The sequence below is a fragment of the Psychrobacter halodurans genome (assembly GCF_017498075.1).
Classification (GTDB): Bacteria; Pseudomonadota; Gammaproteobacteria; order Pseudomonadales; family Moraxellaceae; genus Psychrobacter; species Psychrobacter celer.
The window spans coordinates 56,320-113,990 of the sequence record NZ_JAGBKN010000006.1 but is presented as its reverse complement, the minus strand read 5'-3'; the positions used below and the strand labels follow the sequence as shown (position 1 = coordinate 113,990).

Below are 57,671 nucleotides of genomic sequence, written 5' to 3'. Positions count from 1 at the left end.
CCGAAGTCACGCGTGCGCACTTCCAAGCTGAGGCCGATGGTCTGGTCGAGAAGTTCAACGCCATGGGCAGCATGAGTAAAGAGGCTCGTGAGCACGAGGAGTTCCGTATGGGGCTTGAGACTGCCTTGCAAGAAGCCATGGCGTCTATCGATGCTGGTAAAGAGATTGCCAAAGAAAATGCTGACGTATTGGCTGTGGCGCTACAAAAAGCCAAAATCGATATCGTCGGCGGCGAAGCTCACTTCTTTGACAACTTTGCCAAATCACTCTCTATCGGCAAAGCCATCGATGGCCTTGCTGGTAAGTCAGATACCCTAAGCGGTATCCTCAATGGTGTGCTGGCCAATCAGGCAATGAATAAAGCCAATAAGTCAGATAACGCGCCGACTCAATATAATGATTAGTATGTTTGATAGTCAAAAATCTGCTGCTGTGGCGGCAGGTTTTTTGGTCAGCTCATGACAGTACTGAGCTGGCTGGTCTAAAAAAGCTTATCCACGCCTTTGTCGCTTAACGTTACTTTTCGTTTTTTTAGACCAGTCAAGATTTTCTTAAGTTTATCTCATCTTTTCTTATTGCCCAAAATTCTTTTATTATATAAAAACAGAAGTGGACGACTCACGATGGCGGATACGCAAAACTCAACCAATCTAGATAGCACCGACAACGATAGCCAAGCCAATCAAGCCCAGCCCAGCAGTCAAGCCGATCAGGCCGTCGCTTCAGGTAACGCCTATGAGCTTATAAAAAAACGCCTTACCGAGCAAGGTAGCCGCTTAGAGCAGCAAACCGCGACCTTGAATAATGCACGCCTACAGGAGTTTGGCAGCACGCAGATGCAAGTGATTGCCCGCACGCGTATTCGTACCGAATATAACTGCGTGGCGCAAGATATGGTACAGGTCGGTGATTATTTGCTGTTTGGTTACAACGTCTTTATGGGGCTTAAGCGCGCTAGTAGTATCAAGGATGTGCTATCGCTATATCGTCTGAGCAAGGCAACTGATGGTGGCGATACGGCTGAGGAGGGCGCGCAGAAAAGCCAAGCCAATCAAGAAGAGGCGTATCAGTTAGAAGAAGTCGAGTTGGCAGGGACTTTTTTAGATCAGCAAGCTTTTGTGCAAGACTTCAACGAGCTATACCGCTATTACAAGCAAACGCGCCTTATGCAGCTGACGGTCAAAGACAGCAAGCTTTTGCTGGCGTTTCAGATCGGTGAGCGTATCAGCGATATTCGGGTGTTTCGCTTTGCGCTTGATTTTAGCGAAGGCACACCAGAGGCTGCGCAAGTGGCTTATGTCGACAATCGCGGTGAGCGCGATATTGAGCTACCACCTGCTTATGATTTTGAGTGGATAGAGACCACGCGTGAGCAGATGATCAATGGCAAATATCCGCACATGAATATCCTAGACACCATATTTGTGGAAACGGTCGGCGGTGACTTGACCATCAAAATCGAAAACAATACCGAGTCAGGGCAGGGCATCTATAGCGAGCCGGTCGATGACCGTACCCAGTCGCTTACCGATGCTCAGATCGATTATGCCAAGGTGGGCAGCTTGATTTTGCTCAAGATATTACCGTATCGCGAGGACAGCTATCGCTACTTTGTTTATAACACCTTGACCGAGGCTGTGCTGCGGCTGGATGCCATCGGGCAGTCGTGTGTGCAGCTGCCTGAGGATCACGGCATCATCTTCCCTGGAGGCTACTATCTGCAGACAGGCGAGTATAAACTGTTTGATGCTCATAATGGCGATGCCAACACCAGTACGGGTAGCGGCACGGGAAAAAACCTAAAGTTTAAACGTAAGATCATCTCGCCCAATGGCGAAGATGTATTGTTTTTGTTTTATGACCGAGCACTTGGCGTCACGGGGCTATTTCCTTACAACCTTATCAAAAAACAGCTGGCAAACCCCATTTATTGTAACGGCATGGCGCTGGCTGAAAACGGCCGTTTGGTGCTGTTTAGTGCGCAAAATGAGCCGTCACGCATTCATCCAATGCAGATATGGCATACGCCGTATGCGTCGCATGAGTATGTCAGCGAGTTGCCTGAAAGCACGAGCTTTTATGGCAAAATCGGGAACAAAGAGCTGGTACGCGGTATCTCAGATCTTTATAGCATCACTCGCCTCATTGACAATCAAAGCGTCTCGCAAAAGCTTTATGAAGAGCTCGCCGACAATACCAGCCGTCTCTTTGATAGCTATTATTGGTTGTCCGAGCCAGAGCTGGACGATATTGCAGGCAGTATCAAAGACGTCACCGCCACCGCTGAGCTGGTCATTGATGAGTTTGCCAAAGTCCAAAGCATCCAAAAACAAACCCAAGCAGCACTAGCGGATGCCGACGCTCAGCAAAATGATATCCTGCGGCAAATAAAAATCACAAACTTTGAGTCAGCCAGTGACTATGTGGCGCAGTTATCGGCGCTCAGGCGGCAAAAAGGTCGGCTGGTCGGCTTAGAGGACTTGCGTTATTTAGATAGTGATAAGTTACAAGCATTGCAAAAGCAATTGGAGGAAGCAGAGAGCGAGCTGGCCGAAAAAACCGTGACGTTTTTAAGCGGTGAGGAGGCATTATCCAGTTATGAGGATATCTTAGCAGATGTCAGCGAACGTCTAGACACCGCCGAAACCAATAGCGAGCTCAAACCGGTGCTTGAGCAAATCGACGATACCGCTGCAGGGCTGGACTTGTTGACCGAGCTGCTGGGCACCCTCGATGTCGCTGATGCCACCGTCCGTACGCAAATCATCGATGACATATCGTCCATTTACTCGCGCCTCAATCAAAACAAAGCCAAGCTCAATCATAAACGTAAAAGCTTAGGTTCTGCCGAAGTGATTGCGCAATTTGGGGCGCAGTTTAAGCTGTTTGGTCAGTCGATTGCCAATGCCTTGTCGATTGCCAATACGCCGGAGAAATCAGACGAGCAAATGGCCAAGCTACTGGTGCAGCTAGAGGAGCTTGAGAGTCAGTTTGCTGATCCTGAGACGGGGGGCGGCGATCAGTTTTTGGCAGATATCATCACCAAGCGCGAAGAGATTTTTGATACTTTTGAAAATCATAAACAGCAGCTGCTCGATGCCCGTAATCGCCGGGCGCAAAACCTAGGCGATGGCGCACTGCGGATGCTTGAGAGTATCAAAAAACGCACCCAAAGCACTGGTGTCACTGGGTTTGCCGAGGAAGAAGCGCTCAATACTTACTTTGCCTCTGATGGTCTGGTACAAAAAGTACGGAGCATCGCCAAAGACTTACAACAGATGGGGTTTAGCGTCAAAGCAGACGATATCGACGCACGCCTCAAAGCCATTCAGGTTGAAAGCTATAAGAGCCTCAAAGACAAGTCGGATCTGTTTGAAGACGGTGGGCAGATCATCAAGCTTGGCCGTCATCGCTTTTCGGTCAACACTCAGCCGCTGGACTTAACGCTGCTCAGTCGTCAGCAGTCCGATGGTACGCGCGTGCTCAATTTGCATCTGACGGGTACCGACTATTATGAAGTGCTCGATAATGTAGAATTAAATGCGCTGCGCCCGTATTGGGACATGAGTATCGCCTCTGAGTCTGATACGGTGTACCGCGCTGAATACTTGGCCTATCGCATCATCGAGAGCGCGAAAAACAATCAAGACGGCCTGACTCAGGCGCGTCTGTATCAGGCTTATGACGACACGGTCAGTATGGCCAATACGGCTCATACGATAGATAGCAGCGGCGAGATTACTACCAGCAGTCCACTGGCCACATTGGTCAAAGCGTATGCCACGCCGCGTTATCAGCTTGGGTTTGACAAAGGCATTCATGATCATGACGCCACATTGCTATTGCTCCAAATCCTGCCCACGCTACGCGATGCCGGTTTACTTATTTATACACCGCAAGTGCGCGCGCTGGCGCAGCTGTTTTATTGGCAACTGTCCCTGGTACAAGCGCTTGGCCTAGAGGCTTTGCGCCCCTTTGGCTATGACACTTGGCTAAATGAAAACGTGCTGATACAAGTCGGCAGCTGGCTCGATAGAGCAGTAACTGCCGAGCAGCTGCGGCGTAGCCTTGGCAGCGATCGGGCGCAGGCGCTATTAATTGCTGATATGACCATGCTCATGCGCGAGTTTGTTACGGCTTATGATGGCAGCCATACAGGCAGTAATAGTCATCATACTAGCAATAGCAATGATGCCACTATCTTTCAACACCAGTACATACAGCAAGCCTGCGAATACTTGGTCAGTGTCATGGGGCAGGCTGGCACTGATGCAAGTGGGATGCTCGCCAGTGGTCTAGATAGTGATACTGTCGATCACAAGCTATCATTATCATGGCAAACCAGCCAGCAAGCGCAAGCGCTGTGTGATCAGCTGCGCCAAGCATTGGATGCTAACCCAAGCGGTGGGCAAGCTACTCAAAGCATGACGCAGCTGCAGGCCTCTATTGGCAAGCTGACCTTGCAGCCCAAATCTGCCTATGAGCTACTAGCCACTTGGTTTTATGCTTTGCTAGATAGCATAGCTACAGATCAGACTACAGATAGTAGCAGTGCTGATGATGGTGATGCGCCTAGCGAAGATGTGCGCACTAAGCGAGCAGAAGAGGAAGCGCGGCGTCAGCAGCAGGTGGAGATCGGTCGCCATTATGTACCTGAAGCGATTGCTATTATGCTCACCCAGTTAGATGACCCCATGCGCGCATCTTTATTGCAGCGCTTGAGTACGTCGGGCGTCAGCGTTGATGCAAGGGCGTCGGAGCACGCCTCGGCATCGACCTTGTCCTTTATAGCATCATCCTCGTCTTTATCCAATGGCAAACACCCGCTAAATCAAGTACAAAGCTTTGCACGTAGTACAAGTAAGGTGGCGCTTGAGATACAGGTGGGCAGCTTATTGGGCGAGCATCAGCGTATTCATCAGCAGACCCTCACCTTTGCGGTCGATGATTTTTTAAGCCGTTTGCATCATCACGACAGCCAAGTCATTCCGGCTTATAGGCGCTATCTGGCGATGCGTACTGAGATATTGCATGAGGCAAAAGACGAGCTGCGGCTAAATGAGTTTATGCCGCGTCCGCTATCATCCTTTGTGCGTAACCGCCTGATTAATGAGAGCTATCTGCCATTGATTGGTGACAATCTTGCCAAGCAAATGGGTACCGTCGGTGAGGACAAGCGTACCGATCTGATGGGTATCCTTATGATGATATCACCGCCAGGGTACGGCAAAACCACCTTGATGGAATATGTGGCGAGCCGCTTAGGGCTTATTTTTATGAAGATAAACTGTCCCTCGCTCGGTCATGATGTCACCTCCCTCGACCCCGAAAAAGCGCCTAACGCCACCGCACGCGAGGAGCTAAACAAGATCAACCTTGCCTTTGAAATGGGTAGCAACGTCATGCTCTATCTGGATGACATCCAGCATACGCACGCCGAGTTTTTACAAAAATTCATCTCACTGGGCGATGGCACGCGGCGCATCGATGGCGTTTGGCAAGGCAAGACCAAAACCTATGACATGCGCGGCAAAAAGTTCTGTGTGGTCATGGCGGGTAACCCCTATACCGAAAGCGGCGAAGCCTTTAAAGTCCCTGATATGCTCGCCAACCGTGCCGATATCTATAATCTTGGCGATATCATGAGCGGTATGGAGGAGGTGTTTGCGCTCAGTTATATCGAAAACGCCTTGACCTCAAACAAGGTACTCGCGCCCCTTGCCAATCGTGATTTAAGCGATGTGCATCGACTCATAAAAATAGCAAAGGCTGACAATGCAAACCTCGCGCAAGCCCAAGCTAGCGAGCTGAGCTATCCGTATAGCACCTCAGAAGTTAATGAAATTGTTGCTGTCTTGCGTCATATGTTTGCCGTACAAGCAGTCATTCTTGATGTCAATCAGGCCTACATCGCCTCTGCCTCGCAAGATGATAAATACCGCACCGAGCCGATATTTAAGCTGCAAGGCAGTTACCGCAATATGAATAAAATGACCGAAAAGCTGTCAGCGGTCATGAATGAGAATGAGCTAAACCAGCTGATAGACGATCACTATCTGGGCGAGTCGCAGCTACTCACCCAAGGCGCGGAGAGTAACTTGCTCAAGCTTGGCGAGATGCGCGGCACATTAACCGACGCAGAAAAAGAGCGCTGGGCGCAAATCAAAGCCGACTTTTTGCGCAACAAAGCCATGGGCGGCGAGGATGGCGATATCGGCGCACGTATCGTCGCGCAGTTGGTCGACTTGGCGAGCGGCTTTCATGCCATTAGCAGTCAGCTTGAGAGCTATGTAACAAAAAATGATCCTGAGCAGCTGGCGCGTTTAAACGAGTCAGTTGAGCAAATAAAACGAGAGGCTCAGCTTGAGTCACAAAAAATCCTTGCCGATAGCTTTATTAACAATGCTAAAGTCGTCAGCGATAGTATCGATAATGGCTTTGAGAAAAGCATGAACCAGCTAACACAGCTCTACAAGCACGACCATAAAGCCGAAGGCGAGTACCTCAAACAAAACCAAGAGATGCAAAAACAGCTTATGGTACAACTGGTGGGCGCGGTCGAGCAACTGGCACAGCAGATGGCTCACAGTCTATCGAGCCGTGCTGACGATCAAGCATCGACCACCGATGTCACAGAGCAGGCCGCGCTGATAGCACACGCTCTAAAAGATGCGCTTGCACCGCTAACGATGCGTATGGATGAGAAGCTGGCGATTGACAGCAGCACCGATCAATCAGGCAAGCTGATCGTCAATAGCCTAAATAGGCTGAACAAAATATTTGATGATTATGAGTAATCGGTAAGGCTCATCATGGCACATAAAAAGGTAAATCTACCTGAGAAAATATGCCCCGTCTGCCAGCGTCTTTTTACATGGCGCAAGAAAAGGGAGAAGGATTGGGACAATGTGGTGTATTGTTCGGAGCGCTGTCGGCGGAGTAAGACAAAAAGCGAGTAGTCCAAATAAAAACTCAGCCTATGAATCGATAAGCTGAGTTTGATTCTGATAAGTTCATTTTTTATTATTAATTATTGACGATCAAAATCTAATGATTCATTGCTGTCTATCACCCCGTTTCTATTATCATCGAACTCAAGGGTAAGTACATCTCCAGATACCCGTGCGTATCGAGTCAGAGGGTCTGAGAGTCCAGTACTACCATTATTATCGAACATTTGACTGACAGTTAATGCCTTAGTCGTACTATTTAAGGTGTAATTACCCCATTCCATACCAGAGGGTTCATTTACGGTATTGTCAAAAGGTGCCTCTTCATCGACTTCTAAATGAACATAGGTACCATCGTCAAAGAAGGCAAGCGCTAAGAGCTCATTGCCAGTGGTGTCGTTCCTCCAAAGACCTAAGAGGTTTTCAGACTTAGCTTTTGTAAAGGTAAAAGACTCATCACTGTCTATAACGCCATTATTATTCTCATCCACTTGCAGCGTGAGGGTATTACCAGAGACACTAACATAACGATCAAGAGGGTCTGAGAGTCCAGTGTCATCATTATTGTCAAACCTCTGACTAACGGTTAACTCTCCAGTCCTATTATTTAAAGTGTAATTACCCCATTCCATACCTGATATCTCATTGTTTGGAGTATCAAACGGTATATTTTCATCGACTTCTAGATGAATATAGCTACCATCTTCTAAAAACGCCAAAGTTAATAGCTCATTATCAGTACTTTTGTTTTCCCAAAGTCCTACTAGGTCTTTTGGAGCTATTTTGTCTAAGATGTTGTTGTCTGCGGTACGTTTTGAAAACCCAAACTGCTCATTATTATCAATAACACCATTTTTGTTATTATCAACTTCAATGATTAGGTTACCGTCAACGAGTCGAGCATATCGATCGAGCGGATCCGATAATCCTGAGCTATCATTATTATCAAATCGTTGAGTGGTAGTAAGAGATCCTGTTGCCTCATCAATAGTATAAGTGCCCCATTCCATACCGTTCTCAGGATTGGTCGTAGACCCTGTTCCATCGACTTGGACGTGAACGTAAGTACCGTCTTCAAAAAAAGCCAACCCTAACAAGCCTTCGTCGATATCATCACTACCCCAAGCGCCTAAGAGACCTTCAGATTCGGTTTCTGAGAAACTGAAGGTTTCATCGCTAGTTATGATGCCGTCATTGTTTTCATCCACTTCAATTGTGAGATTACCCTCTGACACGCGAGCATAGCGGATGACAGAATCTGAGAGTCCAGCGCTACCATTATTATCGAAAATAGGCGTCGTGGTTAGCTCTCCAGTCGCCGCATCGATAGTGTATTCACCCCATTCCATACCACCCTCAGGATTAGATATAGCCTGCCTTAAAGATTGCATTCTAGCAAGTTGCGGTCTATCGTTTACTTCTAAATGAATGTATGTACCGTCGTCTAAGAAGACTAATGTCAAAAGCTCATCGTCGCTATCACTACCCGTCCAAATGCCAAGAATTTCAGCGTTGACATCTGGCTCTACTGGTGGCTCATAAAAGTTTGAATCATTATCATCCCCACATCCTTGTAAAAACAGCGCGGTGGTAATGGCCAGTAGTGTCAATTTAAATGTTTTCATTTTCTTTCTCTCCTTGAATAAAAAATGTAAAATCGAGCTAGGCTTACACGAACGTCCTTGTTCCTCCTTTTATTAAAAAACGTCTTGAAGATGGCAGAATGGTATATAGTTTAAACATGCTATTTATATATAATTATAAATATATCAAAAAAATTCGGATATACGAATAAAAATATAAACAATTTTACATATTAAGAAGATGGTTTAAGTAACTGAAGAGCAGAAAATACAAACGTTGTCGTATACCAAAAGAGAGCCTTTTGGATGATGCCTAGAAAACAAAAAGTGATAGCGCCATTGTTAGACGGTGTTAGATGAGATGCGGCGAAAGTTACGACAATAACAATAATAAAAAAACGGCGTACTAATTCTTAGTTAGTACGCCGCGGGCTAAAAATATTTCGCCAAACCATTAATAATTTACAAATTCGGATTCAACCACTTCTCAGCCGTCTTGATATCCCAATCCTTCCGCGCCGCATAATCCTCTAACTGGTCACGGCCGATTTTACCGACATTAAAGTATTCACTGTTTGGATGCGAGTAATAAAAACCGCTGACCGAAGACGCCGGCCACATTGCATAGCTCTCAGTTAGCGTTGTACCGATAGCGCTGGTCGTACCAAGCCAATCAAACAATTTGCCTTTTTCCGTATGCTCAGGACAGGCAGGGTAGCCCGGCGCAGGGCGGATACCGACGTATTTTTCTTTGATCAGCTCATCGTTGGTGAGTTCCTCACTAGCCTGATAGCCCCAGTAGTCTTTACGAATGCGCTCATGCAAATGCTCGGCAAAGGCTTCGGCCAGGCGGTCGGATAATGCTTGTACCATGATGGCATTATAATCATCGCCAGTGGCTTTGTACTTTTCAGCGAGATCTTCTGTGCCGACGATGGAGACGGTAAAGCCGCCTAGATAATCAGTATGCGTGTCCGATGGCGAGATAAAGTCGGCCAAGCTAAAGTTTGGCTTACCGCTGGCTTTGTCGCTTTGTTGACGCAGATGCTCAAAGGTATGCGTTGGCTGCCCGCCATTGGTAGGCGCTTTATCATAAACGGTGAGGGTATCGCTACCTGTGCGCCGCGCGGGCATGATTTTAAATACCCCTTTAGCGACAACCAACTTTTCATCGATCATTTTTTGTAGCAGATTTTGCGCATTATTAAACAAATCACGCGCCGCTTCTCCAACGACCTCATCTTGTAAGATTTTAGGATATTTGCCCGCCAGCCCCCACGAGATAAAGAACGGCGTCCAGTCGATATAAGGCAGCAGGGTTGCGATCGGATAGTCGTCAAGTATCACTTGGCCGAGTGTATTTGGCATAGGTGGCACATAGTTATCCCAGTCATAGTCAAAGCCACGCATGATGGCGTCAGCGTACGATATCTTGGCCGCTTTAGGCTGGCGCTTGGCCAGACGCTCGCGTACCTTGACATACTCTTCGCGGGTCTCATCGATGAGGCCTTGACGGTGCTCTTTCGACAGCAGCTTGGTCACCACGCCGACTGAGCGTGAGGCATCCGAGACGTAGATGACCGCATCGTTTTGATACTGCGGTTCGACTTTTACCGCGGTATGCGCTTTAGAGGTGGTGGCACCGCCGATCATCAGTGGCAGGGTCATACCGCGTTCTTGCATTTGCTTGGCGACGTAGACCATTTCATCAAGACTTGGGGTAATCAATCCTGATAGACCGATGATATCGACTTTCTCGCTAATCGCGGTATCGAGGATTTTTTCGCATGGCACCATCACGCCCAGATCGACGATATCATAGCCGTTACAGCCGAGTACCACGCCGACGATGTTTTTGCCGATATCATGGACGTCGCCCTTGACCGTTGCCATCAAGATCTTACCTTTGACTTCGCCCTCGACTTTTTCTGCTTCGATATAAGGGTTGAGCCAAGCGACCGATTGTTTCATAACGCGCGCCGACTTGACTACTTGCGGCAAAAACATTTTACCCGAGCCAAATAAGTCACCGACGATGTTCATGCCATCCATCAAAGGCCCTTCGATGACGTCGAGTGGTTTGGGGTATTTCTCCCATGCTTCTTTGGTATCGGCTTCGATAAAGGTGGTGATGCCTTTGACCAGTGCATGGGCAATGCGCTCTTCTACCGTACCTTCACGCCAGCTCATATCGACGGTACTGTCCTTTTTCTTACCGCCATCTTGATAGCTCTCAGCGATGGTCATCAGACGTTCGGTGGCATCTTGTCCACTCTCGCCTTGATTGCGATTGAGCATGACATCCTCAATAGCCTCGCGCGCCTCGACAGGGATGTCGTCATAGACCTCAAGCATTGATGGGTTGACGATACCCATGGTCAGACCGTTTTTGATCGCATGATAGAGAAATACCGAGTTAATCGCTTCACGAATCGGGTTACCACGGAAGCTAAACGAGACGTTGGACACGCCGCCTGAAACCATGGCATTAGGCAGATTTTCGGTGATCCATTTAGTGGCGTTAATAAAGTCAGCGCCGTAATTGTTGTGCTCGGTGATACCAGTTGCGACCGCAAAGATATTGGGGTCAAAGATGATGTCTTCAGATGGGAAGCCAACTTCATTGACCAACACGTCATAGCTGCGCTGGCAGATCTCGATTTTGCGCTCATAGGTGTCCGCTTGCCCGTCTTCATCAAAGGCCATAACGATGACCGCAGCCCCGTAGCGCATACAGAGCTTGGCATGCTTGACAAACTCATCATAGCCTTCTTTTAAGGAGATGGAATTGACGACCGATTTGCCTTGAATACGTTTAAGCCCTTCTTCGATGATGTCCCACTTAGAGGAGTCCATCATCAGCGGTACACGGCTGATATCTGGCTCACCTGAGACCAAATTGACAAAATGAATCATCGCTTGTTTGGAGTCAAGCATGCCCTCGTCCATGTTGATATCGACGATTTGCGCGCCGCCTTCGACTTGATCGCGTGCCACATCGAGGGCTTCGGTATAGGCTTCGGTTTTGATTAGTCGCAAAAACTTCTTCGAGCCTGTGACGTTGGTACGCTCACCAACGTTGACAAACAGACTGTCGGCGGTGATGTTAAATGGCTCAAGCCCAGACAGACGACAAGCAGGGGCAATCTCTGGTATCACGCGCGGCGGATAGTTCGCCACCATATCCGCAATGTGGCGGATATGCTCAGGAGTAGTACCACAGCAGCCGCCCACGATATTTAGGATGCCTGCTTTGGCAAAGCCTTCAAGTAGGGCAGCGGTTTGCTCGGCGGTCTCATCGTACTCCCCAAACTCGTTTGGCAAGCCGGCATTAGGATGCGCGGAGACATAAGTGTCAGCGATGTTTGAGAGTGTCTGAATATGCGGACGCAGCGCATCGGCACCGAGCGCGCAGTTAAAGCCAACTGATAAAGGCTTGGCGTGACGGATAGAGTTATAAAACGCTTCCGCCGTCTGACCCGATAGCGTCCGTCCTGAGGCATCGGTGATGGTACCTGATATCATAATCGGCAGTTCAAAGCCGATATCATCAAATACGCCGGTGATGGCAAATATTGCCGCTTTAGCGTTTAGGGTGTCGAAGATGGTCTCAATCAACAGGATATCGACGCCGCCTTCGATCAGTGCCAGCGTTGCCTCGCGGTAGTTGAGCACCAGCTCATCAAAGGTGATATTGCGAAAGGCAGGGTCGTTGACATCGGGAGAGATCGAACAGGTGCGTGAGGTGGGGCCAATGACCCCAGCGACAAAGCGCGGCTTCTCAGGGGTTTTTGCGGTAAACTCGTCAGCTGCCTTACGGGCTATCTGCGCTGCGGTAAGGTTTAGTTCTGGCACCAGATATTCCATATCGTAGTCAGACATCGATAGCCGCGTACCGTTAAAACTATTGGTCTCGATGATATCAGCGCCTGCTGCGAGATGATCGTGATGAATGTCGCGTATCATCTGCGGTTGTGTGAGCACCAGCAGATCATTATTGCCGCGCACGTCTTGCTCGATATCAGCGAAGCGCTCACCGCGATAGTCGGCTTCCTCGAGCTTATATGTCTGAATCTGTGTTCCCATCGCCCCATCAAGCACTAAGATACGTGACTTCATTTGCTCAGTGATACGCACGCGAGCGCTGAGCTGCTGCTTTTTATAAGGAAAGACGGCAGGTGGCGTTAGTACAAAGCCGTCCGCTGACGGTGCTGAGTTATCGGTTTGCGAAGAAGCCTGAGAAGTTGGCTGTTGAGTCGTCGGCTGTTGAGTCATAGGAGCGCTGCTTATTTCGTCAATATTTAAAAAAGGAGAGGGCAAAAAGGTGTCAGTACATAACGCGTATATAACTACCGGTTATTACCACAAAATAGAATGGGCAAATTCGCATTATTTTAGCATGAAAAATCTATCGCACACGGGCAGGCCGATATTCCTTTGTGTCATATGATAATAAAGCGTTTAAGCATGAGTGATCAAACACTGCACAAAAATCACGCCCTCATAACACTTATCAGCTGAGCGGTAATGTTTGAGCTGATAGCAGTTTAGGCCATTTAGTAAACAGGCACAAATGAATATCATTTCGCTTAAAGATTACATAAAGCTTTGATTTTGACCATGGAAACTTAAAAACCTGCCCAAAAAACTGACAAAACTTACATCCATCGCACAAAAAATAGCGTAAATATGGATAGATGAATGATTGCCATATGTTAATTTGTATACATAAGGATTTGCATTTTATAAGTAATACTAACAAGTATTTTGATAATGTGGTTTATCGAAATGCGGCTTGTCAATCAGTTGTCATATCAGCAGATATCCAGTTGTCATATCAGTAGATATCGTAAAGAGTGGATAAACAAAGTAGCGTGTTGTGTTATCCAATAGGGATTGTGCAGCACACTGTCATTTTTATTCATTGCTATATGAATATCTGAATTTGGTAATATAAATAAAGGGTAGTGGCTTATAGATTAGCAGGCCTTATGAGTAAATCACCAATCTGACAAAATTCATAATCAAGGATGTTTATATGAAATTCTCTAAAATCGCTACGATAGGTACATTGGCCGTTTCAATCGCTGGTCTTAGTGCCTGTAATAACATGATGCCGACCAAAAGCGCGCAAATGAAAGCGCCGATGCACAGCCAATCTATGACAAAGATGAACGTCGTGCAAATCGCACAAAGCAATTCTGATTTTTCGTTATTGGTAGAAGCGGTCGTAGCAGCAGATTTGGCCGGTGCTTTATCTAATCCCAATGCTCACTATACGGTATTTGCGCCAACCAACGCCGCCTTTATGCAAGCATTAAAAGAAACTGGCATGACAAAAGAGCAGCTATTTGCCAACAAGCCATTATTGACCAAAATCTTAGGCTATCACGTAATCAATGGCAATATGGCCATGTACGCCAAAGATGTCAAACCAGGCAATGTCACGACCGTGAGTAAAGATACGCTGATGGTGACGCCAAAAGGGCAGCTGATGGATGAAATGGGTCGTACCACCAATATCATCAAAACCGATATTGCGGCGAGCAATGGGGTGATACATGTGGTGGATCGTGTGTTGATGCCCAAATAACCATAAACATTGATAGCCGTCACGACCATGTGCGCTGTGCTTATACGCGACAAACGCTATCAGCGCAGTGATGGTCTGGACTCTCGCGTCCCGCTCAATCCTATTATTCAGCTTATATTTATCCAGCTTTTATTGAGACTGCTTTTAATAAAACTGCTATTTATAAAGCTGCTATTAATCAAACAACCAAAATTCTATCCGTTAAATAAAGGAAGCATCATGTTAAAAAGGAATCTATTATCTATCGCTGTCGTTACCGCCGCAGTATCACTGGCTGCTTGTAATGATACTGAAACTGTGACCGAGCCGGTGGTCGAGCCTGACACCACCACAGAAACAACAGAAACCATGAGTGAGCCTGTAGAGATGACAGAGCCAATGGCTGATACTGAGCCGATGGCCGAGACGGACACTATGGGTGAGACTGCCGCGACGCAAACCATCGGAGAAATGGCTGCCAGCAATGAAAACTTAACAGTCTTGACCGCAGCGCTGCAAGCGGCTGGGCTCGACTCCATGCTAATGGCTGAGGATAAGTACACCGTATTTGCACCGACAGATGAGGCGTTTGGAGCGTTGCTGACCAAGCTAGGCATCACAAAAGAAGAGCTACTGGCGGATCAAGAAACACTCAAAAGTGTACTGCCATACCATGTGGTTCCAACGGTCGTAAAAGCCGCTGATATCCCGTATGGTACAGACATTGAAACCGCCAATGGTGCGACGATTTCTATCAGTGATGCCAATGTTATCACTGATGAAAATGGCAATACGGCCAATATCGTCGGCACGGATATGATGGCGACTAATGGGGTCGTACATGTGATTGATACCGTTTTATTGCCCAAATAATCACAGCGTTATGTCATTTTTAAGTGTATTAACGGCGGCTTTTTAAGTAGCTGTCAGCTCTTTTAGCCTAGAGCGTTTTTATGGGTAAGTATTAAAGATAATGCAGCCAAATAACATCTAAAAAAACCCGAGACACTGGTCTCGGGTTTTTTTATTGTTAAGACTCAATACAATCGAACGATTATTTAGGCTCTTTATGTAATGGGTCTGCATTAACTCTTTGTTGCTCTTTTAGATGACGCTCCTCCCAATAGGTGGCGTTTTTGATACCAAATTTCTTAGGATCAAAGGTAAACCTATTAGAAGTAGTACCGCCGCCTGCTTTGAGCTGGGCTTCATAGTCTCGCAAAATATCGATAGCAGGACGTGCCACAAAGAAGATAACGATGATACCAACGATGTTGAGCCATGCCATAAGACCAACGCCAACATCGCCGAGACCCCAGATGTAGCCTGAGCTGTTGAGCGCGCCGTAAGCTACCATAAACATGATAACGAGCTTCACGATAAACTGACCTGTCTTACTCGCGCCTTTACCCATTGAGCGGGTCAGGTATGAGATATTGACTTCCGCGATATAGTAGTACGCCAAGATAGTGGTGAAGGCAAAAAAGAATACCGCGACAGCAATAAAGGTGTCACCAAAGTTGCCGTAGACAGACTCCATCGCCATTTGGGTGAATGATGGAGAGTTGATCTCAACATCAGCGGCGACGTTTTGGACGATAAACTGCCCTTCAGCCAGCTCGCCTTGGATGTTGTACATGCCAGTTGATAAGATCATAAAAGCAGTGGCAGAACAAACAAGCAAGGTATCTACATAGACTGAAAATGCTTGTACCAAACCTTGCTGAGCTGGGTGATCGACCGCAGCGGCAGAGGCGGCGTGAGGACCTGTACCTTGACCTGCTTCGTTTGAGTAAATACCACGTTTTACGCCCCAACCAATGGCAGCACCAAAGCCTGCTTGAGCAGTAAAGGCATCCCCAATGATTGCGCCAAATACTTGCGGGATCATGCTGAAATTGGTAAACATGATAAGTAGAGCTAGGATAATGTAGCCTAGCGCCATAAATGGTACCGCATACTCAGTAAAGGTTGCGATACGCTTGATACCACCAAAGATGATAAAGCCTAAAACCACCAAAATGATAGCAAGAGCGATCAGACGTGTGGTACCCGTCTCTATGCCAGCTAGGGTCATCGCCGAGCCTTCACCTGCGACCTGCGCGACAGCGTTGATGACGCCGTTTGCCTGTACGCCAGGTAAGAACACACCACAAGCGACGATAGAGGCTATGGCGAATAAGATACCATACCATTTTTGGCCAAGGGCACGCTCGAAGTAATATGCAGGGCCACCGCGATATTCGCCAGTAACGACGTCGCGCTCTTTATAGATTTGACCCAAAGTCGATTCGACATACGCGGTAGATGCGCCCAAGAACGCCACGATCCACATCCAAAATACTGCACCTGGGCCACCAAAGCCGATCGCGGCTGCAACCCCAGCGATGTTACCCATACCGACGCGGCCTGCGAGCGAGACGGCAAGCGCCTGAAATGATGAGATACCATCATTGTCTGGCTTGCCTTTAAACAACAGTCGGAGCATCTCCCCAAATAGACGAACTTGCACAAAGCGCGTCATAATGGAATAAAATAGACCTGCGCCCAAGCATAAATAGACCAGCGCTGGGCTCCAAATAATTCCATTTGCTAAACTGACTAAACCTTCCATATTATGTATTCCTAGTACTGTCTCAAAGTGGCGCTGTATGCTAGGCGTAAACTAACTGGTTAACTTACTTATTCAAGTTAAGCAGTTAAATTATCAGCATCGACTTACCTGTGCTAGCGCAGTCTCATACGTTGTGTCACCACTAAGAATGGACTGTAGTTGTCTGTATTTGTCCGTAGGGCTGATCAGCAAAGCATTCTACTGCTCGCCGCTATCTGTATCATATCAGTCACGGCTACGATTTATTGCTGTCTGAGCATGAGGCACGGCATAAATGGCCAAGGGCTCAGATACGTTATAAGTAGACCCACAAACAAAACAGGCGGTTATATAATTAAATAGCCATCAAACTGATAGCAGGGCTTGCTATGAGCAGCACGGTGCGATGACAGGGTATTGGATCAATAACAAACAAATCTGTTTAGTAAGTATTACGCAGTTTGTCAACGTTTTCATCAAGCTATCGATGGGCTGCTAATACTAATCAAACCATATGTCCACTACCAAATGTATTCAAACCGTACGGCTACGTAACTGCAATTTGCCATATTTTTCTATTAATTACTAGAATTTTCTTTATATATAAGCGTATATATTCATATTTAAGAAAGCTACTTTTTCTAGGGTGGCAAGGGAATAGACCTATGTTTGTGTTTATCCTAGCAGAAGCTTTTTGTTAAAAAACGATACAGGCGTCTGCTTACCGGCGGCATCGCGGTTGTGTTTTGGTAACGATGAATTGTAAAAGCAGTACGATAGCGCCATTATTACTACCATATCTTATAGGCTATAATGATAAAAATCGACGCGGAATAGACGTAAACAGCTAGCGCAAAAAATGAAATTAGGAGAGAAATGATGACACGTAAATCTATGGTAAAACCCATGCTGATAGCAGCGGTACTTGCGACGTCTAGTGCCGGACTCAGCGGCTGCGGCTATAATAATTTGCAAGCGCAAGATGAGCAGGTGACCGCATCGTGGTCAGAGGTGGTCAACCAGTATCAGCGCCGCGCAGATTTGGTGCCAAACTTGGTCAAGGTAGTACAGCAGTATGCTGAGCAAGAGCAAGAGGTGTTTACTCAAGTGGCCGAAGCGCGTGCGCGTGCTGGCAGCATTACCGTCACGCCAGAGGTGCTAAACGACCCAGAAGCGATGGAGCGTTACGCCGCCGCTCAAGAGCAGATGACAGGGGCGCTGTCGCGTTTGATGGCAGTGTCTGAGCGCTATCCTGAGCTCAAGTCAGATGCGTTGTTTCAAGATTTACAAGCGCAGCTAGAAGGCACAGAAAACCGTATCGCCGTCGCGCGCAACCGTTATATCCAAGAAGTGCAGGGCTATAACACCACCGTGCGTCAGTTCCCGACCAATATCACTGCCAAAGTATTTGGAATGGATACTAAGCCAAACTTTAGCGTGACCGACGAAGAGGCAATTTCGACTGCGCCAAGCGTCGATTTTGGTGACTCGGCGAACACGAGCGCTGAGTAGCTTCTAAGTCGCCATAAAATAAAGCGGTGTTGGCCGCTTTATTTGTTTTAGGGGTTGTGGCACTGATGTTTATGATCCAGGCTTTTATGAGCCTAAATTTTAGTGTTTTATAATTTTATAATAAGTACAGCGGTCACTTAAGGTGGTATAGATTAGATGAATCATTCAAAAGCAATCTTATCAGTATTACTATTTACACTGAGTCTGGGTGGTGCACCGATGCTGCACGCCGCGCCCAACGACGCTGCTGATAATGCGGTCGCTGTAGATAATGGCTCAAACGTGCAGAGCCGCAGTGTCGAAGAATTGGTGGCAATTGCCAAAGCAGGCGAATCCAATGAAGCCATTAATGAGGCAGTATTGGGGAGTGAGGCGATCAACGAAACCATTCTTAGCAATGACAATCAAGATAGCAATGACGCCATCAATTCTAATGTAGCGCAAACGACTGCTGCGCCGATACAATCAAGCGCCAAAAGCGTCGATGCTGACAAACTGATCCTAAATTCGCCTGTGGTGGATCAAGCCAATATCTTAAATCCGCAAGAAAAACAGCGCTTAGAGGCGCAGCTTAAGAGCATCTATCAGCAAGGTCTAGCGCAGGCGGCGGTTGTGATTGTACCGACGACCAACGGGCTGCCGATATTTGACTATGCGTTACAAGTGGCAGAAAAATGGCAGCTGGGTGACCAAGATATCGATGATGGTCTGCTGATGGTTGTCGCGGTCAATGACCGTAATATGTATGTTTTGACCGGTTATGGGCTTGAGGGCGTGTTGCCTGATGCTGCGGTCAATCGCATCATTCGAGAAGACATCACCCCTTTGTTTAAACAAAACAATTATGGCGCTGGTATATTGGCAGGGGTAGACGCGCTAAAGACACGCCTGAGCGCTGATCCTGAGGTGCTGGCGCGTGCCGATGCCCAAGCGGCAGAGCGTAGTGCGCAGCAGGGAGGTGACGAGGTACCATCGCCGATCTTTTTGTTTATCATGGCGATGATTTTCGGTGGTTTTATCACCAACATATTTGGCCGTGTGTTTGGCTCTATCCTGACAGCTGGCGGCTTTTTTGCAGGCTCACTGGCGCTGGGTGGCGGATTTTTTATGACCGTCATTATGGCGATATTTTTGTGGATGTTCCTTATCTCACGTGGCTCAGGCGGCGGTGGTGGCCGCGGCGGCGGCGGTGGCATGGTTTTCTTACCGGGCATGGGCGGCGGTAGTGGCGGCAGCTTCGGTGGTGGTGGTTTTGGTGGCGGCGGCTTCGGCGGCGGCGGTGGTGGCTTTGGCGGCGGTGGTGCCGGTGGCTCTTGGTAGCCTTATACAATGAAAAAACAATCGTGAGCAACGACGTATTTGAGGAAGTAATATAATGGCAGAAAACAATACTGCACATCCCAGCTTTGCCCGCTGGTGGCGCCAAGTCTTGTTTGTGCCTTTGATGCACAGCAAATGGCTGACAGTGGCTGCCAAAGCGCGCTTGACAGCAAAAGTAACCAGCGCGGAGCGTGGTCATCGCGGCGAGGTGTTTTTGATTATCGAAAACCACCTTCCTATTCAGCAGGCTTATCATATGGGCTGCCGTGAGCGCGCCATTGATTTGTTTAGTGAGTACCGTGTTTGGGATACTGAAGAAAACACAGGCGTGCTGGTCTATGTCAATATCTGTGAGCACAGTTTAGAGATTGTGGCAGATCGCGGCATCAGCGCCCATGTCAGCCCGACAGTGTGGCGCGCCATGTGTGACAAAGCTGTCGCTGGTATTGCTAACCAAAAAACAGAAGAAAGCTTGCTTGAGCTATTAGATGAAGTGGGGCAAGTGCTGCGGCAGTATTATCATCTTGAGCATGACCCTGCAGGCAACGAGCTGTCTGATACAGTGGTGTATTTGAAGTAAGCTTGCTAGTTTTTACTTGCTGGTGTTTAAAGAAAGCCTGCTCAATGCTTTTACTAAGCATTTTTACTAAATGTTTTCACTTAGGAGCTTTCACTTAGCAGGCTTTTGTTAAATTCTTAAAGCGCTGTGCTGCTCACTTATTCACCTGTAGGGTTTTGTCTATAGGGTTTTTGAGTCAATTCAAATATAATATCGTCTGTCCTAAGACAAACCGCCCTTACTGAGATATTATGATTGAATTAATAAAAAAACTGCCAAAAGCTGAGCTACATTTGCACATCGAAGGCTCGCTCGAGCCTGAGCTGATGTTTCGATTGGCGCAAAAAAACGACATCCAAATACCTTATAAAGACATAGACGACGTCCGCCGCGCCTATAACTTTACCAACCTACAAACCTTTTTAGATATCTATTATGCTGGTGCCAACGTCCTTATCACCCAGCAGGATTTTTATGATTTGACGTGGGCCTATATCCTAAAGTGCGTCGAAGACAACGTCATTCATACCGAGATATTTTTTGACCCGCAGACCCATACCGAAAGAGGTGTTGAGTTTGCAACCGTTATTAATGGTATCAAATCAGCGCTGGCAGATGCCAAGGCTGAGTACGGTATCAGCTCTTGTATCATCATGTGTTTTTTACGGCATTTGTCGCAAGATGCAGCATTTGAAACTTTAGAGGCTGCCATGGCATTCAAAGATGATATCGTCGGAGTGGGCCTTGACTCATCCGAGCTGGGCAACCCGCCGTCTAAGTTTACAGAAGTATTTAGACAGGCCAAAGATGCTGGCTTCAAAGTGGTCGCCCATGCTGGCGAAGAGGCAGATTTTTCTTATATTTATGAGGCGTTAGACGTTTTACGCAGTGACAGGATCGATCACGGCGTGCAGGCGATACATAGCGAGGCACTGATGCAGCGCCTAAAAGAGGAGCAAATGCCGCTGACCGTTTGCCCGAATTCCAATATCGAGCTTAAGGTGTTTGAGAGCTATCAAAATCATAATATAAAAACGCTATTAGACTATGGGCTAAATGTCAGCGTTAACTCTGACGACCCTGCGTATTTTAAAGGTTATATCAATCAAAACTTTATCAATCTGGTAGAAAACTTGCCGCTGACAGAAGACGATATCGTCACTTTGGTAAAAAACTCTTTTAGAGCGTCATTCATAGACGATGATCTAAAACAAGCGTATTTGGCACGAGTGGATCTTGCGCTGCAATAAGCACGGCTCACGATGTCAAAAAAGGGGGAACGCTTTATATAACGCGCTCCCCCTTTTTATTGCGCGACTTGATAGCGACGTATCCGATTTATTTGGACTCGACCATATCATTGGCCGCACTTATAAATCAGTAATCGCTTCTATCAGCGGCGGCAGTATCACGCCTGCTTTTTCTGCAAATGTGATATCGACGATGGTGTTTGGCGTGGGATTGGGGTTTATCTCCATAACTTGCGCGCCGTTTTGTTTGGCTAACTGCGCCAATCCCGCAGCAGGATAGACGAGGCTTGAGGTACCGATACTGATAAACACCTCGCAATTAGCCGCGGCTTCCTCTGCAGTCTGCCACGCCTGCACAGGTAGCGCTTCGCCAAACCAAACAATATCTGGTCTGATATAACCACCGCAATGCGAACAGGTGAGCAAGGTGTTGTCAAAGCTCATATCGAGATGCGTATTAACGCTCATAGTGTTTTGCATAATGTCTTGATGGTCGGATGGGGCGCTTGATTGCTCCTGATAAGGCGCATTACACTGACCACAGCGGTTGCGCCACAGATGTCCATGTAGGTGAGTCACCGAGCTACCCGCTTGTTCATGCAAGTCATCGACATTTTGGGTGATGAGTGTCACTGTTTGATCGGAGGTTTGCGTATGATACTGCCACTGAGCCAATGCATGATGCGCTGGGTTTGGTGCTTTATCAGCCACCAACTGCCTGCGCCACTGATACCACGACCATACAAGCTTTGGATCACGAGTAAAGGCCTCAGGGGTTGCCAAATCCTCGACGCCGTAGTTTTCCCATAACCCTGTTTGCTTATCTCGAAATGTTGGGATGCCGCTTTCTGCAGAAATACCAGCCCCAGTCAAAATGCAAATACGTGATTTCGATTTCAACAGTTGTGCTGCACGCTCTACTTCTGCTATGAGTGCGGGTGTTAATTCTGCTAACATGAGCCAACCCTTATTAATGATGGATATGTTTTCTTATGATAGACGGAATGTGGTGGCTTGTCATACTCTTCACTGTGATTGCCGCCTTGTGGCTATTGGCAAAATCACGTGGTGCAAAGACGGACGCAGGGCGCAGTGGTAAGCAATCAAACCAGCTGCCCTCCAATGACGCGCTACAAAAAACCTCAGTGCTGTTTAAGCAGTTTTTTCCTGATTATCAAGTCACGCGTAAAGCCAAGCATTTGCTCATCCGTAAACACAATAAAAAAGTGGCAATGATTACCATTGATAAAACACTGGCAGCCGGCCAGCGCCGTTTGGGCGATATTTCTGTGATCAATTATCACCGCGTGCCCAGCCGCGCCCAGCTCGCTACTCATTTGCAAGAGGCAGAGTAGGCGGCGCTTGTATCAGTGGATAAAGAGCAAGTGGGTATTCTAAAAGAGAGTTTTTTAGAGCTGGTCATTTAACAAGTTGACCGTTTAACAGAGGCGGCTTAAATAGTCACGTGACGAATAACAAGCCAGAAGCTGCGAGTACATTTAACAACACTTGATAAAAGCTACTAGGTCATGATAAATAATATCAAAAGATTTGAAGTGTTGAGATTAAAGGACTTTAGAAGTATGAGGTAATGCTAAGGAAGGATGAAACATAGTGATTGGTGCGCTCGGCGGGAATCGAACCCACGACCCTCGGCTTCGGAAACCGATACTCTATCCAACTGAGCTACGAGCGCATAAAACAGACTTAAAAATCAAGACCGCTTAGTCTAACAAATAAAAGTCAGAAAGCCAATAAACGAAGGCAGAGATTGAGGTTTTTTAAGAAAAAACAGGATAGTCATTAAACAAGCATGGCAATCTACCCGCCTTTTCCCTTATAATGTCAGGGAGAATTCATATTTATAATCACCGATTGCAAGTGTGCTGGCACGCGGGATGGCTATTTGCTATTGATGACGAGAGGTCGTCAAAGGAGGACAGACAGAATGTCCGAGCCGTGCCAGCCTTTGTATACGTAATAAGAGAACGTGACGAATGAGAAAAGTAGTTATGTTATCGGCAGCTGCCATTCTAGGAATCGCTAGTATCGCGGTGAGCCAAGCTGAAAGTGTTGTAGACACGCCTGTGACTGTCTCTGATGTAGCAGAAGCGCAGGAAGTGGTGGAAAACGCACCTGAGCAGTTGGGCGATGACCCACAAGCTGCTGCAGATACCACTGATGGCGACGCTGCGACTGACGCTGCGGCCTCAGAAGATGGTCAAGCAGATGACGCAGTAGAAACTGCCGCTGCCGCACCTGCCGCCGAAGAAGAGATTCCACAAGATACGCCGCAAGTGCAAAAGCTGATCGCGCTATATCCAAACTTGATTGCTCGTATTCAGCCAGTTGCCAAAGTCTGCTTCGAAGACGACGAAGTGTGTGACGTGACCGCGCGCGCTGCTGGCCCAGCCGCTGGCGATGGCCCTCGCGACGGCAAAGCTGTGTATAATGCGGTATGTCAGACATGTCACGGTGCAGGCCTACTTGGCTCACCTGTGTTAGGCGATGCTGGCGCATGGGGTCCACGTATCTCAAAAGGTAAAGACACCCTATATACCCATGCCATCAATGGCTTTAACGCTATGCCTGCCAAAGGCGGTGCGGATATCCCTGATGAAGAAGTCCAAAACGCTGTCGATTATATGGTTGAGCAAGCAAGCTAAACAGTTGCTTTTATCGGCTTGGGGTGCCTGATGTAGATTAAATAGGCATCCGTAACCTGTCACGGTCTATTGACTTGTCGTGAGCGACTTGCCGCAAATTATATGTATCTGTAAGCTATATGTATAAAGCCTATAACTCGCCTATTTCATTTTATGAGGTAGGCGTTTTTTTATGATGAGTATTATCAAACGGATGGTTCTGGTATAGCACCGTTGAAATCCGACCTTAGTAGCCTCATTTTATGAGATTACATCGTCTCATTTAGCTGTTTTTCTCTTCTCAAACGCTTTTACATCGATAATCAATAAAGAGGTATTCATGTCTGAGGTACCAGCACTTGCTATCCAGAATTTATCCAAAACCTATGGTAATGGGTTTTCGGCACTCAAAGATGTCAGTTTAACCGTCCCGCAGGGTGGTTTTTTTGCGCTGCTGGGGCCAAACGGTGCTGGTAAGTCAACGATGATTGGCATTATTAGCTCACTTTTTAAACCCACCACTGGTAGTGTCAAAATCTTTGGCACCGATTTGCTCGAAAACCCAGCGTTGGCCAAGCAGTATCTTGGCGTGGTGCCGCAAGAGTTTAACTTTAATCAATTTGAAAAAGTCCAAGACATCTTGATTACCCAAGCAGGGTATTTTGGTATCCCGGCCAAAGAAGCCCGTCCAAGAGCCAAGCGCTTGTTGACCGCGCTTGGGCTGTGGGATAAGCGCAACAGTAAATCACGCGAGCTATCTGGCGGGATGAAACGTCGTCTGATGATTGCTCGTGCTTTGATTCACAAACCAAAATTATTGATTTTGGATGAGCCGACGGCTGGGGTCGATATCGAGCTGCGCCGCTCTATGTGGGAGTTTATGCAGCAGATCAATATCGAAGAAAAAACCACCATTATCTTGACCACTCACTATCTTGAAGAAGCAGAGCAGCTGTGTAAACGCATTGCGATTTTGGACCATGGTGAGATACGCATCAATACCGAAATGAAAGATTTGCTCGCTCAATTGTCGGTGGAGACATTTGTGTTTGATCTTGAAGCCCCGTTGACCCAGCCGCTAGAGCTGGATGGGGTGACAGGGTTGTCGCAGCCTGATGAGCAGACCCTAGAGGTAACCTTGACAGAAGGCGAGTCGCTAAACGGTGTGTTTAACCAATTATCTGCTCAGGGCATTACGGTGGCCAGTATGCGCAACAAAGCCAACCGCTTAGAAGAGCTATTTATGCGCTTGGTAGAAAAAAACATTCAAAGTGCAGACAGTATGAAGGAGGCGGGATTATGAGTCAAAAGGCCGTGGATCAAGATCAGACCATCGACTATCACAAAACCATGTCGTGGAATAAAAGATGGATCTCTTTTCGTACCATCTGGCTAAAAGAGGTGCGCCGAATCCTGCGTATCTGGCCGCAGACCCTACTGCCACCTGTCATTACCATGAGCCTGTATTTTGTCATCTTTGGTAAGATGATCGGCTCACGTGTCGGTGAGATGGGCGGGGTGCCGTATATGCAATTTATCGTGCCTGGTCTAATCATGATGGCGATTATCACCAACAGTTACTCCAACGTTGTCTCAAGCTTTTTTAGCGCCAAGTTTACCGCCAGTATTGAGGAGCTTTTGGTTTCACCGGTCTCCAAGCATGCGATTTTGATGGGGTATATCAGCGGTGGTATTTTCCGCGGGCTGGCGATCGGTTTGATTGTCTCGATTGTGGCGTTGTTTTTTACCGATTTGGGTATCGAGCACTTGTTTGTTACGGTGTTTACCGTCCTTGGCACCTCGATTTTGTTTTCATTGGGCGGCTTTATCAACGCGGTATTCGCTCGCTCGTTCGATGACATCTCTATCATTCCAAGCTTTGTATTGACGCCGCTTACTTATCTTGGCGGGGTGTTTTATTCGATGGAAAACCTCTCACCGTTTTGGCAAAACGTCTCGTTATTGAACCCGATTGTCTATATGGTCAACTCCTTCCGCTACGGTATTTTGGGGTATTCTGACGTCAACGTTTGGTACTCGATGGCGGCGATTTTTGTATTCTGTGCGATATTTTATACAATCGCTTATCGTTTGTTGAGTAATGGCTCACGCGTGCGCTTGTAGTGGTCAGCGTGTGAAGCGATAGCGATGCCCAAAGCGCTGTCGGTTGAGCAGCTAGGGTTTAACGACTAAATAGTAGGAAAGTAAATGAGCATACACGGCATTTTAGGTGAGCAAACCACCGATTATCCGACGCAGTATAGTCCAGAGACGCTATATCCGATTGCGCGCAGTCTGGGTCGTGACGCGATTGATTGGCAAGACGATAAATTAGCGGTGGGGGTGGACTGGTGGCAAGCCTTTGAGATGTCTTGGTTAAATAAGCAAGGCGTCTCGCAAGTTGCCATTGCGCGCTTTGCTATTCCTGCCAGCTCGCCATTTATTGTCGAGTCAAAATCGTTGAAGCTTTACTTAAACAGCCTAAATTTTACCGAGTTTGCCAGCTGGGACGACGTGCAAGCGCTGATAGCCAAAGACTTATCAGCCTGCGTGCAAGCTCAGGTAACCGTTGAGTTGTTTCGCTTAGACGGCGCGACATCAGGGCTGCACATTGCTCAGCCTGATGGCGTCTGTATTGATGATGCCTTGGCAAATAGTAGCGAAAAGGTAACACTGTGTGCGCATCCCGATGCGTCATTGCTGCGTGATGAAGCAGAGGCGCGTGGTGAGAGTGTGATAAGTGATGGCACTCAGCCTTATCGTTTTTATTCTAATTTGCTACGTAGTAACTGTCCGGTGACCAATCAGCCGGATTGGGGTACATTAGCTGTGTCAATCACAACGGAGCAGCCCATTCATACGGCCAATATGCTGCGCTACATATTAAGCTTTCGTCAGCACAATGGTTTTCATGAGCAGTGCGTCGAGCAGATATTTGCTGACTTGAGCCAACACTATCAGCCAAGTGAACTGATGGTTCGTGCGTGGTACACCCGCCGCGGCGGTATCGATATCAATCCTTGCCGCGTCAGTGATATGAGTTTGTTGCCGACGCCGAGTCGTTTGCTGCGCCAGTAGAGCCATCGTTTAAAATAACTTGGCTGATACAAAAAAGCGCCTGTCTTATTGAATAAGATAGGCGCTTTTTATCGCATAGGTTTTACTCATAAAACTATTTACGGCATACTTTTGCTATGACTTCTTCGCGGCTGAGCATTTGTTTTTCTGATTCACGGCGATTGACGTACTCAAACTTGCCTTCGGCCAAGTTGCGGTCAGAGACCACGATGCGATGCGGGATACCAATCAGCTCAAGATCGGCAAACTTGACCCCTGGTCGCTCGTTACGGTCGTCTAGCAATACGTTGACGCCCTGCGCTTTTAGCTCTTCGTATAACGCGGTGGCCGTTTGCATGACGGTTTCTTCTTTAGATTTCATCGGAATGATAGCGACTTCAAAAGGCGCAATCGAGTCCTCAACGGTCGGCGTTTGTGGCCACATGATGCCGTTTTCGTCGTTATTTTGCTCGATGGCTGCTGCGATGATACGGCTGACGCCGATACCATAACAGCCCATCATCATAGTCACAGGCTTGCCATCCTCACCAGAGACGGTTGCGTTCATCGCTTGCGAGTATTTATCGCCCAACTGGAAGATATGACCGACTTCGATGCCGCGTTTGATTTTGAGCGTACCTTTACCATCAGGAGAAGGGTCGCCTTCTTGCACATTACGCACATCAACGATACGCGTAATGCTGGCGTCACGTGCCCAGTTCATGCCGATGGTATGTTTATTCACTTTATTCGCGCCTGTCACAAAGTCTGACAAGGTCGCCGCTGAGCGATCGACAAATACCGGCATATCCAAATCCACACCGATATAGCCTTTATGCAGGCCAGCGGCTTTTAGCTCTTCATCAGAGGCCAAGGTCAATGGCACGTTGGCTTCTTCGATTTTCTCAGCTTTGATGGTATTAAGCTGATGGTCACCGCGTAGTACCACCGCAATCAGCTGCGGCGTGCCATCTTCTTTATGACCATGGACGATCAAGGTTTTGACGGTATTGGCAAGCGGGATATCTAAGTGTTCCGCCACCATCTTACAAGTGGTCATGCCTTCGGTAAGCACGTCTTCGCGCTCTTGCTTTGGCGGTTGGCGTTCAGCCATATTAAATGAGATAGATTCGGCAAGCTCGACGTTGGCCGCATAGTCTGAGGAGTCAGAAAAAGCGATATCATCTTCACCGCTGTCAGCCAACACATGAAACTCATGCGAGGCAAAGCCGCCGATAGAGCCGGTATCCGCTTGTACTGCACGGAAATCTAAGCCTAAACGGGTGAAGATACGCGTATAAGCCTCATACATATCATGATAAGTCTTTGCGAGCGAAACTTGATCGACATGGAACGAGTAGGCGTCTTTCATGGTGAACTCACGCGCGCGCATCACGCCGAAGCGGGGACGAATCTCGTCGCGGAATTTACCTTGGATTTGAAAGAAGGTAATCGGTAGCTGCTTATAGCTGCGTAGCTCGCCTTGGGCCAGATTGGTGATGACCTCTTCGTGCGTTGGGCCTAGCACAAAATCCCGATCGTGACGGTCTTTAAAGCGCAATAGCTCAGGACCATAGTCATCAAAACGTCCGGTGGTCTGCCACAGCTCAGCGGGCTGCGTCATCGGCATCAGGACCTCTTGAGCGCCTACGTTTTGCATCTCTTCACGAACAATACGTTCGACCTTTTGCAAGACGCGTAGCCCCATGGGCAACCAGATATAAAGCCCCGAGGCGATTTTGCGAATAAGACCGGCGCGCACCATCAACTGGCTTGAGACGATGTCGGCGTCGCTTGGGGTTTCTTTTAGAGTGGCAAATAAAAATTGACTGGCTTTCATAAATAAAGCGTAACCTTATCAACGATAAAAAAATAAGAAATAGTGGGGTGTTGAGCATAGGGCTATCGTTTCATGGACGCCGTAAGCTTACCTTTATCACTTAGCAATGAACTAGGGGCTTCCTAGTAGATAATGTGTCGCAACTGGTCTCCAACCACTAATCGCGGGCAACTACGCTTTTGCGGCCAAGACACTGGTAAAGCAGTATCGTCTCAAAACTGCTCTCACAATAAAAGGGCAGATTTTGATTGACGTATCGATAGAGTAGGCGGCGACATATCGGAATTGAAAAAGTCATCAAGCGTGTGATGAAAACCTATCTTGCAAAAAACCTGACCAATAAATCTGTGCCGACATTTTATCAATACAATCTGTCTATGTTAGGTAAAGTTCGCCTAAGACGCAATGACTTTTTGTGTTTTCAGCCGCAACTTTGGTCAAAGAATGGCAGATGATTATTGAGACTCGATTATTTACCAGTGTTAAGCTGATTTATGGCAAATGGCGTGCGTATTTTTACTCATAATCTAGTCGCAGGTTATGTTGCGTCTTGGTAGCTATTACTTGAAGTAATAGGTGATTAGTAGCATTTACAGATTTATAGTTAATAGCATTTATATATAGTTAGTAGCATTTATAGACAGACAGGCGGATGAGATAGGCAGGTGGTAGCACGCAGCGAGATAAAAGTACGATTTGATAATAGCGAGGCAATAAAAAGCGCTGTTAAGTCGCTGTCGCCAAGCGACTCATCTGATCTATATAACTGATAATACTGAAGGTGGTGTCAATGAATCGTCCCGATAATAAAGCGCCTGCGGATAACGCGCGCGACCACAAATATCCAGCGCCAAATCCACCAACAAAAAAGCCCATTGCCTTTATGTCGTGGCTGATATTGTTGATTGGCTTGGCAGCGCTGGCGTTTGCTATCTATAGTATGCCGCCGGTAAGTGAAGAAGCGCCTATCGAAACCATCACTCGTGAGGGCGTGGTGACGCAGATTCAGCAGTTGAACCGCCTACAAACGGTGGCTTTTAGCGTGGATACAGTGATTACCAGCGAGCGGCAAGGCAGCTGGATGAAGCTGTGGCAAGATGAACAAAAGGGGCTGTTTATCGCGCGCGGGCGCGTCGATGCAGGGATCGATCTGAGTGCGCTGACGCCTGAGATGGTACAAGTCATCCAGCCCGATTCAGCGACTGACAGTGAAGCGCTGCGCAAAGCTGCCCAAAATGACACGCAGGCCACAACTGTCAATACCGCTGCCACGATGCCGCAAATCAATATCACTTTACCGCCGTCAGAGATATTTTCAGTATATCTGGATGATATTGAGATTTATGACTGGCAGACGGGCGCGTTTGGGCTGATGCAGGTCGATCCAAAGATACTTGCGCAAGCACAGACCATGGCAAAAAAAGAAGTGCTCGAGCGTGCCTGCCGCGGTGATGTGATGAATATTGCCTTGCAAAACGCTCAGACGCAGCTGCAGCAGTTATTTGCCATGACGGGCGCGGTGGTGACGGTGACCACCCAAGGTGCGGGCGCGTGTCAGTTGCCCTCGTAGCACGTCAGTCGACTGTATTACGATTTTTTAAACTCAGCAATGGCCAACTGACGAGCCGCTTTATGCTCAACCATCGGCACAGGGTAGTCGATATCAGCAAACGTGCCGCCCTTTGCCAGCTCTTTACGCATCTTGTCTTCACTATGCAAGATGCTGATAGGAATATCTTTTAATTCAGGTAGCCAAGTTTTGATAAACACGCCATCTTTGTCATGTGTTTTGCCTTGGCTAAAGGGATTCATGATCCGAAAGTAAGGCGCAGAGTCCGTACCGGTTGAGGCGCTCCACTGCCAGCCGCCATTATTGGAGGCAAAGTCGCCATCGATCAGCTGCTGCATAAAGTAGCGCTCGCCTAAGCGCCAATCAATCAGTAAATCCTTGGTCAAAAACATCGCGGTGACCATACGCAGGCGATTGTGCATAAATCCAGTCGCATTTAGGCCGCGCATCGCCGCATCAACGAGTGGCACGCCTGTCTTGCCAGTACACCATGCCTCAAGGTCATCCTTGTCATACGACCAATCAATCTTCTTATCTGTCTCTTCTTTATAGGCCTTGTGGCGGATAAGGGCCGGCTTGTCCACTAGCACATGACGATAAAAGTCGCGCCATGCCAGCTCACTTATCCAGCGATTGATGTCTTCATTGTCGCCATCATTGCCGTGTAGTTTTTCTTGCGCTAGGCTTGCCTGTAGATAGCATAATCTAGGACTGATGACGCCAATGGTCAGGTAGGCGGATAGCTGACTGGTGGCCTCGAGGCTAGGCGTATCACGGCTGATATCATAGTCGTCGAGGTCATCGGCAATAAAGTCGTTTAGACGCTGACAGGCGGCTGTTTCGCCTGCAGGGTAGGCGGCGCGGGCTTTTGTTAATTGAGCATCCATATCGAGATGCTGTGATAAATCAGCCTTTTGTCGTGATTTTTGATAAGCGCTGACCACCTTGTTACTCAATGCTTCGATGTCTTTGATAGTAGTCGCGCTGTCTTTTGATAATTTTAGCTCGATTTTATTATTATTTATGGCGGTGGCTTCATGCATTTGTATGCTGCTGATATCCAAAGTATGCCGCCATTTTTTATAAAACGGGGTAAACACTTGATACATGCTATCGCCATCATTGGTGGTGATGCTCTGTGGTGGCAAAATACATTGGTCATGCCAGCGTACAAACTCGATATTGTCCTTTGCTAGCTGCTTTGCTAATTTTTCATCACGGTCGATCTCATTGCCTTCGTACTCATGATTGGCCATGATACAGCGGATATTATTGTCCTGACATAGTATGCTGAGCGCGTCGATACAGTCGGCAAAGCTGGGGCAACGTTGTACAGTCAATGTGATGTTTAGCTGCGCTTGTAGCGATTTGGCAAGTATGGGCAAGGTGCGGGCGATATGATCCACCTGTACTAAGGAAGTATCGTGCGCATGCCATTGCTCTGGCGTCAAAAAAAACACCGCACTGATGCGCGCATGATCTGCCTGCGCGCGCTCGCAAAGTGCCGTCAGCGCTGTATTGTCATGCAGTCGTAAATCTCGGCGAAACCACATTAGATAATGCGGCATATTCATATCCGTATTATCATCGTTGTCGTCATTAGCAGACGCAGTCTTAGACATGCAATTATCCTTATACCAATCAATCGTAATCATAAACAAAACTATGAATAAAAGTATGCTAGGATAAGTTTTTTGATGCAATGGGTTTGGCAGATGAGTAACAAATCAGCATCATAGCGTCAGGTCAATATAAAAGGGATACAACGAGATTGGGATCACCAGACTCTCAGTGCAATATACGCTCAGTACAAGGGTAAATATTGAACCTATTAAATCTTTTAAGCCTTTCAAATTAAGGTCAAACAATGCAGGTGAAGTTTTGCGGGTTTACCCAGCTCAGTGATGTTCAGACCGCTGTGCAGTTGGGTGTGGATGCGGTTGGTTTGGTGTTTTACCCACCAAGCCCGCGTGCTGTCACGCCCAAACAGGCGCAGGCATTGAGTGCCGCTGTACCGGCGTTTGTCAGTGTCGTGGCACTGGTGGTCAATATGACTCACGATGAGCTGCTGGCGCTGGCAAACCATGTACCTTTTGATGTCATTCAATTCCACGGCGACGAAACGCCTGAGCAGTGCCAGCAGCTGGCAAGTGCGGTCAATAAACGCTGGATCAAGGCGCTACGTATCGATGCCGAGCAAGACACGGCAGCTAGCGTGCGCGCGCGTATCGATAGCTTTGCCGCGATGGGTGCCAGTAGTATCTTGCTCGATGCCTATCATCCGCAAAAATACGGCGGTACGGGCGCGCGCTTTGATTGGCGTTTGATACCACAGGACAGTGCGCTACCGATTGTCTTAGCCGGCGGCCTCGCTGCTGATAATGTCGCAGGCACACTTGATTTACCTATCTATGGCGTCGATGTCAGCGGCGGTATCGAATCTGCTAAAGGCAAAAAAGACGCTGCCAAAATGCGCGCCTTTATGAAGGCAGTCAAACGTGACCGATGGCAAAACGAGACGGTCACTGACGGGCTCTAAGATAATTGCTATATTGGTGTCTATGTGATGTCTATATCTTGTTATTTGCTCGTTATTCCGAATTTTTGCTTGTCGCCTAGTTATATGACGATATGGCGGCAAGCCTAGACGCTTTATCTCCTTCATCTTTATATTAAAAGCCCCACTTATCGTAGGAATTATCATGAGTCATGCCTCAAACAAAGCGCTATCTGATGCTGCAAAATCTATCAATACCTTTACCAATCCAGCAGATGTGCAAGACTTTAATCAATACCCTGATGCACGCGGACACTTTGGCGTCCATGGCGGTCGTTTTGTTTCCGAAACGCTGATGGCGGCATTAGAAGAGCTTGAAACCTTATATACCAAAGTCAAAGCTGATCCGGCGTTTTGGGAAGAGTATCACAATGATTTGGTCAATTATGTCGGTCGCCCAACCCCGCTTTATCATGCCAAACGCCTGAGTGATGAGATCGGCGGCGCGCAGATTTATTTTAAACGCGAAGACCTCAATCACACAGGCGCACACAAGGTCAATAACACCATCGGGCAGGCTTTACTCGCCAAGATGTGCGGCAAAAAACGCATCATCGCCGAAACGGGCGCAGGACAGCATGGCGTGGCGACAGCGACAATTGCCGCGCGCCTAGGCTTAGAGTGTATCGTCTATATGGGCGCTGATGATGTCGAGCGCCAAAAGATGAACGTCTATCGTATGCGCCTGCTTGGTGCGACAGTGGTGCCAGTGACGTCTGGATCGCGCACTCTCAAGGACGCCATGAACGAAGCCATGCGCGACTGGGTGACCAACGTTGACACTACTTATTACATCATCGGCACCGTTGCAGGGCCGCACCCTTATCCGCTACTGGTTCGCGATTTCCAAGCAATCATCGGTAAAGAAGCGCGCATTCAGCATTTAGAAAAAACGGGTAAACTGCCTGATGCACTGGTCGCTTGTGTCGGTGGAGGCTCCAACGCGATTGGTCTATTCTTTGACTTCTTAAACGATACAGAGGTGAAAATGTATGGCGTCGAGGCCACAGGCGATGGCATAGAGACTGGCCGCCATTCAGCGCCATTGGCCGCTGGTCGTATCGGCGTGCTGCATGGCAACCGCACTTACCTGATGGCAGACGATGAAGGTCAAATCCAAGAGACGCACTCTATCTCAGCGGGTCTTGATTACCCTGGCGTCGGTCCTGAGCATAGCTTCTTAAAAGACATGAAACGCGTTGAATATGTCGGCTGCACTGACAAAGAGTCGTTGCACGCCTTTCATGAAGTCACACGAAAAGAAGGCATCATACCTGCATTAGAGTCTGCGCATGCTGTCGCCTATGCGCTTAAACTGGCGAAAACCATGGCCCCTGATCAGAGCATTGTCGTCAATATGTCGGGTCGCGGTGACAAGGATCTGCATTCAGTGATGAAGGCAGAAGGGATTGCGTTGTAGTGGTGAGCATTGTTTTTGCGACAAACCCACGTTGATGACATACATTGAGTGGCTCTTTGATTGAATGGTAAAGCGCCACTATAGCCAGTTTTTATTAATTTTAGAGACGATTATGAGCCGAGTTAAAAGTATGACCAGAATTGAAAGCACCTTTGAAACCCTAAAAGCGCAAAATAAAAAAGCCCTGATTCCTTATGTCATGGCAGGTGATCCAACGCCTGATAACTTTGTCGGCCTCTTGCATGACTTAGTCAAGCATGGCGCAGATATGATCGAAGTGGGTTTGCCGTTTTCTGACCCCATGGCCGATGGGCCAACTGTTGCCTTGGCAGGCGAGCGCGCCTTAGCAGCTGGTACCAGCACCCGCGATGCCCTAAATATGGTGGCAGAGTTTCGCAAGCAAGACACGCAAACGCCAATTATTCTGATGGGTTATCTAAACCCTGTCGAGATCATCGGTTATGATAATTTTGTCACCTTATGCGAGCAGGCAGGCGTCGATGGTATTTTGATGGTGGATTTGCCGCCAGCGGAGGCGGGGAGCTTTACTCAGCACTTGACTGAGCACGCGATGAATGAGATTTTCTTATTATCGCCCACCACTTTGCCTGAGCGCCGTGAGCAAGTGCTGACCCACTGCGGCGGCTATATTTATTATGTGTCGCTCAAAGGCGTGACCGGCTCAGCGACGCTCGATACCGATGATGTCGCCATTCAAGTACAAGCCATCAAAGCAGAGACCGATCTGCCGGTCTGCGTGGGTTTTGGTATCCGTGATGCGGCCTCTGCCAAAGCGATCGGTCAGCATGCTGACGGGATTGTCGTTGGAAGTGCGCTGGTGCAAAACTTCGCTGATATCGATGCTAGCGATGCGGCGGCAGTGGCCAATGCTCAACAAAAAATCATGGCAAAAATGGACGAGCTGCGCGGTGCTTTAGACAGTTTGACAGTTTAACGAACGGTATCATAGGTAAGCGGTGAGTTGTCCAAGGTGTCCCTAGATAGGTGATAAGCTGAGGCGACGGCGCGCTGGACGAATGACAAGGTTTATCATAACAGGGTTTATAATAACAATGTCTATAAAGACAGCGCGAAATGGCTTTGCTAAAGTTAGTTTACGTGTGTAAACTAACCTCACATATAAATTGTGACCGTCTCGCATGAGCGTATCTGCTGATGGCTTATATCATCGAGCGCTGTGACGGTTACATTGATTTTATAAATGGACTCTTAGGGACAAGTAAACGAGCCAACTTGCCTGTAAGCCTTTGATAATGGCGAATACTATGACTGATACAATAACCAAAGCTGATATGACAACTCCAAACAATATCGAAAAAACCGCAACTGACAAACCCAGCGCCGAAAAAAACGGCAATGCTGCTGGCCAATCGTGGTTTAATCGCCCAATACCTGGTATTAAGCAGCAACTGACCGCTCCATTGACTGCGGTTGAGACTGAACCATCGACCAAGTGTAGCAACTGCCACTCGATGATTACCAATACCGCGCTGATTTTTAACTGTTATGTATGCCCGCATTGTGACCATCATTTACCGATGAGCGCTCGTGAGCGTCTAAACTGGCTGCTGGATCAAGTAGATGGCGAGCTGGGGCAAGAGTTCAATGCAAAAGATCCATTGAGCTTCGTCGATAGTAAGCCGTATCCTCAGCGCATGAGCGAAGCACAAGACAAGACAGGCGAGTCTGAAGCGCTGATCGTGATGTATGGCAAGCTGCGCAATCTAGACATTGTCACTTGTGCCTTTGATTTTCGCTTTATGGGCGGCTCGATGGGTTCGGTGGTCGGTGATCGGTTTGTCCAAGCCGCTGAAAAAGCCCTTGAGGAAAAAATACCACTGGTCTGCTTTGCAGCTTCAGGCGGCGCGCGTATGCAAGAAGGCTTGCTGTCGTTGATGCAAATGGCGCGCACCGCCGCTGCGATTGAGCGCTTGCGATTGGCGGGTGTACCGTATATCGTAGTGTTGACCAATCCTGTCTATGGCGGTGTGACAGCCTCGCTGGCGATGCTAGGAGACATTCATTTGGCAGAGCCAAAAGCGATGATTGGTTTTGCTGGCAAGCGCGTGATCGAGCAGACGGTACGCGAAACCTTAGAAGAGCCGTTTCAGCGCGCTGAGTTTTTGTTAGAGCATGGGGTGGTGGATGAAGTGGTGCATCGTCATCAGCTGATCGATACCATTTATCGTCTGCTGGCAAAACTGTGTCACGTCACCAATGTGGATGCGTAACGCCGCACCGGTTATGGCATTCATCGCATAGCCACAGCTAGAGAACTTCTCTTAAAAAATAGCATTTATCGTCAATCACGGTAAATGCTATTTTTGCTTTTTGGCTAGGTAGTTATATACTGTCTTCAGTTTTTATTTGATTCTTTTTTGATAGGTTTTCTTCATGTCTGACTCCTTAGTTGCTACCTCAAGTACGCCCGATAACCAGTCTAGTTTGACCGAATGGCTCAATTATATGCAGCAAATCCATGTGTCGGCGATTGACATGGGGCTGTCGCGCGTGTTGCCAGTGGCTGAGGCGTTAGGCTTGGTACAATCCGCCAAAAACGATGCTTATGTATTTACTGTAGCGGGCACCAATGGTAAAGGCTCAACGACCGCAGTGATTGCACAAATGTGTCAAGCGGCAGGGTATAAAACGGCGCTGTATCAATCACCGCATTTAAGCGTTTTTAATGAGCGGGTGCGTATCGATGGCGAGATGGTCAGCGATGAGACATTAATCAATGCCTTTAGTAAGGTGGAGGCAGCGCGGCTGCAGTGCGATTTGACATTGTCGTTCTTTGAGATGACGACACTTGCTGCATTATTGATATTTGCCGAAGCAAACTGCGAGGTATGGGTATTAGAAGTGGGACTGGGCGGTCGCTTGGATGTGGTTAATATCATCGATCCTGACATGGCGGTGATTACCAATATCGGTATCGATCATATCGATTGGTTGGGCGACAATGTCGAGGATATCGGACGCGAAAAGGCAGGTATCTTGCGTGACGATATCACGCTGATTTATGGGGCGACTACGATGCCAGATAGCGTGCAGCAGGCGATTGATCAGCATCAAGCGCGCTGCTATCAGGTCGGGCAGGACTTTGCTTACCAAAGCCTCGACTCAGCCACATGGCAGTATAGCAATGCCGCTGTCACGATGCAGCTACCGCGCCCAGCATTGTCGCTTATAAACACTGCCAATGCCTTATCAGCTGTGCTGGCCAGTCCATTAGATATCGATATCAGTGCCATCGAGCAGGCGCTGCAGACAGTCAAGCTGGCAGGACGGTTTGATTACCGCCATACCCAGCAGCGTCATTGGCTATTTGATGTGGCGCACAATGAGCAGGGTGTCGAGTTTTTATTGGCGCAGCTTGTACCGCTTTGGCAGCAGCACCTCGCTGAGCAGCACGAGTCTATAGACAGTCATAGCGGCAGCCAACCTGCCAGCATCAAAATGCTGTTTTCTATGTTAGGTGATAAAGATATCGACCATGTCGTCCAGCGCTTAAGCCAAGCTGGCTTGCCGATCAGCGAGTGGTTTATCGCGGAGATTGACTATCCACGTGCCGCGAGTACCGAGCATTTATACAGCGTCCTGTCTCGCCATGTCGAGCAGGCGCAGATACATCAGTTTGACAGATTAAAAGAAGCCACGCAGGCGGTGATGCAAGCGAGCGATGCGCAGGATCTCATCGTGGTGTGTGGCTCGTTTCATACTATCGGTGAGGCATTAGCAGCACTGACTGCCGATCAGTGATGGTCGATGATGTGACGACCCGTGAGTGATGAAAAGGGCTTTGCTTTCATGTTACGCTTAGCACAAGTGTGATAGCAGACAGCGCGAAAAATATGCTTTATAATCAAAGTGATTGAAATATAGCGTATAACGCCAAAAAACTGACGGATGGGTAAGCTTGTAGAGCCTTGCCCGCCAAGGTTTTAAAGCGATAGCTGCGCCGCTCAATCAACCTTATTACCAACTAAGAGACGTAAACGGATGAACTTTTCGAGACAAGCCTTATTGGGCATTGGGATGATTATCGGCGGTAGCGTGATGCTATACGCTATGGTGCAACAAATCGGCGATAACAGTCAGCCTGCGCCGACCTCAGCGATGGTCGAAAGCTCAAGTACTGAGCAAACCACGCAGCCGCCATTGACAACAGACATCGAAACAGAAAAACGCATCTTGGCACAAAAACAAAAAGAGCGCGCCGCTCGCGTCGCAGAGCAAGAAAGACGTGCTCAGCAGTTTTTGATTGAGCAAGAAGCTGCTGAAGCTGAAGCACTAGCCAAAGCGCGCGCAGAAAGCCAACAATATATAACAAACACTACCGCTGCTGACGATAGCGACAGCACCGCAGCTGAGAAAAAAGACGATACCGCTTCGGCAACAGCAAGCCTTGAAGGTACGGAAAGTTCTGAAAGCACTGATAGCAATACGGCGCAAGCCGCCGCCGAAAAATTAAAAACTGCCCAGCAGCAAGAAGCCAAACGTCAAGCCGCTCTCAAAGAGCAACAAGCCGCCAAAGAGTTGGCACAGCGGCAACAGCAAGCGGAACAAGCCAAACAAGCCAAGCAACAAGCAGAGGCCAAGCGTCAAGCAGAAGCTGAGCGTCAAGCAGAAGCTGAGCGTCAGGCTGCCGAGCAGGCCGCCGCAAAAAAGCAAGCGGCTGAAAAAGCTGCCGAAGCCGCCAAAAAAGAGCCGCCCAAATCCCCCACTGACTATGAAGTCAAACGAGGCGACGGCCTGATTAAACTTGCCAGACAGTATAACGTACCGGTGGAAGCGCTGGCTCAGGCAAACAATATGTCACCCTCGACCTCACTGCAGCTGGGTCAGACACTGACTATTCCTTCACGCAAACAAGTACAGCGTCTAGAGCGAGAAGCAGCGGCAGCCGAAAAAGCGCGTGAAGCGCAGCGCAAAAAAGAAGAAGCATTGGCAAAAAAATCAGCAGAGGCCAAACGTGATGCGCAGCAAAAACTGCGTGACGCTCGCCAACAGGTCAAGGAAACCGATGCCAAAGGAAGCTTTGGGGTGCAAGTCGCACTTGCCAATGATCAGGCCAAAGCAGATGAATTGGCCAAAAAGTTTCAGGCAGCAGGGTATCAAGTAAAGACCAGTCCGACCAGTCGCGGTGTCCGCGTCATCGTCGGTCCTGAGCGCGGTAAAGTGGCAGCGCTGGCGCTCAAAGACAAGATCAACAGCGACCCTAAAGTAAACACCACCAGCGCTTGGGTATTATACTGGCGCTAAACCGCGATTAATGTATCGCCGCTGGTAGTGAGTGCTGGTAGTGAGTATAGACGCCTTCGCTGTTTCTATGATATGAGAAAACACGACACTAGATGTCGTGTTTTTTGTTTTATTGATTGCTCGGCTGGGTAGGTTTCGCTACCATGCCGCGCATTTATTCTGTTTTTGTATCACCTGTCAGCCTAAAAAGGTTGACCTGCCGTGATTATTCAAATGCCCATCTGTGCTTGTGAACCGTCGCAGCTGGAACTTGGATAATCACTTGTTTATTTTATAAGGTAAAACCATGTCGTTTGGCGTTATATTTTTAATATTGGCCGTTGGATTTTTAGGGCTAATCACGTTACCAAAGCTATCCTCAAAGCGTCAAAGCATCGAGCCTGAGCCAAAGCCTGTGCGCGGTGATGAGTTGGCCATTTGGCCATTTGCACCGATGCCCATCATGACTGATACTGAGGTGATTTTTTTTAAAAAATTAAAAAACGCCTTGCCCGAGTATCACATATTTGTACAGGTGCAGCTGTCGCGAATCATCGAAGCCAATAGCGATGAGACCTCCGAGCGTAGCTTTTGGTTTAACCGCATTTGTCGTCAGAGTGTCGATTATGTCATCGTCGATATCGACGCACAGACCACCTTGGTGGCTATCGAGCTTGATGATTGGACACATAGCAGCAAATCACGCCAAAAAGCCGATGACAAAAAGGACAAAGCCCTTGCTAGTGCAGGTATTCCTATCGTGCGCTTTCACGCTGAGCGTATGCCAAGCGCGGATATGCTCAGATATGAGCTGATGCAGGTGATTGAGACGTACTGATAATGATCGTCATTGGCCGTGATTAAAACTGACCTCTCGGATTGAGGGTGCGGGCTACTCACACTGCCGCGGATAGATGACAATTGGCCTGTCGCCTTCAAAATATAGCCCTGTCTTTGGCAAGCTCTTCTCTGACCAAGTCTGTACAAGCGCTCGTCTGGCGTAACGGTCATAAAAGCTGCGTTTGGTAAACCACTCAATATAGTACGCGCGCCGCAGAGTGCTCATATCGAGCGTCGCAAGACTGACGGCGTCGCTGTTATCGCACCATTCATGCAGCGGAAAGCTGGGCGTTAGCCAATCAGGTTTATCAAAGCCATAGATATTGAGCGGCAAAAAAAAGCGGCCTTTGATAATACCGTAGCGTTTGTCGATTTTTACTTGTCCGTGATCAGCGGTATCGACCCACACAGCGCGGAACTGCTTGGTCTGCATGTGGGTCATTTTGCGCTGTAAGTTATCATTGGAATTGATACCGACCCAGTTTGCAGGCTCAAAAGGCGGTGCCCCCATAAAAAACTTGATCGCCAGCTCCCAGTGTTCGGTCAGATTGTCCTGATGATTGTATAAAATCAGGTCCAGCTCGCCCGTCGTCTGTTTGCCGTTATATAACTGCACATTGTTAGCAAGTGTCTCGTATGGATGTAATTTGCGCGCAAAGCCATCTTCTAGCCAAAATGATAACAATCCCTCAAAGTGAAAACCTAAGCGATTGGGACTGGGACGTGTCAGCAGATATCGCGTCAGCGCCTGATACGCATTGGTGGTATCGAGCTCCTTTAAGCGTGCCTGATAGGCTGCAAACTGCTGCTGCCAAAAGTGTGCGCTATGGACCGACACGGTATGTGTGTTCTGATGCGGCGCAACGTCCAACCACTTTGTTAAGACAGTGGGGCAGGCTAGCACATAAGCCAAATCGCGCACATAGGGGCGCCGATAAGCTTCCCACGGTGCGGTATGTAGATAAGTAAACGGGCCATGAGCCGTCGGCTCGATCATAGGATAAACCATCATTACAGTGTACGTTTACCCTAGCGGCTCATGTACCAAAAGTCTATAGTCAATCGATGACGTATTATATTATGCTAAAATTGCAACTGTCTGGCCGCTAATGGGCGGCCATTTATCCATCTTATATGATGAGGAATATGCCATGAAATACCTATTACAAATCGACTTTCCCTATAGTGGGCCTTTTGGTCACGAGTTTTTTGCCGCGATGAAAGAGCTGGCCGCTGATATCGCAAACGAGCGCGGTCTGGTCTATAAATTATGGACAGAAAATAAAGACACGCAAGAAGCGGGTGGTATCTATGTGTTTGATAACTTAGATGACGCCGATCGGTATTTGGCCAAGCATACCGAGCGCTTAGAGTCGTTTGGATTTACAGGCATCAAGTCTAAAGTGTTTGTCATCAATGAAGCGCTGAGCGCGATTACGAAGGCGTCTTTATACTAATTTATATATTCTACTTACTATTTTATTAGCAAGCATATGAACTTTAATAGTGGTATGTAATTTGTTGATCATTTTTCCGTCTGTATCTGTTTCTATATTTTCAGGCGACTCAACTGGAGTATGCATTTCGATATATTCTAGCAATTCTATGCATTCTTTCGATAAGGTATCGAACTCATGTTTTTTAAGTAAAAGAGTAGGAGCGTTCGATTTAAATTTATCGATACTTTTTCTCAAAATCTTGGAATTGAAATCATACTCACCTTGAGAGCGTGAATAGGGGTGCGTGTTACAAGAGTTTAAAGCAATAGTAGTTATAATATCAAGACGATTAACCACTTCATCTAAACAACGATGTTGCTTAGTTTTGAGGTTCTGAAAATGGAAAAAAATAACGGCCAATGCAATTGAAAATACAGTTAAATAATCACTCATATTTAAATTAGAGCCTTTAGATAGTTGAAATTAAGCCTCTTTTACGTATCTCAGTATTTTTTCTCTAATTTCAGGATAGTCATTAGCTTCTATAATAAATTTTTCAGAAAACTTACTTTTAGTTATATTTTTCTTACGAATAAGTCCAGCAAAAGATTGCTCAAGAAAAGAGGAGCCTGCTGATAAAATACCATCAAAATTGACAATAATCTTCTCATCTTCAGGAATGCTATTCATAATACGAACTAAATAATCATAAAAATGCTCACCTGTATAGCTGCCATCAGTATGAGATCTACCTGAAGGCATTAAAGAAAAGTCTTTAGCTACATTAATTGTTGCCATCATTACAAACTCCTTAAACTAATCTAATAACCCAAGAAATTACAGTACCTTCAATTTTCGATTCGAAATCGTCGAAGTTCTTATTAAGAGACAACTCTTTGGCACTACCGTCTGAGTTAGATTGTAATAAATAACTACCACTTTTACTAAGTACTGAGGTATGTACCTGCTTAATCTCTGGAAATTCATTCGTTCTTCTAACTAAATCTAATATATCATTGAAGCCTTTTCCTCTACCTTTTTCTTTAGTACGAGTCGTGTCTAAATTTGTAGCAAGCTGTATTAACTTAGAGTCAGAGTGGTCTTTTAATGATGCTAGATCTGCTCCTAGTATTCCTTCTTTAACCTTATTAGCTTTGCCTTGAAGGACTTCAAGAATAGATAGAGGCGCTGTTTCAGGAATTGTCACTCCTAAATCAGATACCACAACTACAATACATTTCTCATCAATACGTGTAAGAGCATACCATTTTTGAAAGTCAGGATCTGAGCTTTTCATATAAGCATGCTGAATAACGTTATTAATAGCTTCATTAATAGCAGTCACCAGTTTGAAAGGGATATTCTGATCAGTAAATTTCTGGTAGATCATTAGTATATGACTTTGCATGTCTTCTGGTAAATCACAGTTGTTTCCTGAGAACATATGCCAGTTATCAACAATCTCTATATGCTTATTTTTTGTAATTTTACTTAGACCTAATACCCTATCTAGACCTAACAGCGTGAAGACAGCTCTAGGTACTATGCTTTGGCTATGACGTGATTTGAACCTTATATCGAGATCTTCATATTTATTCAATACATGTACGATATGAAGGGCTGTCAGAGGTTCAATCAGTTCTAGTTTTCTAAAGTCAAGATACAACTGGTTATAAGTATTTTTTGATAAAGACCTCAAAACTTTTATTATTTTAGTTCTTTCGTTACCATGGAACAGACTTAATTTCTTATTAAACTCAATTCGCTTCTTACTATGAGAAATTAGCCTAATAGTTCTATCTTTTTTGCTATGGCTCTTTCTTACTTTGATATTAAGTTTCTTGATCCAGTTCTTTTGTTCTAATGTCGTCTTTTTCATTGGGAAGGTGCTATGGCTTATAGGATAAGCAACAATAACAGAATTGGTAGAAATGTCTATCTATAGAGAGCAGATATAAGTCTATTCTTTTAAAGTGGGCATTAACTTATTTCAATAATATATAGAGAGTTTAATTAAATATGATTTGTCGAAGTCAGACAAAAAAAGAGCAGACAATTTATGCCTGCCCTAATTCGATGTTTGGTCGGAACGGCAGGATTTGAACCTGCGACCACCACACCCCCAGTGTGGTGCGCTACCAGACTGCGCTACGCCCCGAATGACTGACTATTTTACGCAAAATTAGGCATATTGCAAGGGCTATTTATCTTGCTACCCATTTGCCCCAAAATTTGACATATCCATAGCCAGTATGAGCGCCATATTAGCAGAGCTATCCCAGCAGCTCTTTTAAAATTTGGTTGACTTGCTGCGGGTTGGCACTACCGCGGCTGGCTTTCATCACTTGCCCGACCAGACCATTAAAGGCTTTTTGCTTGCCGCCTTTATACTCATCTACCATCGTTTGATTGTTGGCGATGACCTCCTCGACCATGGCTTTGATAGCGCCAGTGTCCGTTTCTTGTTTTAGGCCCTTTTCTTCGATGATTTTATCTGCCGCATCATCGCCGTCGCCGCCTTCGCGCTCATATAAGGCACTAAAGACTTTTTTGGCCAATTTGCCAGATAGCGTATCGTCTTTGATACGAGCCAGCATACCAGCCAATTGCTTGGCGCTGATAGGGGAGTGGGTGATGTCTTTATCATCTTTGTTGAGGGCACCGAGCAAGTCGCCCATCACCCAGTTGGCTGCCATTTTGGCATCTTGCTGGCCCACTTCTGCCACCACAGCTTCGAAATAATCAGCAAGCTGACGGCTGCCTGTTAGGATGCGAGCATCGTATTCTGACAGACCAAGCGCTACCTCAAAACGGTCACGGCGAGCCACAGGTAGCTCAGGCATGGCAGCACGAATGCTGTCAATCATATGCTGCTCGATACGGACAGGCAGTAAGTCAGGGTCAGGGAAATAACGATAATCGTTGGCGTCTTCTTTGGTGCGCATGGTGCGGGTTTCGTCGCGCTCAGGATCATAGAGCATCGTTGCCTGCACGACTCTACCGCCGTCTTCGATGATGTCGATTTGACGTTCGATTTCGCGGTTGATGGCGCGCTCGATAAAACGGAACGAGTTTAGGTTTTTGAGCTCAGTACGAGTACCGAGCTCGCCGCCAGGTTTGCGCACAGAGACGTTACAGTCACAGCGGAATGAGCCTTCTGCCATGACCGCATCCGAGATACCCAGCCAAGTGACCAGCTGATGAATGGCCTTGATATAAGCCAGCGCTTCATCCGCTGAGCGCATGTCAGGCTCAGAGACGATTTCGATGAGCGGCGTGCCCGCACGGTTGAGATCGACACCCGTCATGCCATCGACGGCATCGTGGACTGATTTACCCGCGTCTTCTTCTAGGTGCGCGCGGGTGATACCCATCCGTTTTGGGTATTCGTTTTTTTCGCCTTGATTGACCACCACATCGATATAGCCGGTACCCACGATAGGGTTGGCCATTTGGGTGATTTGATAGCCTTTGGGCAAATCAGGATAAAAGTAGTTTTTGCGATCAAAGGTGTTAAAAAGACCCAGCTCGGCATTGACGCCCATACCGAACTTCAGTGCCCGCTCGACCACGCCAGCGTTGAGTACCGGTAGCACGCCAGGTAAGCCTAAATCGACGATGTTGGCTTGGCTGTTTGGCTTGTGGCCGAAGTCAGTTGGGGCGCTAGAGAAAATTTTACTGTCAGTGTTTAGCTGGCAGTGAATCTCAATGCCGATGACCACTTCGTAACCATCAACAAACAATTCGGGACGAACGCTGTCGTTATGAGCGGTATTCTCAGTCGTAGTAGCTGTGTTCATTATACCGTCTCCTTTGCGACGAGTGAGTGTTGTAGATGATGATCGGTATGCTGCTGAAACAGATGAGCGGTCGTTAGCAGCTGACTTTCTTGCCAGTGCTTACCGATTAACTGTAAACCGATCGGCAGACCTTCTGAGGTCAAACCAACGGGCTGACTGAGTGCGGGCAGACCAGCTAGGTTGACTGCGATGGTATACACGTCGCCTAGGTACATGGTCGCAGGATCGAGGTCTTCTGCCAGCTTATAAGCTGCGGTCGGCGCGGTGGGACTAGCGATGACATCACAATTGGCAAAAGCATCATCAAAGTCTTTGACAATTAAGCGGCGCACTTTTTGCGCTTTGGTGTAGTAAGCGTCGAAATAGCCTGCCGATAGTGCATAAGTACCAGTGAGGATACGGCGCTGTACTTCAGGGCCAAAGCCTTCAGAGCGTGAGCGCGTGTATAGGTCAATCAGATCTTTTGGTGCTTCACAGCGATAGCCAAAGCGCACGCCATCAAAGCGTGATAGGTTGGAAGACGCTTCGGCAGGGGCGAGCATATAGTAAGTGGCCAGCGTGATATCGGGATCGGTGATATTGACCTCGACGATGGTCGCCCCCAGCTCTTCGTATTTTTTGAGTGCGGCACGAGCGGCTTGTTCGACTTCGCGGTCGAGGCCTTTGCTAAAGTATTCTTTGGCGACGCCGATACGTAATCCTGCAAAGGGTTTGTCGCCTGCAGCGGCCTCTGCATCATTGATGTCTTGTACATAATCTGGCATGTCGTGCTTGATGGAGGTGGCATCGCGCGGATCATGACCGATCATCGGCTGCAGCAGATAGGCACAGTCTTTGGCGCTTTTGCCCATGCTACCGGCTTGGTCGAGACTTGAGGCATAGGCAATCATGCCAAAGCGTGACACACGGCCATAAGTGGGCTTGATGCCGGTGAGGCCACAAAACGAAGCTGGCTGACGAATCGAGCCGCCCGTATCACTACCGGTCGCCACAGGCACAAAACCGGCGGCGACAGCGGCTGCACTACCACCAGATGAGCCACCAGGGACGCGCTCCAAATTCCATGGGTTTTGTACCGTGCCATAGTAAGAGCTGCTGTTGTCCGAGCCCATCGCAAACTCATCCATATTGAGCTTACCTAGGCTGATCATGCCCGCTTTTTCGATATTGGTCACGATGGTGGCATCATAAGGCGAGACAAAATTGTGTAGCATCTTTGAGCCACAAGTGGTCAGCACGCCTTGGGTACAAAAGATGTCTTTATGCGCCATGGGCACGCCAAGCAGGCGGCGTTTATCGCCTTGGGCGCGCATCTCGTCCGCGGCTTTCGCTTGCGCGCGCGCCGTCTCAGCGGTGTGGGTGATAAAGCTGTTGACCTTAGCGTCTAGGGCGTCGATACGTTTGATATAGTGTTCGGTTAATTCTGCGCTGCTAAACTGCTTTTCTTGCAAGCCTGTAATCAGCTGCTCGGTACTTAATAGGTGAATCTCAGACATAGGGTGTCGTCCGTCAAAGTGTTAATAGCATAAAATAAGATAAAGCCAATAAAGCTAATAGAGTCATGCAAGTCGTTATTCAATCACTTGTGGCACCAGATATAGGCCGTCTTCGATCGCTGGTGCGACCGATTGATTGCGCGTGCGATCGATATCATGTTTGGCGACGTCAGCACGCAGCTCTTGGCAGGCTTCATGGATGTTTGATAAAGGCTTGATGCCTGCGGTGTCGACACTGCTTAGCGTGTGCATCAGTTTTAACACTTTGCTGATGTCGTCCGCGTAGCTGCTCGCCGTGCTTTCATCCACGCCCAAACGGGCAAGGTTGGCAACTTCTAAGATTTCTTCACGGCTGACGTTGTTGTCAGACGTTGCTGGTTGCTGTGACATAGTTTCTCCAATGAAGGACAGTTTTGGTTAGTGTCAATTTGGGTGGTGTCAAGACGTGACCACTAAAAATAAGAGGATTGCTAAATAAGATTGTATCTTGAGTTGGCTTATTATAAAGCATCTGGCCTAAGTTTACAGAGCACAGCATTTGATTGATGCATAATATCAACCAAGTTAAAATGATTTACAAAACTGACCGTATAGTTAGTGTTTCATTCTTAAATGCTCACCCATTGTTCGCTGAAATACGTTACAGTATGCACCTGCTACTGAGCAAAATCATCATCTGTCTGTAGCGCCTTGTTAGTTATTGAATTAAATGGTCTTTCATGAAGTCAAATGGTCTTGCTGACGATTTCAAACTTTGTAACAACTTTTAGCATTTAGGACCAAAATCCTGACTTACTAACGCAAATATCTATGTTTTTTTTGAGCCAAATCGGTATAATTTGCCTCAGTTTTTTCATTTCATTATTATTGCTTAGGTTTGACTTGTTGCGAGGTTCAATTTTCGCCACAGGTAATGTCTATCGACGACCTGCTCAACACTGACGAGGAACGCCTCAGTCACTCTCATTCGCCTCATTCGCCTCATTTGTAATACGCTGGAAATATTAGTCATGAACCTGTTTGGATTTTTATCAAATAATATCGCTATCGACCTCGGTACTGCGAACACCCTCATTTTTATTCCTAATAAAGGCGTCGTGCTTGACGAGCCTACGGTGGTCGCGCTACGAAGTAATCGTACTCAAAACCCTACCGTCGCCGCTGTTGGTATCGATGCCAAGCAGATGCTAGGTCGTACACCTGCCAACATCACCGCCATTCGTCCACTAAAAGACGGGGTGATTGCAGACTTTGAGGTGACCCAAAAAATGCTAAAGCACTTTATCACTAAGGTAAAAGCCAAACGTTTTATGGCGGAGCCAAATGTGGTGGTATGTGTGCCATGCAAGTCTACTTTGGTAGAGCGTAAAGCGATACGTGAGGCGGTGTCATCAGCGGGCGCCAATAAAGTATTGCTGCTTGAGGAGCCAATGGCAGCAGCAATCGGTGCTGGCATGCCTGTCCATGAAGCCAGCGGTTCGATGGTGGTGGATATCGGTGGCGGTACCACTGAGATTGCTGTGATTGCACTATCTGGCTGCGTCTATGCCGAGTCGATTCGTATCGGCGGCGATATGTTTGATGAGGCCATTATCACCCACGTACGCCGTACCCATGGCTGCGTCATCGGTGAGACGACGGCTGAGCGTATCAAACAAGAAGTAGGCTCGGCACTGAACGAAGACAGTCAGCTAGAGGTAGAAGTACGTGGTCGTAGCATGGCAGAGGGTGTGCCAAAGACCTTTACCGTCAATTCAGAAGAAGTACAAAAAGCCCTTAGCGATCCATTAAGCGGTATCGTCAGTGCGGTCAAAGCAGCACTCGAGCAAACGCCACCTGAGCTATCATCAGACATCGCTGAGCGCGGTATTGTCTTGACAGGGGGCGGTGCGCTATTACGTGATTTAGACAAGCTTATCTCCAAAGAGACCGGTCTGCCAGTGACGGTCGCCGAAGATCCATTGACCTGCGTGAGCCGCGGTGGTGGTATTGCGCTTGATTTTATCAATAACAAAAGCCTAAACATGATTTTTGTCTAAACGGTTTTAGCAGGCGCATGGTTGGGGTGGTACTAGTCGTGCGCTAATGAGGGCAGTAGAGCGCGTGGCAGTATCCATCATGTTCAAAAGACCCTAATAAGTACAAAGTACGCTCAAGCCATGAAAAGCAAGACCATATTCTTGCTTATTTTAAAATTGCTAATTAGACCTCTTATGATTCCAAGTATTTTTGCCCGTCAGCCGTTATCACTTCGTAAGACTGCCATTGTATTGATAGTCGCTTCGATACTGATGTGGTTTGATAGCAAAAACGCAGAGTGGTTTAACCCTGTCCGTAATACCAGCCATGCCGCCATGCAGCCCATCTATCAGCTGTCACTGTTGCCGAGTTATGCTCAGCACTGGGCTAGTGGTCGTTTACAGTCCAAAGAAGCCTTGCGCCGCGAAAACATGCAGCTAAAATCACAGCTGATCCACGCGCAGGCCAAGCTGCAGCAGCAAGATTATATCTTGGCACAAAACGCTCGCTTGCAAGGCATTTTGTCGACCACCAAGCCTGAGCAGTTTGATCTTAATTTGGCGCAAGTGATTGGTACCGACACCAACTTACTCAGGCAAATTGTGGTCATCAATAAAGGCGCGCAAGATGGCGTACAGGTGGGTCAGACGGTCATCGACGAAGATGGTATTTTGGGGCAAATCATCAATGTCTATCCCAACACCAGCCGATTGCTACTAATCACCGATGAGCAGCAGTCTGTGGCGGTGACGGTCAAACGTACCGGTCAGCGTGCCATCGTGACAGGCAAAGGCATCCCGACGTCTTTGAGTTTGGATTATGTGTTTAAAACCTCAGATGTGCGGGTGGGGGATGAGCTGGTGTCGTCAGGGTTGGGTGGCCGTATCCCAGCAGGGTATCGCGTTGGCCGTATCGCTCAGATCGAGGACACGCAGGCGGATAACTTTAGAAGCATCGAGGTCACACCCACTGCCAATTTTATTGACAATGCCTATGTACTGATATTGCAAGACAAGCTGATTAATAAAAACAATACCGTCATCAATTAGCTATCGCCTAAGCCTAAGAAGGTATCTCATCGTTTGGCGTTTGCAGCCGCTACGTCTCATTAAGGTAAGTGCTCATGTCGTATCCTGATTCTGAGAATGAAACAGTACTGCTGATTGCTGTCATTATTGTCAGTATCGTCGTGGCCTCATCCCTCAATGTCTATCCATTAAGCCCCAGTATGGCCACCTTGCGACCCATGGTCATGATTATGGTGCTGATTTTTTGGCTGTTGTTTCAGCCGCGCTATGTCGGTATCTTTACCGCCTTTACGGTGGGCATCATTGCCGATTTGTTGATGGATACCCATTTAGGTCAGCAAGCCTTTGCTGCTGTGCTGGTCGCTTTTGTTATCAAAGTTACCAGTATTTATGTCAGACAATTAAATACATGGAGCGCGTGGCTACTTGCCAGTTTTAGTTTGCTGATCTTTCAGTTGACGCTGTGGATATTGCAAATGTTTATCCAAAATGTGTTTGTCGCTCAGTCCGCTTTGTCATTAGTCATGAGTATTCTTAGCTGGCCTTTGGTGCTTTTGGTGCTACGTAAGTTTGCGCGTTGATACTGACGCATCCATGAGCGAGTCGATCATCCTATAAGACAAGCGCGCTCACTGAGCGTGCTGCTAGCAAAATACGCCCTCATGAAATGTTAAAACGAATCAACATGACCGTATTTATGACCTTATCTGCAAGCGCTGTCAGCCCACAAGTTTGTACAACCAGACAAATTTATATAATAAGAGATGAATAATGGATATTATTTTAGCGTCCGGCTCGCCGCGTCGTCGTGAGCTGTTGTCTAGAGCGCAGCTGGACTTTACGGTCATGAGTGTCGATATCGACGAAACCCCGCATGCCAATGAATCCCCCAAAGACTATATCGAGCGCATGGTCGCGACCAAAGCCGACGCCGCGGTACAGCAGCTAAATGCTACCAGCAGGGAAGAGGATGCCGATAAAGACGTTGAGTCGCGTCTGGTGTTAACAGCCGATACCATCGGTGTCTTAGCAGACGGCAAGACGGTGCTGGTCAAGCCTACAAGCCGTGAGCAGGCGTATGAGATGTGGCAGCAGATGTCTGATACGGCGCATGAGGTATGGACAGCGGTGCAAGTGACCCTTATCGCCCGCTCTGCTCATCTGGTGCCCTGCGATAACGCCGCTGCCCATGCAGCCGTCCATACACCTAAGCAGCCTGTATGGCAGGTCGTTTCTCAGCAGCAGCTCACGGAGCGCACGGAGGTGACCTTTATCCCCTTAACGGCGCAGATGATGCGTGAGTATTGGGACAGCGGCGAGCCTCAAGACAAAGCAGGAGGTTATGGCATTCAGGGGTTGGGCGCTGCTTGGGTGAGCCGTATCAACGGTAGCTATACCAATGTCGTCGGCTTGCCACTTGCGCAAACGTTGGCCCTGATCAACACCCTCAGCCAGCACAGCAGCGCAAGCGTGTCATGATAATCAGCTGCTGAGTTGTTTTTGTGCGCACACTTTTTATCCACATAATGACACGCTAGGATAATGGGCAAGCACAAGGCGCATTTGTTACACTGTAAGCCTAACAGGCGATGAACGTCGAATAAGAAAGCTGAGAGATAAGAGAAAAATATTATGTCCGAAGAGCTGCTGATTAATATTAGTCCAATGGAGTCGCGTGTCGCCGTGCTAGACAACGGCATTTTGGGCGAGATTTATATTGAGCGTCATCATAAATTGGGGTTGGTGGGCAATATTTATTTGGGTACGGTGGTACGTGTCCTGCCAGGTATGCAGGCCGCTTTTGTTGATATCGGTCAATCACGCACAGCGTTTTTACATGTCAACGATATGCAGCGCGAGCCGCGTCCGGTAGTAGATAAGACAAACGTAATAGCCAACGACAGTCACGCCCAAGCTGGTGCTACTGTCGATGGTATGGCCAATGAGCACGCGATTAGCGATGACGCCGTGATTGGTGCGACAGAAGACCTAGCAGTGACGCCGCCTGTGGTCGAGGTACAGAGTACAGAAGTCGTACCAGCCGCCAAGACCTTGATTCAGCACCGTTTGCATGAGAGCCAACGTATCCTTGTGCAAGTGACCAAAGATCAGCTCGGCAGTAAAGGCGCGCGCTTGACCACCAATATCTCGCTGCCTTCACGTTATTTGGTTTATCTACCATCGAGCGACCATATCGGCATCTCACAGCGTATCGATGGCGCTGATGAGCGCACGCGTCTAAAAACCGAGCTGACCTATCTGATGCAGACAGTCAATCTCAAGGGCGGCCTGATTGCACGTACGGCCGCTGAGCGTGTGCCAGTCGCAAAACTAGAAGAAGACATCTACTATCTGTTGCAGTTATGGCGAACGATCTGCGCACGCCGTCAAGAGATCAATCATCATCAAAGCTCAGAGCTGATCTATCAAGAATTATCCTTACCGTTACGTTCGATACGCGATTTGGTACATAGTGATACCGAAAAAGTCGTCATCGATAATAAGCAGGTGTATGAGCAAGTCAGATACTTTGCCAAAGAGTTTGTACCCTTTATCTATGATCGCATCGTTCACTACACGGCAGAGCAATCACTATTTGATGTGCACCGAGTCGAAGATGATCTGCGAGATGCGCTCAAACGCCGTGTCGATCTCAAATCTGGCGGCTATTTGATTATCGATCAAACCGAAGCCATGACGACCATTGATGTCAATACCGGCTCTTTCGTCGGTGGTCGCTCATTAGAGGATACGGTCTATAAGACCAATCTTGAAGCCACCCATGCCATCGCCCGCCAACTACGACTGCGCAATCTGGGCGGTATTATTATCCTCGACTTTATCGATATGCTCGAGCAGCAGCACAAAGATGACGTATTGACCAGTCTGCAAGAGCAGTTGGCGCAAGATTATGCTAAGACCAAAATCACCCAAGTCAGTGAGCTGGGCTTGGTTGAAATGACGCGCAAACGTACCCGTGAATCGCTGGGGCAGCAGCTCTGTGAGCCGTGCTCTACCTGCCAAGGTCGCGGCTTTGTTAAGACCGCTGAGACCGTCTGCTTTGAGATTTTCCGCGAAATCATGCGCTGCGCTCGCACTTATAACTCTCCAAAAAAGTTTACCGTGGTGGCTCATGCCGCTGTGATCGATTTACTGCTCACCTCAGAATCAGATACCGTCGCTGATTTGGAGTATTTATTAGGCCGGGTTATCACCTTCGATGTCGAAAACCTCTACACCCAAGAGCAGTATGATATCGTTTTAGACTAGCGAGTGAATTGAATACACACCCTAGAATAACAGCCATTATTGAGAGGTTTTATTGATGTTTTATGAGGGTGTAAAAGAGACTTTAATAAAAATATTATCGATAAAAACGCTTGTTTATAAAGGGTAAAATCTCAAGCGCCCATTGATATTACTCTTGCAATGACCAAAATTCTATGTATAATACACACCACTGAATTATATATGCGCAGCCAATAAAACAGCTGGCGCTATGACAGCTAGAGCATCGTTTCTAGCACTATTTCATTATGCCTTTGCTGACATCCATAAAAGTGGGAGGGTTGGCGGGGCTTTAAATTATTTTGCTTTTAGCACGCTGCTGGTTCTCTCGAAGAACAGATTCTGCAAAGAATGGGAAGCCGCTTGAAGTAAATCTTTAACCAAACGGCTTTTGATCATAATCTTGCAGCGCAAGAATGACAAAGGCACATATTAGGAGCTTGCTGGCATGGCTAACCAGAGAATCCGTATCCGTCTCAAGTCATTTGATCATCGTCTGATTGATCAGTCGGCCCAAGAGATTGTCGATACTGCAAAGCGCACCGGTGCGCAAGTTTGTGGTCCTGTACCGTTGCCGACTCGCATTGAGCGTTTCAACGTTCTAACCTCACCACACGTCAACAAAGACGCACGTGATCAGTACGAAATTCGTACCCACAAGCGCATGGTTGATATTGTTCAGCCTACTGACAAAACTGTGGATGCGCTAATGAAGCTTGATTTAGCGGCGGGTGTTGACGTTCAAATTGCTTTGGGTTAATGCAAAACACACCCAACCCATTAATATAAGATATAAAGAGGTCTAAAATGGCGATCGGTTTAGTCGGTAAAAAATGCGGCATGACCCGTGTCTTCACTGAAGCAGGCGCATCTATCCCTGTCACAGTGGTTGAGGTCGATGCAAACCGCATTACTCAAGTAAAAAATACTGATGTAGATGGTTATCAAGCCATCCAAATCACCACAGGTACCCGTCGTGACAGCCGCGTAACGGCCGCACAAAAAGGTCACTTCGCGAAAGCTGGCGTTAAAGCTGGCCGTGGTGTTTGGGAATTTCGTGTCAATGATAGCGAACTTGAAGGTCGTGAGATTGGCGGTGAGATCCTAGCTGACTTGTTCGAGCAAGGTCAGATGGTTGATGTCACAGGACAAAGTAAAGGTAAAGGCTTTCAAGGCGGCGTAAAGCGTCACAACTTTAGCATGCAAGATGCGACTCACGGTAACTCAGTATCTCACCGTGCCCTTGGTTCAACTGGTCAGAACCAGTCTCCAGGTAAAGTCTTCAAAGGCAAAAAGATGCCAGGTCAAATGGGTAACAAGCGCGTTACCGTTCAGGGCCTAGAAGTGATATCAGTGGATGCCGAAAAAGGGTTACTTGTCATCAAGGGTGCTATCCCAGGTGCCACCGGTGGCGATGTCATCGTACGTCCGTCAGTCAAAGCCTAAGCAAGGGGATTAACGTGGATTTAAAAACAGTTACAGGTGCGGCGGTTGAGCTTTCTGATACGGCTTTTGGTCGTGAATTCAACGAAGCATTAGTGCATCAGGTCGTCACTGCATATCTTGCAGGTAGCCGTCAAGGTACACGTGCGCAAAAAACCCGTGCCGAAGTTTCTGGCGGTGGCATCAAGCCATGGCGCCAAAAAGGTACTGGTCGCGCTCGTGCAGGCTCTATTCGTAGCCCAATCTGGCGTTCAGGTGGTCGTGCATTTGCTGCAAAACCACAAGATTGGTCACAGAAAGTAAACCGTAAAATGTATCGCGGCGCGATGCAGTGTATCCTAGCCGAATTGATTCGCCAAGAGCGTTTGATTTTGGTAGAAGAGCTAAGCGTTTCTGAGCCAAAGACCAAAGAGCTGATTGCAAAGTTAAATGAGCTTAATGCACCTCGTGCACTCATCGTCACCAAAGAAGTTGACGAAAATTTATACTTAGCCGCTCGCAACATTCCACACGTCAATGTACTTGGTACAAACGAAGTGGATCCAGTGAGTTTGATCGCATTTGATAAAGTGATCATGTCAGTTGAAGCTGCGAAACAATTTGAGGAAGCACTAGCATGAATAACGCAAGACTTTATCAGGTCTTAAGAGGGCCTGTATTCTCAGAAAAATCTCAAATGCTTGGCGACTCACTTGGTGTGCAGGTATTTAAAGTTGACTCTAACGCTACTAAGCTAGAAGTCAAAAAAGCAGTTGAGATGATGTTCGAAGGTGTTGAAGTTACTAAAGTGAACACTTTGAATGTTAAAGGTAAGACAAAGCGTTTTGGTAAGAGTATCGGCCGTCGTAACGACTATAAAAAAGCCTATGTTACCTTAAAAGCTGGTCAAGATGTACAAATGGCTGATGCTGGTGAAGAAGTTGCAAACGCGACTGATTCTACTAGTGAAACAGCGAACAACGAATAAGGATTACACTCATGCCTATCGTAAAAGCAAAGCCAACATCACCAGGCCGTCGTTTTGTTGAAAAAGTGGTGCATCCACACCTTTACAAAGGTCGTCCTTATGCAGCGCTTGTCGAATCAAAAAGTAAGTCAGGTGGTCGTAACAATAACGGTCGTATAACCACTCGTCACGTTGGTGGTGGTCATAAGCATCATTATCGTGTTATCGATTTTAAACGTACTAAAGACAATATCCCAGCAACGGTCGAGCGTATCGAATACGATCCTAACCGTACTGCTCATATTGCACTACTTAAGTACGCTGATGGCGAACGTCGTTATATTATTGCACCAAAGAAACTAGCTGCTGGCGATACTGTACAGTCAGGCGAAACTTCTCCAATCCGCCCAGGTAACTGCTTACCGCTAAAAAACATCCCATTGGGTACTGTGATTCACAATATCGAGCTTAAAATCGGTAAAGGTGCACAGATTGCTCGCTCTGCGGGTGCTAGCGTTCAGCTACTAGGCCGTGATGGTATCTACGCAATTCTACGTCTACGTTCAGGTGAGACTCGCCGCGTACACGTGAACTGCCGTGCGGTTATCGGTGAAGTATCTAATACTGAAAATAACTTGAAATCACTTGGTAAAGCCGGTGCTTCACGTTGGCGCGGTGTTCGTCCTTCAGTTCGTGGTGTCGCTATGAACCCGGTTGATCACCCACATGGTGGTGGTGAAGGTCGTAACAAAGGTCGCCATCCTACTAGCCCTTGGGGTCAGAAGTCTAAAGGACTTAAAACGCGTCACAATAAGCGTACTGACAGTATGATCATCCGTCGCCGTCGCGCCAAGAAGAAATAAAGGAAGAATTTCATGCCTCGTTCATTGAAAAAAGGTCCATTCATAGACGCGCATTTGTTTGCCAAAGTTGAGAATGCTATTGACACCAACTCTCGCAAGCCAATTAAGACTTGGTCGCGCCGCTCGATGATTCTGCCACAAATGGTTGGCCTAACTTTATCTGTTCACAACGGCCGTACTCACGTACCGGTTATCGTAAGCGAGCAGATGGTTGGTCATAAACTAGGTGAATTTGCCCCGACTCGTACATATCGTGGTCATGGCATTGACAAAAAAGCTAAGAGATAAGGTGCTTACCATGGAAGTAACTGCAAAATTACGCGGTGCCGCCATATCGGCACAAAAAGTTAGACTCGTTGCTGATGAAGTTCGTGGCAAATCGATTGAGCGTGCTTTGGATATCCTAACGTATAGCAACAAAAAAGGCGCTGTGTTTGTTAAGAAATGCCTTAACTCAGCCATCGCCAATGCCGAACACAACAACGGCTTAGATATCGATACTTTAAAAGTATCAACCATCTACGTTGATGAAGGCATCACGCTAAAACGTATCCTACCACGTGCTAAAGGTCGCGCTGATCGTATCAGTAAGCGTACTTGTCACATCACTATAAAGGTAGGAGAATAAGTTATGGGTCAAAAAGTACATCCAATCGGAATTCGTCTTGGTGTTGTAAAAAAGCATAACGCAAACTGGTATGCTAACCCTAAACAATACTCAGAATACCTCATCAACGATATTCAAGTTCGTGAGTATCTGCGCAAAAAGCTAGACAACGCAATGATCAGCAACATCATGATCGAGCGTCCTACTGG

At 47.4% G+C, this 57,671-nt stretch carries 49 protein-coding genes and 2 tRNA genes (2 of these 51 only partly in view); 36 read left to right on the top strand and 15 right to left on the bottom strand.

Annotated elements, in window-relative coordinates:
* The 3 genes from J3491_RS04535 to J3491_RS04525 all read left to right on the top strand — a co-directional run.
* Positions 1-404 carry the final stretch of a flotillin family protein gene (locus J3491_RS04535; RefSeq protein ID WP_100749056.1) on the top strand. The gene continues 1,618 nt to the left of window position 1, outside the view, so the window shows 404 of its 2,022 coding nt (coding positions 1,619-2,022); its start codon lies beyond the left edge, outside the window; its stop codon occupies positions 402-404.
* Between the two features lie 219 nt (positions 405-623).
* Positions 624-6,797, top strand: coding sequence for a DNA repair ATPase (locus J3491_RS04530; protein WP_207969335.1), 6,174 nt, complete (start codon positions 624-626; stop codon positions 6,795-6,797).
* A 15-nt stretch (positions 6,798-6,812) separates the two neighbouring features.
* Positions 6,813-6,959, top strand: coding sequence for a DUF2256 domain-containing protein (locus J3491_RS04525; RefSeq protein WP_207969334.1), 147 nt, complete (start codon positions 6,813-6,815; stop codon positions 6,957-6,959).
* A gap of 71 nt (positions 6,960-7,030) precedes the next feature.
* Here the strand turns inward: J3491_RS04525 and J3491_RS04520 are convergent, their stop codons facing one another.
* Together J3491_RS04520 and metH are read right to left on the bottom strand one after the other, a co-directional pair.
* Positions 7,031-8,575: a hypothetical protein gene (locus tag J3491_RS04520; RefSeq protein WP_207969333.1), complete on the bottom strand. Its 1,545-nt coding sequence runs from the start codon at positions 8,573-8,575 to the stop codon at positions 7,031-7,033.
* Between the two features lie 420 nt (positions 8,576-8,995).
* Entirely contained in the window at positions 8,996-12,808 is a 3,813-nt protein-coding gene (metH, locus tag J3491_RS04515) for a methionine synthase (RefSeq protein WP_207969332.1), read from the bottom strand.
* 763 nt (positions 12,809-13,571) lie between these two features.
* Here metH and J3491_RS04510 point away from each other — a divergent pair.
* Both J3491_RS04510 and J3491_RS04505 read left to right on the top strand, forming a co-directional pair.
* Positions 13,572-14,126, top strand: coding sequence for a fasciclin domain-containing protein (locus J3491_RS04510; RefSeq protein WP_100749062.1), 555 nt, complete (start codon positions 13,572-13,574; stop codon positions 14,124-14,126).
* A 219-nt stretch (positions 14,127-14,345) separates the two neighbouring features.
* Positions 14,346-14,978 (top strand): fasciclin domain-containing protein, encoded by a 633-nt coding sequence (locus tag J3491_RS04505; RefSeq protein WP_207969331.1) that lies wholly within the window; start codon positions 14,346-14,348, stop codon positions 14,976-14,978.
* Positions 14,979-15,159: 181 nt separating this feature from the next.
* Here the strand turns inward: J3491_RS04505 and J3491_RS04500 are convergent, their stop codons facing one another.
* Positions 15,160-16,719, bottom strand: a complete 1,560-nt coding sequence (locus J3491_RS04500; RefSeq protein WP_075102560.1) for an alanine/glycine:cation symporter family protein — start codon at positions 16,717-16,719, stop codon at positions 15,160-15,162.
* 858 nt (positions 16,720-17,577) lie between these two features.
* Between J3491_RS04500 and J3491_RS04495 the strand changes: the two genes are divergently transcribed.
* The 4 genes from J3491_RS04495 to J3491_RS04480 all read left to right on the top strand — a co-directional run bounded on the left by J3491_RS04495 (position 17,578) and on the right by J3491_RS04480 (position 21,339).
* A complete protein-coding gene (locus J3491_RS04495) occupies positions 17,578-18,210 on the top strand; it encodes a LemA family protein (RefSeq protein ID WP_075102559.1) in 633 nt (210 codons plus the stop codon).
* Between the two features lie 156 nt (positions 18,211-18,366).
* Positions 18,367-19,530, top strand: coding sequence for a TPM domain-containing protein (locus tag J3491_RS04490; RefSeq protein WP_100749063.1), 1,164 nt, complete (start codon positions 18,367-18,369; stop codon positions 19,528-19,530).
* Positions 19,531-19,585: 55 nt separating this feature from the next.
* Positions 19,586-20,110 (top strand): TPM domain-containing protein, encoded by a 525-nt coding sequence (locus J3491_RS04485; protein ID WP_100749064.1) that lies wholly within the window; start codon positions 19,586-19,588, stop codon positions 20,108-20,110.
* Between the two features lie 230 nt (positions 20,111-20,340).
* On the top strand, positions 20,341-21,339 hold the full coding sequence (locus J3491_RS04480) for an adenosine deaminase (protein WP_100749065.1): 999 nt from the start codon (positions 20,341-20,343) through the stop codon (positions 21,337-21,339).
* 120 nt (positions 21,340-21,459) lie between these two features.
* On the opposite strand, the gene J3491_RS04475 is transcribed toward J3491_RS04480, so the two are convergent.
* Positions 21,460-22,296, bottom strand: a complete 837-nt coding sequence (locus J3491_RS04475) for an SIR2 family NAD-dependent protein deacylase (RefSeq protein ID WP_100749066.1) — start codon at positions 22,294-22,296, stop codon at positions 21,460-21,462.
* Positions 22,297-22,331: 35 nt separating this feature from the next.
* Between J3491_RS04475 and J3491_RS04470 the strand changes: the two genes are divergently transcribed.
* The gene (locus tag J3491_RS04470) at positions 22,332-22,694 is read left to right on the top strand and encodes a hypothetical protein (RefSeq protein WP_100749067.1); all 363 of its coding nucleotides are present in this window, start codon (positions 22,332-22,334) and stop codon (positions 22,692-22,694) included.
* Positions 22,695-22,958: 264 nt separating this feature from the next.
* Here the strand turns inward: J3491_RS04470 and J3491_RS04465 are convergent.
* Positions 22,959-23,035 (bottom strand) — tRNA-Arg (locus J3491_RS04465).
* Positions 23,036-23,336: 301 nt separating this feature from the next.
* On the opposite strand from J3491_RS04465, the gene J3491_RS04460 reads away from it, so the two are divergent.
* The 4 genes from J3491_RS04460 (at position 23,337) to queF (ending at position 27,062) form a co-directional block, all read left to right on the top strand.
* Complete coding sequence (locus J3491_RS04460; protein ID WP_100749068.1) at positions 23,337-24,005, top strand: c-type cytochrome; 669 nt, start codon at positions 23,337-23,339, stop codon at positions 24,003-24,005.
* A gap of 319 nt (positions 24,006-24,324) precedes the next feature.
* Positions 24,325-25,287 carry an ABC transporter ATP-binding protein gene (locus J3491_RS04455; protein WP_075102251.1) on the top strand — a complete coding sequence of 321 codons (963 nt, stop codon included), beginning with the start codon at positions 24,325-24,327 and terminating at the stop codon, positions 25,285-25,287.
* Positions 25,288-25,334: 47 nt separating this feature from the next.
* Positions 25,335-26,108 carry an ABC transporter permease gene (locus J3491_RS04450; protein WP_075102327.1) on the top strand — a complete coding sequence of 258 codons (774 nt, stop codon included), beginning with the start codon at positions 25,335-25,337 and terminating at the stop codon, positions 26,106-26,108.
* Between the two features lie 84 nt (positions 26,109-26,192).
* Positions 26,193-27,062 carry an NADPH-dependent 7-cyano-7-deazaguanine reductase QueF gene (queF, locus tag J3491_RS04445; protein WP_100749069.1) on the top strand — a complete coding sequence of 290 codons (870 nt, stop codon included), beginning with the start codon at positions 26,193-26,195 and terminating at the stop codon, positions 27,060-27,062.
* Positions 27,063-27,156: 94 nt separating this feature from the next.
* Here the strand turns inward: queF and J3491_RS04440 are convergent, their stop codons facing one another.
* Positions 27,157-28,881, bottom strand: coding sequence for a proline--tRNA ligase (locus J3491_RS04440; protein WP_207969330.1), 1,725 nt, complete (start codon positions 28,879-28,881; stop codon positions 27,157-27,159).
* A gap of 790 nt (positions 28,882-29,671) precedes the next feature.
* Here J3491_RS04440 and J3491_RS04435 point away from each other — a divergent pair.
* On the top strand, positions 29,672-30,451 hold the full coding sequence (locus J3491_RS04435; RefSeq protein WP_207969329.1) for a DUF4230 domain-containing protein: 780 nt from the start codon (positions 29,672-29,674) through the stop codon (positions 30,449-30,451).
* A 17-nt stretch (positions 30,452-30,468) separates the two neighbouring features.
* Here the strand turns inward: J3491_RS04435 and J3491_RS04430 are convergent, their stop codons facing one another.
* Positions 30,469-32,073 (bottom strand): cryptochrome/photolyase family protein, encoded by a 1,605-nt coding sequence (locus J3491_RS04430; protein WP_207969328.1) that lies wholly within the window; start codon positions 32,071-32,073, stop codon positions 30,469-30,471.
* Between the two features lie 245 nt (positions 32,074-32,318).
* Here J3491_RS04430 and J3491_RS04425 point away from each other — a divergent pair, with 245 nt between their 5' ends.
* The 7 genes from J3491_RS04425 (at position 32,319) to J3491_RS04395 (ending at position 40,531) form a co-directional block, all read left to right on the top strand.
* Positions 32,319-32,990, top strand: a complete 672-nt coding sequence (locus J3491_RS04425; protein WP_207969327.1) for a phosphoribosylanthranilate isomerase — start codon at positions 32,319-32,321, stop codon at positions 32,988-32,990.
* Between the two features lie 163 nt (positions 32,991-33,153).
* The gene (gene trpB / locus J3491_RS04420; RefSeq protein ID WP_241900632.1) at positions 33,154-34,428 is read left to right on the top strand and encodes a tryptophan synthase subunit beta; all 1,275 of its coding nucleotides are present in this window, start codon (positions 33,154-33,156) and stop codon (positions 34,426-34,428) included.
* Between the two features lie 130 nt (positions 34,429-34,558).
* Positions 34,559-35,383: a tryptophan synthase subunit alpha gene (gene trpA, locus J3491_RS04415; RefSeq protein ID WP_207969346.1), complete on the top strand. Its 825-nt coding sequence runs from the start codon at positions 34,559-34,561 to the stop codon at positions 35,381-35,383.
* Positions 35,384-35,702: 319 nt separating this feature from the next.
* Complete coding sequence (accD, locus tag J3491_RS04410) at positions 35,703-36,680, top strand: acetyl-CoA carboxylase, carboxyltransferase subunit beta (protein WP_178377953.1); 978 nt, start codon at positions 35,703-35,705, stop codon at positions 36,678-36,680.
* Between the two features lie 163 nt (positions 36,681-36,843).
* The gene (folC, locus tag J3491_RS04405) at positions 36,844-38,211 is read left to right on the top strand and encodes a bifunctional tetrahydrofolate synthase/dihydrofolate synthase (protein WP_207969326.1); all 1,368 of its coding nucleotides are present in this window, start codon (positions 36,844-36,846) and stop codon (positions 38,209-38,211) included.
* A 240-nt stretch (positions 38,212-38,451) separates the two neighbouring features.
* A complete protein-coding gene (locus tag J3491_RS04400; protein ID WP_100749075.1) occupies positions 38,452-39,714 on the top strand; it encodes an SPOR and LysM peptidoglycan-binding domain-containing protein in 1,263 nt (420 codons plus the stop codon).
* Between the two features lie 286 nt (positions 39,715-40,000).
* Positions 40,001-40,531, top strand: a complete 531-nt coding sequence (locus J3491_RS04395) for a DUF2726 domain-containing protein (RefSeq protein ID WP_207969325.1) — start codon at positions 40,001-40,003, stop codon at positions 40,529-40,531.
* Positions 40,532-40,585: 54 nt separating this feature from the next.
* Here the strand turns inward: J3491_RS04395 and J3491_RS04390 are convergent, their stop codons facing one another.
* Complete coding sequence (locus tag J3491_RS04390; protein WP_207969324.1) at positions 40,586-41,530, bottom strand: DUF1853 family protein; 945 nt, start codon at positions 41,528-41,530, stop codon at positions 40,586-40,588.
* A 154-nt stretch (positions 41,531-41,684) separates the two neighbouring features.
* Between J3491_RS04390 and J3491_RS04385 the strand changes: the two genes are divergently transcribed.
* Positions 41,685-41,990, top strand: a complete 306-nt coding sequence (locus J3491_RS04385) for a monooxygenase (RefSeq protein WP_100749078.1) — start codon at positions 41,685-41,687, stop codon at positions 41,988-41,990.
* Here the strand turns inward: J3491_RS04385 and J3491_RS04380 are convergent.
* From J3491_RS04380 to gatC, 7 genes are all read right to left on the bottom strand, one after another.
* Positions 41,982-42,425: a hypothetical protein gene (locus J3491_RS04380; RefSeq protein WP_207969323.1), complete on the bottom strand. Its 444-nt coding sequence runs from the start codon at positions 42,423-42,425 to the stop codon at positions 41,982-41,984. The genes J3491_RS04385 and J3491_RS04380 overlap by 9 nt on opposite strands.
* A gap of 30 nt (positions 42,426-42,455) precedes the next feature.
* Positions 42,456-42,773, bottom strand: coding sequence for an STAS-like domain-containing protein (locus J3491_RS04375; RefSeq protein WP_100749080.1), 318 nt, complete (start codon positions 42,771-42,773; stop codon positions 42,456-42,458).
* Between the two features lie 10 nt (positions 42,774-42,783).
* Entirely contained in the window at positions 42,784-43,851 is a 1,068-nt protein-coding gene (locus J3491_RS04370; protein WP_100749081.1) for an ATP-binding protein, read from the bottom strand.
* A gap of 202 nt (positions 43,852-44,053) precedes the next feature.
* Positions 44,054-44,130: transfer RNA gene (locus J3491_RS04365), tRNA-Pro, on the bottom strand.
* Positions 44,131-44,245: 115 nt separating this feature from the next.
* Positions 44,246-45,772, bottom strand: coding sequence for an Asp-tRNA(Asn)/Glu-tRNA(Gln) amidotransferase subunit GatB (gatB, locus tag J3491_RS04360; protein ID WP_207969322.1), 1,527 nt, complete (start codon positions 45,770-45,772; stop codon positions 44,246-44,248).
* Positions 45,772-47,268, bottom strand: a complete 1,497-nt coding sequence (gatA, locus tag J3491_RS04355) for an Asp-tRNA(Asn)/Glu-tRNA(Gln) amidotransferase subunit GatA (protein WP_207969321.1) — start codon at positions 47,266-47,268, stop codon at positions 45,772-45,774. The genes gatB and gatA overlap by 1 nt, the downstream gene beginning before the upstream one ends.
* Positions 47,269-47,343: 75 nt before the next feature.
* On the bottom strand, positions 47,344-47,658 hold the full coding sequence (gatC, locus tag J3491_RS04350; protein WP_075102263.1) for an Asp-tRNA(Asn)/Glu-tRNA(Gln) amidotransferase subunit GatC: 315 nt from the start codon (positions 47,656-47,658) through the stop codon (positions 47,344-47,346).
* A 611-nt stretch (positions 47,659-48,269) separates the two neighbouring features.
* On the opposite strand from gatC, the gene J3491_RS04345 reads away from it, so the two are divergent.
* The 13 genes from J3491_RS04345 to rpsC all read left to right on the top strand — a co-directional run.
* Positions 48,270-49,307, top strand: a complete 1,038-nt coding sequence (locus J3491_RS04345) for a rod shape-determining protein (RefSeq protein ID WP_075102264.1) — start codon at positions 48,270-48,272, stop codon at positions 49,305-49,307.
* Positions 49,308-49,481: 174 nt separating this feature from the next.
* Positions 49,482-50,336 (top strand): rod shape-determining protein MreC, encoded by an 855-nt coding sequence (gene mreC, locus J3491_RS04340; RefSeq protein ID WP_075102265.1) that lies wholly within the window; start codon positions 49,482-49,484, stop codon positions 50,334-50,336.
* Between the two features lie 74 nt (positions 50,337-50,410).
* Positions 50,411-50,896 carry a rod shape-determining protein MreD gene (gene mreD, locus J3491_RS04335; protein WP_075102266.1) on the top strand — a complete coding sequence of 162 codons (486 nt, stop codon included), beginning with the start codon at positions 50,411-50,413 and terminating at the stop codon, positions 50,894-50,896.
* 190 nt (positions 50,897-51,086) lie between these two features.
* Positions 51,087-51,794, top strand: a complete 708-nt coding sequence (locus tag J3491_RS04330; protein WP_207969320.1) for a Maf family protein — start codon at positions 51,087-51,089, stop codon at positions 51,792-51,794.
* Between the two features lie 153 nt (positions 51,795-51,947).
* A complete protein-coding gene (locus J3491_RS04325) occupies positions 51,948-53,585 on the top strand; it encodes an Rne/Rng family ribonuclease (protein ID WP_207969319.1) in 1,638 nt (545 codons plus the stop codon).
* 466 nt (positions 53,586-54,051) lie between these two features.
* Positions 54,052-54,363: a 30S ribosomal protein S10 gene (gene rpsJ / locus J3491_RS04320; RefSeq protein ID WP_010196670.1), complete on the top strand. Its 312-nt coding sequence runs from the start codon at positions 54,052-54,054 to the stop codon at positions 54,361-54,363.
* Positions 54,364-54,410: 47 nt separating this feature from the next.
* Complete coding sequence (rplC, locus tag J3491_RS04315; protein WP_075102269.1) at positions 54,411-55,049, top strand: 50S ribosomal protein L3; 639 nt, start codon at positions 54,411-54,413, stop codon at positions 55,047-55,049.
* 14 nt (positions 55,050-55,063) lie between these two features.
* Positions 55,064-55,666, top strand: a complete 603-nt coding sequence (gene rplD / locus J3491_RS04310; protein WP_075102270.1) for a 50S ribosomal protein L4 — start codon at positions 55,064-55,066, stop codon at positions 55,664-55,666.
* Positions 55,663-56,013 carry a 50S ribosomal protein L23 gene (gene rplW, locus J3491_RS04305; protein ID WP_075102271.1) on the top strand — a complete coding sequence of 117 codons (351 nt, stop codon included), beginning with the start codon at positions 55,663-55,665 and terminating at the stop codon, positions 56,011-56,013. Before rplD ends, rplW begins: the two co-directional genes overlap by 4 nt.
* Positions 56,014-56,024: 11 nt before the next feature.
* On the top strand, positions 56,025-56,855 hold the full coding sequence (gene rplB / locus J3491_RS04300) for a 50S ribosomal protein L2 (protein ID WP_100749084.1): 831 nt from the start codon (positions 56,025-56,027) through the stop codon (positions 56,853-56,855).
* A gap of 12 nt (positions 56,856-56,867) precedes the next feature.
* Positions 56,868-57,143: a 30S ribosomal protein S19 gene (gene rpsS, locus J3491_RS04295; protein WP_058368265.1), complete on the top strand. Its 276-nt coding sequence runs from the start codon at positions 56,868-56,870 to the stop codon at positions 57,141-57,143.
* Positions 57,144-57,153: 10 nt separating this feature from the next.
* Positions 57,154-57,483 (top strand): 50S ribosomal protein L22, encoded by a 330-nt coding sequence (gene rplV, locus J3491_RS04290; protein ID WP_045446615.1) that lies wholly within the window; start codon positions 57,154-57,156, stop codon positions 57,481-57,483.
* Positions 57,484-57,486: 3 nt separating this feature from the next.
* Positions 57,487-57,671, top strand: partial view of a 30S ribosomal protein S3 gene (gene rpsC / locus J3491_RS04285; protein WP_075102273.1) — the start only. It continues 538 nt past the right edge of the window; 185 of the gene's 723 nt are visible here — the first part of the coding sequence; it begins with the start codon at positions 57,487-57,489; its stop codon lies off the right edge, out of view.

What these genes read in the sequence shown, in the direction of transcription:
- J3491_RS04430 (WP_207969328.1), bottom strand. Translation starts at nt 32,073, where the DNA reads ATGTCTAAGACTGCGTCTGCTAATGACGACAACGATGATAATACGGAT.
- J3491_RS04330 (WP_207969320.1), top strand. Translation starts at nt 51,087, where the DNA reads ATGGATATTATTTTAGCGTCCGGCTCGCCGCGTCGTCGTGAGCTGTTG.
- J3491_RS04475 (WP_100749066.1), bottom strand. Translation starts at nt 22,296, where the DNA reads ATGTTAGCAGAATTAACACCCGCACTCATAGCAGAAGTAGAGCGTGCA.
- J3491_RS04450 (WP_075102327.1), top strand. Translation starts at nt 25,335, where the DNA reads ATGTCGTGGAATAAAAGATGGATCTCTTTTCGTACCATCTGGCTAAAA.
- J3491_RS04370 (WP_100749081.1), bottom strand. Translation starts at nt 43,851, where the DNA reads ATGAAAAAGACGACATTAGAACAAAAGAACTGGATCAAGAAACTTAAT.
- queF (WP_100749069.1), top strand. Translation starts at nt 26,193, where the DNA reads ATGAGCATACACGGCATTTTAGGTGAGCAAACCACCGATTATCCGACG.
- J3491_RS04490 (WP_100749063.1), top strand. Translation starts at nt 18,367, where the DNA reads ATGAATCATTCAAAAGCAATCTTATCAGTATTACTATTTACACTGAGT.
- gatB (WP_207969322.1), bottom strand. Translation starts at nt 45,772, where the DNA reads ATGAACACAGCTACTACGACTGAGAATACCGCTCATAACGACAGCGTT.
- J3491_RS04325 (WP_207969319.1), top strand. Translation starts at nt 51,948, where the DNA reads ATGTCCGAAGAGCTGCTGATTAATATTAGTCCAATGGAGTCGCGTGTC.
- J3491_RS04520 (WP_207969333.1), bottom strand. Translation starts at nt 8,575, where the DNA reads ATGAAAACATTTAAATTGACACTACTGGCCATTACCACCGCGCTGTTT.
- rplC (WP_075102269.1), top strand. Translation starts at nt 54,411, where the DNA reads ATGGCGATCGGTTTAGTCGGTAAAAAATGCGGCATGACCCGTGTCTTC.
- J3491_RS04435 (WP_207969329.1), top strand. Translation starts at nt 29,672, where the DNA reads ATGAATCGTCCCGATAATAAAGCGCCTGCGGATAACGCGCGCGACCAC.
- metH (WP_207969332.1), bottom strand. Translation starts at nt 12,808, where the DNA reads ATGACTCAACAGCCGACGACTCAACAGCCAACTTCTCAGGCTTCTTCG.
- rplW (WP_075102271.1), top strand. Translation starts at nt 55,663, where the DNA reads ATGAATAACGCAAGACTTTATCAGGTCTTAAGAGGGCCTGTATTCTCA.
- rpsS (WP_058368265.1), top strand. Translation starts at nt 56,868, where the DNA reads ATGCCTCGTTCATTGAAAAAAGGTCCATTCATAGACGCGCATTTGTTT.
- accD (WP_178377953.1), top strand. Translation starts at nt 35,703, where the DNA reads ATGGCGAATACTATGACTGATACAATAACCAAAGCTGATATGACAACT.
- J3491_RS04395 (WP_207969325.1), top strand. Translation starts at nt 40,001, where the DNA reads ATGTCGTTTGGCGTTATATTTTTAATATTGGCCGTTGGATTTTTAGGG.
- J3491_RS04530 (WP_207969335.1), top strand. Translation starts at nt 624, where the DNA reads ATGGCGGATACGCAAAACTCAACCAATCTAGATAGCACCGACAACGAT.
- J3491_RS04425 (WP_207969327.1), top strand. Translation starts at nt 32,319, where the DNA reads ATGCAGGTGAAGTTTTGCGGGTTTACCCAGCTCAGTGATGTTCAGACC.
- J3491_RS04480 (WP_100749065.1), top strand. Translation starts at nt 20,341, where the DNA reads ATGATTGAATTAATAAAAAAACTGCCAAAAGCTGAGCTACATTTGCAC.
- trpA (WP_207969346.1), top strand. Translation starts at nt 34,559, where the DNA reads ATGACCAGAATTGAAAGCACCTTTGAAACCCTAAAAGCGCAAAATAAA.
- J3491_RS04375 (WP_100749080.1), bottom strand. Translation starts at nt 42,773, where the DNA reads ATGATGGCAACAATTAATGTAGCTAAAGACTTTTCTTTAATGCCTTCA.
- J3491_RS04455 (WP_075102251.1), top strand. Translation starts at nt 24,325, where the DNA reads ATGTCTGAGGTACCAGCACTTGCTATCCAGAATTTATCCAAAACCTAT.
- J3491_RS04510 (WP_100749062.1), top strand. Translation starts at nt 13,572, where the DNA reads ATGAAATTCTCTAAAATCGCTACGATAGGTACATTGGCCGTTTCAATC.
- J3491_RS04440 (WP_207969330.1), bottom strand. Translation starts at nt 28,881, where the DNA reads ATGAAAGCCAGTCAATTTTTATTTGCCACTCTAAAAGAAACCCCAAGC.
- gatC (WP_075102263.1), bottom strand. Translation starts at nt 47,658, where the DNA reads ATGTCACAGCAACCAGCAACGTCTGACAACAACGTCAGCCGTGAAGAA.
- J3491_RS04525 (WP_207969334.1), top strand. Translation starts at nt 6,813, where the DNA reads ATGGCACATAAAAAGGTAAATCTACCTGAGAAAATATGCCCCGTCTGC.
- trpB (WP_241900632.1), top strand. Translation starts at nt 33,154, where the DNA reads ATGAGTCATGCCTCAAACAAAGCGCTATCTGATGCTGCAAAATCTATC.
- J3491_RS04500 (WP_075102560.1), bottom strand. Translation starts at nt 16,719, where the DNA reads ATGGAAGGTTTAGTCAGTTTAGCAAATGGAATTATTTGGAGCCCAGCG.
- J3491_RS04495 (WP_075102559.1), top strand. Translation starts at nt 17,578, where the DNA reads ATGACACGTAAATCTATGGTAAAACCCATGCTGATAGCAGCGGTACTT.
- folC (WP_207969326.1), top strand. Translation starts at nt 36,844, where the DNA reads ATGTCTGACTCCTTAGTTGCTACCTCAAGTACGCCCGATAACCAGTCT.
- J3491_RS04470 (WP_100749067.1), top strand. Translation starts at nt 22,332, where the DNA reads ATGATAGACGGAATGTGGTGGCTTGTCATACTCTTCACTGTGATTGCC.
- rplV (WP_045446615.1), top strand. Translation starts at nt 57,154, where the DNA reads ATGGAAGTAACTGCAAAATTACGCGGTGCCGCCATATCGGCACAAAAA.
- J3491_RS04385 (WP_100749078.1), top strand. Translation starts at nt 41,685, where the DNA reads ATGAAATACCTATTACAAATCGACTTTCCCTATAGTGGGCCTTTTGGT.
- rpsJ (WP_010196670.1), top strand. Translation starts at nt 54,052, where the DNA reads ATGGCTAACCAGAGAATCCGTATCCGTCTCAAGTCATTTGATCATCGT.
- J3491_RS04380 (WP_207969323.1), bottom strand. Translation starts at nt 42,425, where the DNA reads ATGAGTGATTATTTAACTGTATTTTCAATTGCATTGGCCGTTATTTTT.
- J3491_RS04485 (WP_100749064.1), top strand. Translation starts at nt 19,586, where the DNA reads ATGGCAGAAAACAATACTGCACATCCCAGCTTTGCCCGCTGGTGGCGC.
- J3491_RS04505 (WP_207969331.1), top strand. Translation starts at nt 14,346, where the DNA reads ATGTTAAAAAGGAATCTATTATCTATCGCTGTCGTTACCGCCGCAGTA.
- J3491_RS04460 (WP_100749068.1), top strand. Translation starts at nt 23,337, where the DNA reads ATGAGAAAAGTAGTTATGTTATCGGCAGCTGCCATTCTAGGAATCGCT.
- mreD (WP_075102266.1), top strand. Translation starts at nt 50,411, where the DNA reads ATGTCGTATCCTGATTCTGAGAATGAAACAGTACTGCTGATTGCTGTC.
- J3491_RS04400 (WP_100749075.1), top strand. Translation starts at nt 38,452, where the DNA reads ATGAACTTTTCGAGACAAGCCTTATTGGGCATTGGGATGATTATCGGC.
- rplB (WP_100749084.1), top strand. Translation starts at nt 56,025, where the DNA reads ATGCCTATCGTAAAAGCAAAGCCAACATCACCAGGCCGTCGTTTTGTT.
- gatA (WP_207969321.1), bottom strand. Translation starts at nt 47,268, where the DNA reads ATGTCTGAGATTCACCTATTAAGTACCGAGCAGCTGATTACAGGCTTG.
- mreC (WP_075102265.1), top strand. Translation starts at nt 49,482, where the DNA reads ATGATTCCAAGTATTTTTGCCCGTCAGCCGTTATCACTTCGTAAGACT.
- J3491_RS04390 (WP_207969324.1), bottom strand. Translation starts at nt 41,530, where the DNA reads ATGATCGAGCCGACGGCTCATGGCCCGTTTACTTATCTACATACCGCA.